Consider the following 55004-nt stretch of genomic DNA (forward strand, 5'->3'; position numbering starts at 1 on the left):
ATGCCAAGGTGGTCCGCGAAGAGCAGCGGACTAACAGTCCGCTCTACCGTCCGGCTGCGCCGTTGGCGCTATGCCAAGGTGGTCCGCGAAGAGCAGCGGACTAACAGTCCGCTCTACCGTCCGGCTGCGCCGTCGGCGCTATGCCAGGGTGGTCCGCGAAGAGCAGCGGACTGACAGTCCGCTCTACCGTCCGCTCTACCGGCGGCTGCGCCGTTGGCGAAACGTCAGGCGATCCCGATCCCCGGGATCGCGGTGATCTGGTCCGGATCGAACCCGGCCAGCTCGGCGAAATGGCGGCCGCGGGCGACGTAATCGCGGTACGCCCCGAAACTGGGCGCGCCCGGCGACAGCAGCACCACCCCACCCTGCGCACCCAGCGCGCTGCAGGCCAGCCGCACCGCCTCGTCCAGGTCACCCGCCGCGTGCAGCCCGAACCGCCCGGCGTCCGCCAGCGGCTGCAGCAACGCGTGGATGCGCGGTCCATTGGCGCCCATGGTGACGATCTCCACCGGCGGCACGTCATGCGCCATGTGGTCCACGAAATCGTGCCAGTCCAGGCCCCGGTCATGCCCGCCCACCAGCAGCGCGATGCGCTGGCCGGCGAAGCAGTCCAGCGCCGCCAGGCTGGCGTGCGGCGTGGTGCTGATCGAATCGTTGACGAAGCGCAGCGCGCCCCGGCTGCCGAGGGTCTGCAGGCGGTTGGGCAGCGGCCGGAAGTCCTGCACCGCCGGCGCCAGCGCGACGGCATCCAGCCCGAGGGCCTCGATCGCCGCCAGCACCGCGCACAGGTTGCCGCGGTTGTGCCGACCCGGCAGCGGCGTGTTCGCGGTATCGAACACCTGCTGCTCGCCGCGATACACCCACTCGCCGCGCATGTGCCAGCCCTGCGGCTGGTTGAACCACACTACTTCGCTGTCCGGCAGCGACAGCGCGGCCAGGTGCGGGTCGGCCGCGTTGAGCACCGCGATACGCGGTGCCGCGCCGGTCACCAGCGCCAGCTTGTCCTCGATGTAGCGCGCTTCGCTGCCGTGCCAGTCCAGGTGTTCCGGGAACAGGTTCAGCACCACCGCCACCTGCGGGTGCGCGCCACTGCGCGCCACCTCGCCGGTCTGGTAGCTGGACAGCTCCACCGCCCAGTACGCCGGCGCCGGTTGCGGGTCCAGCACCTCCAGCAGCGGCAGGCCGATGTTGCCCACCAGCCCGGTCCGCGCGCCCGAGGCGCGCAGCAGATGCGCCAGCAACGAGGTGGTGGTGCTCTTGCCCTTGGTGCCGGTCACGCAAACGGTGTCGCGCACGGTGCCCTGGTCATCGGCGTGTTCGGCGAACCACAACGACGTGCCGCCGATGATCTGCGTGCCCCGCGCGGCGGCGGCAACCGCGGCTTCCCCGTAGGGGCTGATCCCCGGCGACTTGATCACCACCTCAAACGCGGCCAGGGATTCAGCGCTCACATCCGACCGCACCTGCAGCGCATTCCCCGCCTCGGCACGCGCAGCGGCGGCCTCGGCGTCGGGGCAGAACAGGGTCAGCTCCAGCGCGGGCAGGCGCTGGCGAAGGACGGCGAACGCCGCACGCCCCTCACGCCCCCAGCCCCACAGCGCTACGCGCCTGCCTTCAAGCTGCGAAATTCGCACGCAGGCGCTCCCAGATCGCCGCTGGAATGCGGTGCTCGCCTTCCAGCACCAGCAGCGGTTCGATCTGCAGTTCGGCGCCGTCCAGCTGCGGCTGGATCTCCTGGACGAAGCGCTTCACCAGCGCGTCTTCGTTCCATTCCGGGCGCGCCGCCAGGGTGGCCATCGCGGCACGCGATTCGCGGCCTTCGCCCACGCATTCGAACGGCTTGTGGTCCTGGAATTCAAGCAGCGCATCGAAGCCGCCGGCCTGGTCCGGGTCGTCCAGCAGGTTCCGGCCGAAGATGCCCACCAGCCGCGTCTTGGGCATGAACGGGGCCAGCGCCAGGAACACGAAGTGGCACTTCGGGCAGACCCCGCACCAGCGGTTCACCGGGCGCTCGCCAAGGATGTGGAAGTTGCGGTTGCAGCTGGAGAAGTGCGCGTCGTAGAAATCGGTCCTGGCGAACTGGCGCGCCACCGCCAGCTCCGACAGCGGGCGCAGCAGCGAGTAGTAATGCAGGTCGGCGGCCACGTGCTTTTCAAGGTGCTCGCCGAAGGCCTGCTCGAACGCCCAGCCCTTCGACCACTGGTGGTTCACTTCGCCCGTGCCCGGAATCTGGCTGCCGTAGCTGGCCGAACGCTCGTTGGAGAACACCACCTGGTCCACGCCCTGCAGCAGCGCGGCCAGCACCATGATCGCCGAATTCACTGCGGTGACCGGGATATGCCCGTTCCACGCGCCCTGGCGGTTGAGCTCGAACAGCTCCGGCGCCAGCGTGCGGCCGATGTTGAGCGTGGGCAGGCCGGTGCGCTCGGCGCAGGCACGGATCAGCTGCGAGCCGCCGATCCAGGTCACCGTTTCGGCGATGCCCAGCGTGCGCAGCGCCTCGATGCTGACCAGCGAATCCTTGCCACCGCCGATGGCCACCAGCGCATGCTCGCGCAGTCCCAGCGCGGGGGCCACCACCGCTTCGCCCTCGACCGGCAGGCGGAAGCGCCCGCGCAGGTTCAGTCCGTTGCGGTAGGCAAATTCGCCCAGCCCGTTGATATACACCGTTTCCACCAGCGCGGCGGTGTCGGCGTCGACAGCGTAGCTGTCGATGCGCACCTGCGCCGGAACGCCTGCCTTGTAGTAGCTGACACCGGCAATCAGGTGCAGCAGGCGCAGCGCCTGCTGCACGGCGTCGGCGCGGGCGCCTTCCAGCACGAACGGGGCGCCGGGAATGGTGACCGTCTCGACCAGCTCGGGGCCGTTGTCGAAGGCATAGACCAGCTGCGCCACGCCGGTGTCCGCGGCGAAATCGCAGCGGACGAAGCGGAAACAGGCAACCTGGTGTTTATCGAAAGCAGTCATGGGGTATCCGGTGAGGCAACAGGGGAAACCAGCGGCGCGCGCTCAGGGCACGTCATCGATGACGTCCTCGCGCGGCAACTCGCGCTGGTTGTAGGTATTGGCCATCACGTAGCCGTAGGCACCGGCATCGGCGATCAGCATCACATCGTCCGGCGCGGTGGACACCGGCAGGCGGCGGCGCTTGCCGAACACGTCGCTGGATTCGCAGATCGGTCCGACCACGTCGAACAGGCCTTCGGCATACCCGCCCAGCCGGCTCAGGTTCTCGATGTCGTGCCAGGCGTCATACAGCGCCGGGCGCATCAGGCTGTTCATGCCCGCATCCAGGCCGACCCGGCGCACGCCGTCCTTCTCCACCACCTGGGTGGCGGTGGTGAGCAGCACGCCGGATTCGGCCACCAGGTAGCGGCCGGGCTCGATCGCCAGGCGGAACGCCGGGTGCACGGCCTTGACCTCGGCCAGGCCGACCGCCCACGCCTGCAGGTCGAACGGCTCGTCATCCGCGCTGTACGGAATGGGCAGGCCACCGCCGATGTCGATGGTCTCCACGCTGCCGATCCGGCGCGCGAAGCCGGCCAGTTCGTCGCACATCAGGCGCCAGTGCTGCGCGGTTTCCACGCCGCTGCCCAGGTGAGCGTGCAGGCCCACCACGCGGGTGCCCAGTGCTTCGGCCAGGCGCACGAACTCGTCCACGCGCGCGATCGGCAGGCCGAACTTGGAGTCCTTGCCGCCGGTGCGGACCTTGGCGTGGTGGCCTTCGCCACGGCCCAGGTCCACGCGCAGCCACAGCTCGCGGTTGCGGAACAGCTCCGGCCAGCGCTGCAGCGCCTCCACGTTGTCCACGGTCACGGTAACGCCCAGCGCGAACGCGGCTTCGTACTCGGTCCGCGGCGCGAAGCTGGGGGTGAACAGGACCCGCCGCGGCGACAGGGTCGGCAGCACGTTGAACACGTGCTTGAGCTCGCCGTGCGACACGCACTCCAGGCCGAAGCCTTCCTGCTCCAGCAGCTCCAGGATCGCCGGATGGCTGTTGGCCTTGATCGCGTAGTAGCGCTGGTCGATCGGCTTGATCGCGGCCAGCGCCCGCGCCCGCGCCCGCACCGTGGCCAGGTTGTACACGTACCGCGGCGTACCGGCCTGGGCCAGGTGCAGCAGGTGCTCGCGCTGGCCCCGCCACCACGCGGTCTCGCGCGGGCGGATGGTGCCGGCGATCTCGCGCCAGCGCGGGCCGAACACTTCGCCCTCTTCCACAGGCATGGCGCCGCTGTCGATCAGCTCGGCATGCAGGATCGGCAGCAGGCCGTCGGCGTCGGCTTCATCGATGACGAAGGTCAGGTTGAGGTCGTTGGACGACTGCGAAATCATGTGCACGCGCTCGCGCCCGAAGGTCGCCCACACGTCAGACAGCTTGTGCAGCAGCGAGCGCATGCCGCGCCCGACCAGGGTGATCGCCGCGCACGGCACGATGATCTTGACCTTGCAGATCTGCGACAGGTCGGCCGACAGCGCGGCCAGCACATCCGTGTTGACCAGGTTCTCGGACGGGTCCAGCGAGACGGTCACGTTGGTTTCGGCCGAACCGATCAGGTCCACCGACAGCCCATGCTTCTTGAACAGCCCGAACACGTCGGCCAGGAAGCCGACCTGCTGCCACATGCCGATGCCTTCCATCGACACCAGCACGATGCCGTTGCGGCGACTGATCGCCTTCACCCCGGGCACCGGTGCGGCATTGCCGTCGATGCTGGTGCCCGGCAGCTCCGGGCGCTCGGTGTCCAGGATCGCCATCGGCACGCCGGCGTCGCGGCACGGCTTGATCGAGCGCGGGTGCAGCACCTTGGCGCCGGTGGTGGCGATTTCCTGCGCTTCGTAATAATCCAGGCGGGTCAGCAGGCGCGCATCGGGCACGTCCTTCGGGTTGGCGCTGAACATGCCCGGCACGTCGGTCCAGATTTCCACCCGGCTGGCGCCGAGCAGCGCGCCGAAGTACGCCGCCGAGGTATCCGAGCCGCCGCGGCCGAGGATCGCGGTGCCGCCGTCGGCATGCCGCGAGATGAAGCCCTGGGTGATCAGCATGCGGGTCGGCTGCGCGCGGAAGCCAGCAGCCCACTCGTCGTCCGAACGCCACTGGCAGTTCACCGACAGCCGCTGCGACCAGTCGCTCTGGTTCGGCTGCGGCGGCAGCGCCTGCAGCCACTCACGGGCGTCCATCCAGCCGAAATCCAGGCCGCTGGCGCGCAGGTAGGCCGCGCCGATGGTGGAGGACAGCAGTTCGCCCTGGCCCAGCACGTCGGCCTGCCATTCCAGCGGGCGGGCGGCGGCGCGCGGGTCATCCAGCAGGCCCTGCAGCGCGGCCAGGCGCACATCCAGCGCGCTGGCGTCCAGCTCGAGCTCGGCCAGGAATTCGCGGTGGCGGGCCACGAGTGCATCCACGCGGGTGCGGCTGTCGGCGGCGCCATCGGCGATCGCGGTCAATTCATTGGTGACCCCGGACAGGGCCGACACCACCACCAGCACGCGCGCGCCGGTTTCTTCCGCACGTTTTTTCGCCAGCTTCCCGATCGTGTCCCAGCGGTGACGACGCGACACGGAGGTGCCGCCGAACTTCAGTACGATCCAGCGATCGACAAGGGGGGAAGCTGACATGGAGGTAGGAATGGGTAGGTAGTGGGGGGATCGATCCGGCATGCCGGGCCGAACCTCTGATTCTATGCCAAGCCCGGCCCCGGCAGGGCCTGCGCGGCGGCATCGGCCGCTCGCCCCGGACCCGGCCGCGCGGGCTTGTTAAGCTGCCCGACCGTTCCGCCTGACCGACCTGCCATGACTGCCCGCCGATTCCTCCAGCTTGACGTGTTCTCCCCCTACCCCGGCGCCGGCAACCCGCTGGCCGTGGTGCTGGACGCGGAGGACCTGGACGATGCGCGCATGCAGGCGATCGCGCGCTGGACCCGGCTGCCGGAAACCACCTTCGTGTTCGCACCGCAGGCGGCGGGCGCCAGCTACCGCATCCGCATGTTCAGCCCGCAGAAGGAAGTTCCGTTCGCCGGCCACCCCAGCGTGGGCACCGCCCATGCGGTGCTGGAGGCGGGCCTGGCCGCGCCGGTGGACGGTCTCCTGGTCCAGGACGGCATCGCCGGCGCGCTGCCGCTGCGGGTGGTGGGTGAAGGCGCCGCGCGCAGCATCGCCATCCGTACCCCGCGCGCGGCGGTGGCCGAAGTGACCACCGCCGATGATCCGCGCCTGAAGGTTGCGCTGGCCGGATGGGCGCTGGGCGAACTGCCGCCTGCCCGCATGTCCGGCGGACGCAGCTGGTGGGTGGTGGAACTGACCGATGAAGCCACGTTGCGCGCGCTGTCGCCGGACTGGGATGCCATCGCCGCCTTGGCGGAAAGCACCGACAGCATGGGCGTATTCGCATACGCGCGAGGCGCGGGGCCGGGCTACGACCTGGCCGCCCGCGCGTTCGTCGGCAATGGGCGGCGCTTCGAAGATGCTGCCTCAGGCGCTGCCAACGCCGTGCTGGCGGCCTGGCTGGACAGCCGCGATGCGCTGCCGGGCCGGGACGGCAGTTACGTGGTCAGCCAAGGGCGGGAGGTGGGGCACGATGCGCGCCTCACCCTGCACGTGGATGCCGAAGGAGACGTCTGGTCCGGCGGCCAGGTGCAGACCGTGATCCAGGGAACGATCGCCTGGTAGAGCCACGCCCTGCGTGGCTGCTTTTCTTTCTGCACCGTGCTCAGCCACGCAGGGCGTGGCTCTACGCAGGGGGCCGGGTCGCCCGCCCCCTTGCGGTTCGGCTCAGGATGCCAGCTCGGCCTCCAGGCTGATCGGTACCGCGCTCAGCGCTTTGGATACCGGGCAGTTCTGCTTGGCATCATCGGCAATGGCGCGGAACTGGGTCGCGTCGATGTTAGGGACCACCGCTTTGACCTTGAGCGTGATCTGCGACAGCTGCGGGCCACCTTCCATCGACAGGTCGACCTTCGCTTCGGTGTCCAGCGAGGTAGGCACGAAACCGGCCTCGGTGAGCTTGGCCGACAGCGCCATGGTGAAGCAGCCGGCGTGCGCGGCGGCGATCAGCTCTTCCGGGTTGGTGCCCTTTTCATCGCCGAAGCGGCTGCTGAAGGCATAGCGGGTCTTGTCCAGCAGGCCACTCTGCGGCGTGCTGAGTTGTCCCTTGCCTGTCTTGAGGTCACCTTCCCAGTGCGCGGTGGCATGACGCGAAATGCCCATCGGTTTTTCCTTTGTGGGTGAATGGCAGCACCAGCGTAGACCGGCTGGCGTTAGCGCCGTGTCTGGCCGCGCCCGGCTGCGGCTACCGGTCGCACCCCAGCGGCCGGGCCCTCACGGCGTTCGCGCGAGGCAGCGCGCAAAGCGCTGTTTCCAAGGCGTTTCGTGCCCCGGCAGGCGTGCCACGCACGCCGCGCTGCCCGGTTCGGGCCACGCCCCGACACCCATTTTTCGGGCATGTCCTGATGCACTGCGGTAACCATGAATGCAGAAAAGCCGAATATTTATGCGTTAGCCTATTGGCGGCGCCGCATTGTTGCCCTACATTTCGCTTGCCGATGGGTTCGGCGCGACCACCCAACCAACCGATCACGGAACAGGAAACCATGGCAAAGACCGCTAAGAAGGCTGCCCCGAAGAAGGCAGTGAAGAAAGTCGCTACGAAGGCCGCCGCCAAGCCGGCAGCTCCGAAGCCGATCAAGGAAGTGCTGACCAAGTCCGGCCTGGTTGCACACATCGTCGAAGCCTCTGGCGTTGTCGCCAAGGACGTCCGCGCGGTGCTGGCCTCGCTGGAAACCGCCGTGGCCTCCTCGGTGCACAAGAAGGGCGCAGGCAGCTTCACCCTTCCGGGCCTGCTGAAGATCACCACCGTCAGCGTTGCGGCCAAGCCGAAGCGCAAGGGCATCAACCCGTTCACCAAGGAAGAGCAGTGGTTCGCTGCCAAGCCGGCCACCACCAAGCTGAAGGTGCGTCCGCTCAAGAAGCTCAAGGACGCCGCGCTGTAATCAGCGCGCTTCCTGCAGCACCCGGACGGGACGGCTTTGGCCGTCCCGTTCTTTTTTTGGGCCATCACGGCGCCGCGAAACACAGCGTTTCCAAAGGCCGCCCCCGCGCAGCTGGCGCGCGCAGACCCAGCCGCCACGGCCTCCGCGCCGCCCTGCAGCGTGGACGGAACGCACAAGGTGGAACACTGCGTGCGGCGGCGCCTGTCGCCCGGCACCCGTGCCGCGCCTATGGTGGGTCCATCCCCCCACAGTGCACCGCCATGGCCAGCCCCTCGCAACGCTATCGCATCACCGTTACCCCGATCGAGAAGGACGGGCTGCAGTGCAGCGGACGCTGCACGATCGAACTGGAACACCGCGCCCAGCAGGACTGGATGCGGCTGCTGGAAGTGGCCCGCCGCCAGACCGGGCTCAGCGGTGATGAACGCGCCGCTGCCATCGTCGCCACCCAGTTGCTGCTCGACCTGGCGCAGCGCTACGCGGACCAGCCCAGCCACCCGCTGACCGCGCTGCAGCCGCAGCTGGACCAGGTACTGGCCGCACTGGACGGGATCCAGCGCGCGCCCTGAAGCGCCGCTACACTCTGCCCTTCTCCGGGGAGAGTGCGCCATGCGTCGAGTCGTAATGCTGTTGCCACTGTTGTTCGGCGGATGCTCCTGCCAACCCGATCCGGTCGAGGGCAGCGCGTCCACCGGGAAAGCCGCCGACACCGCCGTGCTGCCCGACGCCGACGCCCCTGCCGCTTCCGAACCCGAAACGGCCACGCCGGTTGCAGCGACGCCGGGCGCGGTCGCGCCCGGCGCGGCCGACGAAGGCGCCACCGTGCGCAGGTACATGTATGCCCTGCCTGGCAGCGACCGCAGCGCTTCCGACGCGTACTGGAGCGGCGGCCGCACCGGGGCCCGCCCCGACGATGCCGTGCTGCGCGACATCCCCGACCTGCGCAACCTGCGCGTGGACACCGGCAGCCCGATCGCCCGCGACACCGCCCAGCCTTCGCGCCTGCGTGAAGTGCCGGTGCGGGTCCGCGCCACCACCGGCACCGGAACCTTCATCTTCGAGGGCTGGTACCGGCTGCAGCCGCGCCCGGACGGGAGCGGCTGGGAAATCCACAGCGCCTCGCTGCAGCCCGTGCTGCGGTGACCGCGCAGGCACGCGACGGCGCCCATGAAGCGCCGATTCAGCCCAACGCGCTATGGTGTCGACGTCTTCCTCCAACGCGCCTTCGCCCATGAAGCTACGCCCCCTGCTCACCCGCCTTGCCGCCTGCACCGTTCTCGTCGCCGCCGCCGTCGGCGCCCAGGCGGCCCCCAGCATTTCCGGTCGCGAACTGTCGGTGGGCGCGAGCGACGTCCAGCAGTACCTGGACACCAGCTTCCCGCGCACCCAGGACGCGCTCGGCGGCCTGATCGCCATGACCATGAGCCACCCGAAGCTGACCCTGCCACAGGGCAACCGGCTGGACCTGGGCTTCGATGTCGCGCTGGCCACGGCCGGCAGCGCACCGGCACCGTTGGGCAAAGTCAAACTGAGCAGCGGCCTGCGCTACGACGCCCAGACCCAGGGCTTCCACCTGGACCAGCCGACCGTGGACGACTTCACGCCGGTCAACAACGGTGGCCGGCTCGATTCGCGCACCCGCGAACTGCTCAACGCCTTCCTGGTCGACTACGCCCGGCGCGAGCCGATCTACAAGATCGACCCGACCGTAGGCGCCATGCTCGGCGCACTGCAGGTGCAGTCCGCCCAGGTGCAGAACGGCAAGCTGGTCGTAACCTTCAACCAGGACCTCGGCAGCCTCGTCCCCGCCGGCGTCCTCGGCCGGTAGAGCCGCGCTCTGCCCGGCTGGTAGAGCCGGGCTCTGCCCGGCTCCACCACCACGATCACGCCACCAGTGCCTTCGCCACGGCCTCGGAAAACGCCGGAATATCATCCGGCTTGCGGCTGGTGATCACCCCGTCGTCCACCACCACTTCCGCATCGGTCCACTGCGCGCCCGCATTACCGAGATCGCTTTTCAGCGACGGCCACGAGGTCAGCTTGCGGCCCTTGGCCAGGCCGGATTCCACCAACAGCCACGGGCCATGGCAGATCGCCGCCACCGGCTTCCCATCGGCCGCGAACGCCTTGATGAACTCCACCGCCGGCGCCTGGGTGCGCAGCTGATCGGGGTTGATCACCCCACCCGGCAGCACCAGTGCGTCGAAGCTGCCGGCGTCGGCGCCCTCCAACGGCTGGTCGACCGGAACGCTTTCACCCCAGTCCTTGTCCTTCCAGCCGCGGATTTTTCCGGCATTACCCGGCGCGACGACCGACACCTTCGCGCCCCAGGACTCCAGCAGCCGCTTCGGCTCCTGCAGCTCGGACTGTTCAAAGCCATCGGTCGCGAGGATGGCGACGCGCTTGCCGTTCAGATCATGTGCCATGTGGGGGCTCCTTCGAAAAGTGAGCCCTTACCATGCAGGTCCGCGCATTGGCGGAGGGTGACCGCGATGTCGACGTCGCGTTCTTATCGTTTGGGCTGCAACATCGTCCCGGTGCACTTCTTCGAGCCGCAGCGGCATTCCCAGATCTTCTTCAGGCGCGCGGTGTGGCGCTCGGCCAGGGTGATGCCGTAGTTGTAGGTCAGCTCGTCGCCCGGCTTGATGTCCTTGATCGCCTCGATGAACACCTTGTCCTCGCGGCGGTTGTCACCCTCGGCTTCCTCGATCACGGCCTCGCAGTTCGGGTCGCAGCTGTGATTCAGCCAGCGCGCATCGTTGCCCTTGTAGTTGGCATCGATCACGTAGTCGTCGTTCAGGGTGAACAGGAAGGTGTGACCGCTCTCAACATCCCCGGTATCATCGGCATCCACGTCGGCGTGGCTGCGCAGCAGCCCCTTGTACTGGATCACCCGCTCGCCCTTCCTGAGCGGCGCCAGCGCGAACACGCCATTGCCGTGAATGGTCGACTTGCGGGCTTGGATCTTCTTGGGCATGTGGCTGGCCATAACGTTGGGATGGTCGATTCTCGCTTAATCTTTGTGATTGCCCAACCACGTCCGCGCCGCGCCCCTGCTGGCGCGCCGTCCGGAACACCTGAACAGGCCGGGTTGGATGCGCCAGCATAAAAGCGTACAATTTCAGTCCGCTTTACAGCTCTGCCCTCCCCATGCTCCGCGTCACCAAGCTTACCGATTACGCCACTGTCGTCCTGACCGTCCTTGCCGCGCGCCCGGGCGAGGTCCTCAGTGCGACCGAACTGGCCGAATTTGCCAGCCTCGAGCCGCCCACCGTGAGCAAGCTGCTCAAGCCGCTGGCCCAGGCCGGGCTGGTGGAAGGACTGCGTGGCGTGCGTGGTGGCTACCGGCTGACCCGCCGGCCCGACCAGATCAGCCTGTTCGAAGTCGTCGAAGCCATGGAAGGCCCGCTGGGCCTGACCGAGTGCGCGCATGACCACAGCCAGTGCGGACGCGAGCTGCAGTGCGGCGCGCGCAGCAGCTGGCGGATGATCAACAACGTGGTGTCCGACGCACTGCGCAAGGTCACCCTGGCGCAGATCCTGCCCCCTCTTCCCCTTGTTGACGTCCCCCGCCGCGTGATCGCGGCGGATGTCGTCTCCTGATCCACAGGCAGCCCCCATGGCCACCGATATCCTCGACACCGTCGCCCCCGGCGATACCCCCAACCGCGAGATCCACGAGCAGCTCGGCCGCAAGTATTCGGCCGGCTTCATCACGGACATCGAATCGGACTCGTTGCCGCCCGGCCTAGACGAGGACACCATCCGTGCCCTGTCGGCCAAGAAGGACGAGCCGGAGTGGATGACGCAATGGCGCCTGGACGCCTACCGCCACTTCCTGACCATGCCGATGCCGGACTGGGCCAAGCTGCAGATCGCCGCGATCGACCTGCAGGCGCTCAGCTACTACTCCGCGCCCAAGGGCCCGAAGTACGCCTCGCTGGACGACGTGCCGAAGGAACTGCTGGATACCTACGACAAGCTCGGCGTGCCGCTGCACGAGCGCGCCAAGCTGGCCGGCGTGGCGGTGGACGCGGTATTCGACTCGGTCTCGGTCGGCACCACCTTCCGCAAGGAACTGGCCGAAAAGGGCGTGATCTTCTGCTCCATGTCCGAAGCGATCAAGGAACACCCGGAACTGGTGAAGCAGTACCTGGGCACCGTGGTGCCGGTCGGCGACAACTACTTCGCCGCGCTGAACTCGGCCGTGTTCTCCGACGGCAGCTTCGTGTTCATCCCCAAGGGCGTGCGCTGCCCGATGGAACTGAGCACCTACTTCCGCATCAACGCCGGCCACACCGGCCAGTTCGAGCGCACCCTCATCATCTGCGAGGACAAGGCATACGTGTCCTACCTGGAAGGCTGCACCGCGCCGATGCGCGATGAGAACCAGCTGCACGCCGCAGTGGTCGAGCTGGTGGCGCTGGAAGATGCCGAGATCAAGTACTCCACCGTGCAGAACTGGTACCCGGGCGACGAAAACGGCGTGGGCGGCATCTACAACTTCGTCACCAAGCGTGCCGAATGCCGTGGCGCGCGCAGCAAGGTCACCTGGACCCAGGTCGAAACCGGTTCGGCGATCACCTGGAAGTACCCGTCCTGCGTGCTGCTGGGCGACGACTCGGTGGGCGAGTTCCACTCCGTGGCGCTGACCCATCACCGCCAGCAGGCCGACACCGGCACCAAGATGATCCACATCGGCAAGCGCACCAAGAGCAAGATCGTCAGCAAGGGCATCAGCGCCGGTCGTGGCCAGAACACCTACCGTGGGCTGGTCAAGGTCGACCGCAATGCCGAGGGCGCGCGCAACTACACCCAGTGCGATTCGCTGCTGATCGGCAAGACCTCCGGCGCGCACACGTTCCCGTACATCGAGGTCAAGAACCCGAGCGCGACCGTGGAGCACGAAGCCACCACCTCCAAGATTTCCGACGACCAGCTGTTCTATTGCCGCGCGCGCGGCATCGACCAGGAAAACGCGGTGTCGATGATCGTGGATGGCTTCTGCAAGCAGGTGTTCCGCGAGCTGCCGATGGAGTTTGCGGTGGAGGCCAAGAAGCTTCTGGAAGTTTCCCTTGAAGGCTCGGTCGGATGATTGCGGCATTCATCGAGAAACGTTCGAGGCGGTACACCCATCTACACCGCGACGTGCAGCTTGAGCTTGCGAAAGTGGATCTGGCCAGAAGCAACCAGTGGCGCGTGGGGACTTACATTGCGTCCATCCCTACTTTTGGACTTTTGTTCGCGCTTACGAGAGATTATTCAGAAGTCCCGCAGTACAAGGTCCTTCTACTTCTCAGCATGACAGCTGCCGCGTTTGTCGTTCTGACGGGCCCGCTGCTGTGCTTGAGCAGCCGTAAGGACGCGATCAGGAGACTCTCTGCTCTTGTTCCCGCGAGAATCTCCGACGCATCCCCCCATTCCGAAAATAGCGACGAAAACTGACAGCCATGTTGAAGATTGACAACCTGCACGCCCGCATCGGCGAGAAAGAAATCCTCAAGGGCCTGTCGCTGGACGTGAAGCCCGGCCAGGTTCACGCCATCATGGGCCCGAACGGCGCGGGCAAGTCCACGCTGGGCAACGTACTGGCCGGCCGCGACGGTTATGACGTCAGCGAAGGCAGCGTGCTGTTCGAAGGCAACAACCTGCTCGAGCTGGCCCCGGAAGAACGTGCCGCCGCCGGTCTGTTCCTGGCCTTCCAGTACCCGGTGGAAATCCCCGGCGTGAACAACACCTACTTCCTGCGCGCCGCGCTCAACGCCCAGCGCAAGGCGCGCGGCGAGGAAGAACTCGATTCCATGCAGTTCCTCAAGCTGGTGCGCCAGAAGCTGGCCGTGCTGCACCTGAAGGACGAACTGCTGCACCGTGGCGTCAACGAAGGCTTCTCCGGTGGCGAGAAGAAGCGCAACGAGATCTTCCAGCTGGCCGTGCTCGAGCCGAAGCTGGCGATCCTGGACGAGACCGACAGCGGCCTGGACATCGACGCGCTCAAGAGCGTGGCCGACGGCGTCAACGCGCTGCGTTCGCCGGACCGCTCGTTCCTGGTCATCACCCACTACCAGCGCCTGCTGGACTACATCAAGCCGGACGTGGTGCACGTGCTGGCCGACGGCAGGATCGTGCAGAGCGGCGGCCCGGAACTGGCGCTGGAGCTAGAAGCCCACGGCTACCACTTCCTGAAGGACCGCGTGGTGCCGGAGGCAGCGGTCTGATGAGCGTCCTGCTGGATTCCCTCGCCGCCGGCTTCGGCGGCAGCGACACCCGCCGCGCCGAGCTCGACGCCGCCCTGCAGGCCGGCCTGCCGGGCCCGCGCAGCGAAGCCTGGAAATACACCTCGCTGCGCCAGCTGGAGCGCCGCAGCTTCCAGCCCGCGCCGCTGGCCGCGCCGGAGATCGACCCTGCCCTGCTGGCCGACATCCCGTCGCCGCGGCTGGTGTTCGTCAATGGCCGCCCCTCGGCCGGGCACAGCGATGTATCCACGCTGCCAGCCGGCATGCAGGTGCAGACCCTGTCGTCGGCGCTGGCCGCCGGCGACGAGGCGCTGCGCTTCCTGGGTCGCCGTTTCGAGCGCAGCGAGGAAATCTTCGCCCGCCTCAACGCCGCGCTGGCCGATGAAGGCGTGCTGGTGCGCGTGGACGACGGCGTGCAGGTCGACGTGCCGTTGCAGCTGGTCTTCATCAGCAGCCCCGGCGATGCCGACCTGGCCTGGCACCACCGCCACCTGATCGAGCTGCGCACCGGCGCCGCGCTGGGCGTGGTCGAACACCATCTGGCAATCGGCGACGCCGCGCACCTGGGCAACACCCTGGTGCACGTGCACCTGGCCCAGCAGGCGGTGCTCTCGCACGCCCGCGTACAGGCCGACAGCGCCCGCGCCACCGTGTTGCTGCGCACCGACGCGGTGCTCGCCCGCGGCGCGCAGTACCGCCGCGTGGACCTGGAACTGGGCGCCGCGCTCAGCCGCCACGAACTGAACGTCCGCCTGGAAGGCGACAACGCCCAGCTCACCGCCAATGGCGTAATGCTCGGCAACGGCCGCCGCCATGTCGACACCCGCCTGGGCATCGAGCACATCGCGCGCGACACCGCCTCGGAAATGGTCTGGCGCGGCGTGGCCGCCAACCGCAGCCGCGTGGTCTTCCACGGCGGCATCCACATCCGTGCCGGCGCCGATGGCACCGACGCCAACCTGTCCAACAAGAACCTGCTGCTGTCGGCCGACGCCGAAATCGATACCCAGCCCACGCTGGTGATCGACGCCGACGAAGTAAAGGCCGCCCACGGCGCCACCGTCGGCCAGCTCGACGCCAATGCGCTGTTCTACCTGCGCTCGCGCGGCCTGCCGGCCGAGCAGGCCCAGCAGCTGCTCAGCGCCGCGTTCTGCCACGAGCCGCTGAACATGCTCGACGCACGCCTGACCGATCAGCTGCGCCGCCAGCTGGACATCGCCTTGGCCAAGGCGGGCGTGGCATGAACCTCTCCACCCCGCGCCCGGTGGCCGACACGGTCGACGCCCCCGACTGGGACCGCGTGCGCCTGGACTTCCCGCTGCTGATGCGGGAAGTGCACGGCAAGCCGCTGGTGTACTTCGACAACGCCAACACCGGCCAGAAGCCAGTGCAGGTGATCGGCGCGGTGGACGAGTACTACCGCCGCTACAACGCCAACGTGAGCCGTGCCGTGCACGCACTGGGCACCGAGGCCACCGACGCCTACGAGGGCGCGCGCACCAAGCTGGCGCGGTTCCTCAACGTGCGTGCCAACGAGCTGGTGCTGTGCAGCGGCACCACCTTCGCGATCAACCTGGTGGCCTACTCGTGGGCGCTGCCGCGCCTGAAGGCCGGTGATGTGATCCTGGTCTCGCGCATGGAGCACCACGCCAACATCGTCCCGTGGCAGCTGGTCGCCCAGCGCACGGGCGCCACGATCCGCGTGGCCGAAATCACCCCCGAAGGTGCGCTCGACCTGGACGCCCTGCGCAGGGCCATGTCCCCCGAGGTCAAGCTGCTGGCCGTGGCCCACGTCTCCAACGTGCTCGGCACGGTCAACCCGGTGCGCGAGATCTGCCGTGAAGCGCGCAAGCGCGGCATCATCACCGTGGTCGACGGCTCGCAGGCCGTGCCCCATCGCAAGGTCGACATCCCCAGCATCGGCTGCGACTTCTACGCCATTACCGGCCACAAGATGTGTGGCCCGACCGGCACTGGTGCGCTGTGGGCCAGGCGTGAGCACCTGGATGCCATGCCGCCGTTCCTCGGCGGTGGCGAGATGATCAAGGAAGTCAGCTTCGACGGCACCGTATTCAACGACGCGCCGCACAAGTTCGAAGCCGGCACCCCGAACATCGCCGGCTTCATCGGCCTTGGCGTGGCGGTGGATTACCTGGAATCGCTGGGCCTGGACCACGTGGAAGCGCGCGAAGGCGAGCTGCTCGCGCACTTCACCGAAGAACTGACCAAGATCGACGGCCTGCGCATCTTCGGCACCACCCCGGACAAGGCAGCGGTGGTCTCGTTCCTGATCGAAGGCGCCCACGCGCACGACCTGGCCACGCTGCTGGACCTGGAAGGCGTCGCCATCCGCTCGGGCCAGCACTGCGCGCACCCACTGCTGCAGTACTTCGGCGTAGCGGCAACCTGCCGCGCCTCCCTGGCGTTCTACAACACCCACGCCGAAATCGAGCGCTTCATCGCCGCGCTCAACAAAGTCCGCAAGCTCCTCGGCTGACACCGCCCCCGCGGTAGCGCACGACCGTTGGTCGTGCGCCAACCCAACCGCAAACCCCGCCCATCACCAACCGACGCCCGGTAGCGCCGGCCGTTGGCCGGCCCTCCAGATGCCTGCAAACCCGACATTCATCCAGCAGCGGTCATCCGCTGAACTAGAATGGCGGCATGAGCACCCTGACCTATCGTGCGGCCACGCTGGCCGACATCCCTGCCCTGATCAACCTGGTCACCTCGGCCTACCGTGGCGACGCCAGCCGTGCCGGCTGGACCACCGAAGCGGACATCCTCGACGGCGCACGCATTGACGCGGTCGGCCTGCAGGCCGATATCGAGCGCGAGCGCAGCACCGTCCTGCTGGCAGAACGCGATGGCCAGCTGCTCGCCTGCGCCCACGTGGCCGATGACCACGGCAAGGGTTATTTCGGCATGTTCTCGGTGGACCCTGCGCAGCAGGGCGGCGGCATCGGCAAGCAGGTGATGGACGCGGCCGAAGCCCACGCCGCACGCGAATGGGGCGTGCCGGTCATGCAGATGACGGTGATCGACATCCGCGATGAACTGATCGCCTTCTACGAGCGTCGTGGCTACCAGCGCACCGGGATCAAGAAGCCGTTCCCGTATGGGGATGAGCGCTTCGGCATTCCCAAGCGCGACGACCTGCGCTTCGAAATCCTGGAAAAGCCGCTGGTGGCACAGGCATGAGCGACACCTGGACTTACGTCTGCGCCACTGCCGAGCTGCTGCCCGGCGAGATGAAGAGCACCTTCGATGACGCCACCGGCACGCCTATCGTCGTGTTCAACCTGGATGGCGATCTGTACGCCCTGGAAGACCAGTGCAGCCACGAGGAATTCGAATTGTCCTCGGGCACGTTCGATACCACCGAGGGCAGCATCGAATGCGTGCTGCACAGCGCGCGCTTCGACGTGCGCGATGGCCGCGCCCTCTGCGCGCCGGCGTATTCGCCGGTGCCGAAGTTCCCGGTGAAGCTGGAGCAGGGCGGGGTCTGGACCCGCGACGACCGGGACTGAGCTGCCCCCAGCGATAGAAAACCTGAATTGGCGCCAGGCCGGTTCTGTGATGCCCGCCGCAGGACGGTGGATGCGAATCATTATCGTTTCTGTTAATTTACCGTCATTCGCCGCCCCGGCCTGACCGACCTCGCCTCATGGCTTCCGCCCGAGTCGCCCACTTTGCCCGCTGGACCCCACTGCTGCTCGCTGCCGCCGCGCTGGTGTGCCTGCTTGCGGGCCTGCTCGGCGGTCGGGCATTGCCCACGGAGGCGGCCCAGGCCACCCCGGTAACCGTTGCGCCGTCCGCGCAGACCCGGTGCGGCGACCCGGCCCCCAGCCGTCCCGAACCCGGCCTGCAGGCCTGCGCCGCTGCCGAGAAGGAAGCGGAACACGCCAGGCCCGGCACGCCTGTGCCACCCGGCTGGCAGCAGACCCTGCTGTCGGCAGGGGTCGCCACCGCGGCCACTGTGACTCCCTCCCAGTCCGTCATACCGGCACGCTCCCTGCGCTCACACCTGTCCCAGGCGCCTCCCGCCCGCGCCTGATCCTGTCGCGCCGGCCTGCTGCCGCGTGCCCCGCTGGCTGCTGTCCGCACCACGCCCTTCCCTGTCGATCGTCCGTCCATGCTCCCGCGTGCGCGCTTGAACCGTGCGCGTGCGTGGCTGCTCCCTTTTCGTTTCCAGGTCTCCAACCCTCATGATCAAGAGCCGCAAGCACTCCTTCCCGTCCCGCAGCGCTGCCAGCCTGGCCACCGCCAGCCTGGTCACCGGCCTGAGCCTGGCCGCGCTGCCGCTGGCCGCACAGGCCGAGTCCAGCGACAGCAACGCCCGCACGCTGGACCAGGTGCACGTGCTGGCCACGCGCGGCTTCAAGGTCGACAAAGTCGCCTCGCCGAAGTTCACCCAGTCGCTTCAGGACACCCCGCAGACGGTCCAGGTCATCAGCCGCGACCTGTTCAGCCAACAGGGGGCGACCACCCTGACCGATGCACTGCGCAACAGTCCGGGCGTGGGCACGTTCTACGTCGGCGAGAACGGCAACACCAACACCGGCGACAGCATTTTCATGCGCGGCTTCGATACCTCCAGCAGCATTTTCGTGGACGGCGTGCGCGACGTCGGTTCGATCTCGCGCGATGTGTTCAACACCGAGCAGGTGGAAGTGTCCAAGGGCCCGGCCGGCACCGACAACGGTCGCTCGGCACCGACCGGTTCGATCAACATGGTCAGCAAGCAGGCGCACCTGCATGACGAGGTCAGCGGGACCCTCTCGGCCGGCAGCGACAGCCAGCTGCGCGGCACCGCTGACTGGAACCAGGCCCTGGGCACCACCAGCGCCCTGCGCCTCAACGCCATGTGGCAGGACAACGACCAGCCGGGCCGCGACCACGTGAACAACTCGCGCTGGGGCATCGCGCCGTCGCTCGCGTTCGGACTGGGCACCAACTCCCGCTACATTCTCAACCTGCTGTACGTGGACCAGGACAACGTGCCCGATGGCGGCGTGCCGACGTTGGGCCTGCCGGGCTGGACCCCGCAGCCGACGCTGGAGCAGCTGGCCGGGCATCCGGTGGACCCGGAGAACTTCTACGGTACCCGCGCCGACCATGACGACGTCACCGCGAAGATGGCTACCTTCCGCATCGAGCACGACTTCAATGACAGCGTGCGCCTGACCAACACCGCGCGCTGGGGCCGCACCGAGCAGGACTACATGCTGACCGCCTTCATGGGCACCGGCACGCGCGGGGCCAACGGCGCGCCGACCGGCAACATCCGCTATACCGACCGCAACAACCTGGACACCTACACCATCACGCGCAGCCTGCCGACCTTCAAGGACCAGCAGAACACCATCCTCACCGACCAGCTCAACCTGCGTGCGGACTTCGCCACCGGCGCGATCGAGCACAACCTGAGCACCGGGCTGGAGTTCACCCGCGAAGAGCTCAGGAGCTTCGGCCAGGCCGCGACCAACGGCACCACCTGGTCGCCCGCCAACCTGTACAACCCTGACTGGAACGCCACCGGGCTGACCTGGGCGCACAACGGCACCGACAGCCGCGGCAAGACCACCACCTCGTCGGTGTACCTGTTCGACACCCTGCACTTCACCGACAGCTTCCTGGTCACCGCCGGCCTGCGCGCCGACCACTACACCACCGATTACGACAGCGCGGTGGTCTGCGGCGGGCGTGGCCCGGCCTGCGGCAGCAATCCGGTCGGCACGGTGATCGCCAACCCGTCGCTTTCGCATTCGGACACCCTGCTCAACTGGAAGCTGGGTGCGGTGTACAAGGTCGGCGACATCGTCAGCCTGTACGGCAATTACGCGCTGTCGCAGCAACCGCCGGGTGGCAGCAATTTCCAGCTGAGCAGCTCGGTGAGCAGCGCAGACAACCCCAGCCTGGACCCGCAGAAGGCCAAGACCCTGGAAGTGGGCACCAAGTGGGCGTTCCTGGATGACGCGCTGGCCTTCAACGTGGCCCTGTTCAAGACCGAGGTCAGCAACGAGATCAACACCCAGGTGCTCGACGACGCCGGCAACCCGACCCAGACCGGCAAAAAGTCGGTGCAGGGCATCGAAGTCTCCACGGTGGGCCGCATCACCGAAAACTGGTCGGTCTCGGCCGGCTACAGCCACCTGGATACCGAAGTCGAGGAAGGCGCCAACGTGGCGGCCGACGGCACCCGCAACCTGACCTACACGCCGGGCGCGACGCTCACCAGCTGGACCAGCTACACCTTCCCGTTCGGCCTGACCCTGGGCGGTGGCGTGCGCTATGCGGGCCGGATGCACCGCGGCACCGACGGCGCGGTGGGCACTCCGGCCTTCACCAAGTCCTACACCGTGTACGACGCAGTGGCCTCGTATGCGATCAACGAGCACCTGGTGCTGCGCTTGAACGCCTACAACCTGTTCGACAAAGACTATGTGGCCGCGATCAACAAGAGCGGCTACCGTTACACCCCGGGGACCCCGCGCAGCGTGCTGTTCAGCGCGGACTTCCGCTTCTGATCCCGCCAAGGACCTGACATGCTCCTGCACGTTCCCCAAGTCCTCAACGCCGACGAACTGGCCCACCTGCAGCGCGCGCTGGCGGCGGCGGACTGGGCCGACGGCCGCGAGACGGTGGGCGTGCAGGGCGCACAGGTCAAGCGCAACCAGCAGTTGCCCGACGCGTCACCGCTGAAGGCGGAACTGGGGCGCATCGTGCTGGCGGCGCTGGAACGGCATCCGCTGTTCTTTGCCGCCGCCCTGCCGCTGCGGATCCTGCCGCCGCGCTTCAATCGTTACCAGGGCGGTGGCGAATATGGCTTCCATGTGGATGGCGCGGTGATGATCACCACGGCCGACGGCCAGCGCAGCCACCTGCGCTCGGACGTGTCGTGCACGTTGTTCCTCAACGCGCCGGAGGACTACGACGGCGGTGAGCTGGTCATCAGCGACACCTACGGCGAGCATGACGTAAAGCTGCCGGCCGGCGATCTGGTGCTGTATCCGTCCAGCAGCCTGCACAAGGTGAACCCGGTAACGGCCGGCGCGCGGTTGGCGTCGTTCTTCTGGGTGCAGAGCATGGTCCGCGATGACAGCGCGCGACGGATGCTGCTGGAGATGGATGGCGCGATCGAGAAGTTGCGGGTGAGCGGGGCGGATCCGGGCGCGGTGCTGCAGCTGACCGGCGTGTACCACAACCTCCTACGGCGCTGGAGCGAGACCTGACGGAACGGTAGCGCCGGCCGCCGGCGCTACCGTGCTCCGTCATCGCCCCGCGCAGATTCGTAAATCATTCCTATTTGCATTTGTTACACGCGCTATCTACAATCCCCGCCGCGCCGGACCTGCCGGCGCGCCTTGGATAGGGACCGCCACCTTGCGCCATCCGCACCGTCACCGCAGCTTTGCCCCCGCCATGCGCGGGCAGCGTCCTGCGCTGGCCACGGTGCTGGCGTGGCTGGCGTTGTTGTCGATGCTGCTGGGCAGCCTGCCGCTGGTGGAACCGCATCTGCCTGGCACTGCGGCGCTGGTCCTCCAGCTTCCCGCTGAAGAGCGCCAGGGCGGCGAGCACCGCCTGCAGGAAGAAGTGCCGGCCAAGCCGCGGCGGATGGTCGGCGCCCAGCCTGCCGCCACCCCGCCGCGCGTGCCGCAGCCCCCATTGCCGGAATCGCTGGATGCGTTGATGGCCACCCTGGACGAGCTGCCACCGCAGGTCGTACCGGCCATCGATTCCGCCCCGGCAACTCCGTTGCCTGCCGCTCCCGGGCTGCGCGTCCAGCGCGGCCAAGCCCCGCCGCAGGGCTGATACCGGCCACGCCCGCGTCGCTGCACGTAAGACAGCGGCTGACCGCACTGCTGCTTGCCTGCCCTGCAGGCCTCCAGATCTTTTCCTGATTCCGCTGCGGCCCCTGGCCACGGCGGTCCCGCGTTCGCACCCTTTTCGAGGTACCTCCCATGGCCCAGCGCCATCGTCGTCGCGTGTCCCTGTCCCGCTGCCCGCTGGGCGCCGCCCTGCTCGTCGCCCTCGCCGCCCCCGCCTTCGCCTTCGCCGCCGCGGATGCCGCCGGCGAGCCCAGGACCCTGGACCAGGTGGTGGTCACCGCCTCGGGCTTCGAGCAGAAGATCACCGATGCGCCGGCCAGCATCAGCGTGGTCAGCCGCGAGGAGCTCAGCAAGCGCCCCTACACCAGCCTGGTGGATGCGCTGCGCGACGTGGAAGGCATCGACGTCGGCATGGAAACCACCGACAAAAACGGTCGCGCCACCATTTCCATGCGCGGCATGCCATCCGAATACACCCTGGTGCTGATCGATGGCCGCCGCCAGAGCAATGTCGGCCAGCTGTACCCGAACAACTTCGGTGGCGGCCAGTTCGCCTACCTGCCACCGCTGGATGCGATCGAACGCATCGAAGTGGTACGCGGCCCGATGTCCACCCTGTACGGTTCCGACGCCATGGGGGGCGTCATCAACATCATCACCCGGCGTAACCAGGACAGCTGGCACGGCTCGGTGACCCAGGGCTTCACCGTGCAGCAGGACGACCAGTTCGGCGACGCGCGCACCACCGACATCTACCTGACCGGCCCCCTGGTCAAGGAGCGCCTCGACGTGGCCGTGCGTGGCAGCTACTACGACAGCAAGGCCTCCAACCCCGAGTGGGAAGCCCTGACCCTCCCGGATGGCACCCTGTGGGAGCGCAGCATCGGCTTCGGCGGTGGCGGCAAGGCAGTGGCCAACACCAACTGGAACACCGGCGTGCGCTTGAGCTGGTCGATCAACGACGACCATGACCTGTCGCTGGACTACGACGTGTCCCGCCAGAAGTACGACAACAGCGAAGGCCAGACCGGCACCTTGGACAGCCTGGCCAGCCTGTGGCGGGTGGGCAATGCCACCGTTCCCAACCCGACCGGCACCGGCACCGTCACCCGCCGCGTGGTGCAGCCGCGCGTGGGCTACACCGCCTACCAGCGCTACGAGCGCGACCAGCTGGCACTGACCCACCAGGGCCGTTACGCCTTCGGCACCTGGCAGACCACGCTGACCCACACCAAGAGCAACAACCTCGGTCGTTCGCTGCCGCTGACCCTGGACGAGCGCGCGGACCTGCAGACGCTGTGGAACGACGTGTGCCGCCGCACCGGCGCGGCCAACAACTGCGCGGCCGGCAGCCGCAACGGGCTGTCGGCGTTGAACGCGACCGAACTGGCGCGACTGGAAGCCTTCCTGCCGCGACCGCTGCGTACCATGGAGCTGGAAGGCTACGTGCTGGACACGATGCTGGACATGAGCTTCGACGCGCACAAACTGACCCTGGGCGGCCAGTTCACCGACACCGACATGATCGACGGCGTGTTCGGCATGGACGGCGCCGGCTACCGCGACAACGTCAAGCAGAAGCACCGCATGTGGTCGGTGTTCGCCGAAGACAACTGGGCGCTGACCGACGCGCTGACCGCGACCCTGGGCGTGCGCTACGACGACCACAACATCTTCGGCAGCCACGTCAGCCCGCGCGCCTACCTGGTGTGGAATGCCAGCGACGCCTGGACCTTCAAGGGCGGCGTGAGCACCGGCTACAAGACCCCGCGCCCGGACCAGCTGTTCCCCGGCGTGACCGGTTTTGGTGGGCAGGGCGTTCTGCCGCTGGTGGGCTCGCCCAACCTGCAGCCGGAAACCAGCACCAACTACGAGATTGCCAGCTACTACGCGGGCGAGCGCTGGGGCTTCAACCTCACCGGCTTCCTCAACAGGTTCGACGACAAGATCGCCAGCGGCGGCACCTTCCCGAACTGCGAAGTGGCGCCGGCAGGCAGCGGTTACTGCGTGGACGTCGGTCCGGGCTGGGCGGCGCTGGGCTACAGCACGTTCACCCAGAGCGTGAACATCGATACCGCGGAAACGCGCGGCGTGGAAGCGGCGGCGCACGTGGACCTGCGCGAGGACCTGGAGCTGCGCGGCAACTACACGTATACGAAGTCCGAGCAGACCAGCGGCAGCGCGAACGGCCAACCGATCGCCGGCAATCCCGCCAGACACATGGCCAATGCCAGCCTGAACTGGCAGATCAGCGATGCCGTCAGCCTGTCGCTGATCGGCGAAGGGCGCTATGACCGCTATCGCGACACGCTGGTCACCAACGTGGGCGGCGTGAGCGCATCGCAGGTGCGGTATTACGACGACTACACGATCTTCCACCTCGGCGGCAGCTGGGACGTGAACCCCTGGCTGACGGTGAACGCGCGGGTCAACAACCTGTTCGACAAGGACTTCGTGTCGCAGTCGTGCGTGCTGCTCAGCGACAGCGAGTTCAACTGCGTGGATGATTACGCGACCAAGGACCAGCGCCGGAGTTACTGGATTTCGTTGAACGCGAAGTTCTGAGGTCCCGGCGCTGCGCGCCGCCGCCCGACCAACGGTCGGGCGCTACCGGCACCCACGCACCGGCCCCCCACGCACACCGGGCGCCCCACGCACACCGGGCACCCCACGCACACCGGGTGCCCCACGCACACCGGGTGCCCCACACACACCGGGCACCCCTCACACACCGGTAGGTGCCGACCGTTGGTCGGCACACGCCGCAGACCGACCTCGCGCGACCAACAATTGCGAACCATTCTCATCAATGGTGTAATTGGCTATTCGCCTTCCTGCCGTGACCGTGGCCACCAGCGCTCCCCCTTCCGCCGTGCAGCAACAACAGAACCGCGGCTTCTGGCTGCGTACCCTGCACCAGTGGCACTGGATCAGCTCGGCCGTCTGCCTGATCGGCATGCTGCTGTTCGCGGCGACCGGGATCACCCTCAACCACGCCGCCAAGATCGAGGCCACCCCGCAGGTGGTCAACCGCCAACTGGAGCTGCCGGCCGAGCTGCTCGGCCAGCTCGGCGAGCGCAGCGACGGCCATGCCCCGGTACCGCGCGCCGCGGCCCGCTGGCTCGACCGCGAGCTGGGTATTGCCATCGGCAGGCGCCCGGCCGAGTGGTCCCCCGAGGAAATCTACCTGTCCATGCCCAGCCCCGGTGGCGATGCGTGGCTGAGCATCGACCGTGAAAGCGGCGCGGTGGAGTACGAAGCCACCTCGCGCGGCTGGGTCTCCTACTTCAACGACCTGCACAAGGGCCGCAATGCGGGGCCGGCCTGGGGCTGGTTCCTGGACATCTTCGCCGTGGCCTGCCTGGTGTTCTGCATCACCGGCCTGTTCCTGCTGCACCTGCATGCCCGCCAGCGGCGCATGACCTGGCCGCTGGTCGGCCTGGGCCTGATGGTGCCGCTGCTGATCGCCCTGATCCTGATCCACTGAGCCACGGATTCGTCCCCTTCCACCTTCCCGGAGCCGCACCATGCGCGTCACCCTCACCATCGCCCTGAGCGGCCTGCTGGCCACCTCGCCGGCTTATGCCACCACCCTGGACATCAATGTCGAGGTGCCCAAGCTCAACGTGGCCGAGTACCACCGCCCGTATGTGGCGGTGTGGCTGGAAGGGGCCGACCAGAAGGTCGCCGCCAACCTGGCGGTCTGGTACCAGCAGACCAGCAACAGCGAGGGCCACGGCACCAAGTGGCTGCCCGACCTGCGCCAGTGGTGGCGAAAGAGCGGCCGCGAACTGAAGGTGCCGGTGGACGGCCTGACCGGCCCGACCCGGCCGGCCGGTACCCACGCACTGTCGTTCACTGACAAGCAGCCTGCACTGAAGACCCTGGCCCCGGGCAACTACACCCTAGTGGTGGAAGCCGCGCGCGAAGTGGGCGGCCGCGAACTGGTCAAGATTCCCTTCACCTGGCCGGCCACCGCCGCGCAGAACGGCAAGGCCCAGGGCAGCACCGAACTGGGCCTGGTCACGCTGTCGACCAAGCCCTGAGTTTTCCCGCCCTCCGCCCGGAGGGCTCCACATTGCCCGCACCTGGAGTTGTTGATGAAGCGCTCGCTCGTCCTCGCCGCCGCCCTGGCCGCCGCACTTCCGTTCTCCGCCCTCGCCCACAAGGCCTGGCTGCAGCCGTCGCAGACCGTGATCGCCGGCGACAAGCCGTGGATCACCGTCGATGCCGCTGTCTCCAATGACCTGTTCTACTTCAACCACGTGCCGCTGCGCCTGGAGAGCCTGGTCATCACCGCGCCGGACGGCAGCACCGTGCAGCCGCAGAACGCGGCCACCGGCAAGTTCCGCAGCGTGTTCGATGTCGAGCTGACCCAGCAGGGCACCTATCGCCTGGCGTCGGTCAACAACGGCCTGTCGGCCAGCTGGGAAGAGAACGGCAAGCCGAGGCGCTGGCGCGGCAACGCGGCCACCTTCGCCACCGAAGTGCCGAAGAGGGCCAAGAAGCTGCAGGTAAGCCAGTCGGTCAATCGCGTGGAAACCTTCGTCACCAACGGCACCCCGAATGCCACCGCACTGGCGCCGACCGGCAGTGGCATCGAACTGGTCGCGCTGGGCCATCCCAACGACCTGTTCGCCGGTGAAGCGGCTACGTTCCGCGTGCTGGTCGACGGCAAGCCGCGCGCCGGCCTGGCCTTCGAAATCACCCGCGGCGGTACCCGCTATCGAAACGCGCAGGACGAGATCAAGCTCACCAGCGACAAGAAGGGCGAGATCACCGTCACTTGGCCGGAAGCCGGCATGTACTGGCTGGAAACCAGCAGCGAAGACAAGAAGACTTCGATCAAGCAGGCCAAAACCCGGCGCCTGAACTACGTGGCCACACTGGAAGTGCTGCCGCAGTAGCGCCGTGATTCCGCATTCGACCCCATGACCGCTCTGCTCGACATCGCCAGCCTCGGTGGCCACACCATGGGCACCACCTGGCAGGTGAAACTGGTCGTCCCTTCCGGGCGCGACCTGCACCCGTTGCATGCCGGCATCCAGGCACGACTGGATGCCGTGGTGGCGCAGATGAGCACATGGGAAGCGGACAGCGATATTTCGCGATTCAACCGCGCCGCTCCCGGCACCGCGCTGCCGCTGCCGGCGTTGTTTGCCGAGGTGATGGACGGCGCGCTCGACATCGCCCGGCGCAGCGACGGCGCGTTCGATCCTACCGTGGGTCCGCTGGTGGCGCTGTGGGGCTTCGGTGCGCACGCGCATGCCCGGCGCGTACCCGACGCGGCGCTGCTTGCCGCCACCCGGGCGCGCTGCGGATGGCAGCGGCTGCAGTGGCAGCACGGCAGCCTGCTGCAACCGGGCGCGCTGGAACTGGACCTGTCGGCCATCGCCAAAGGCTTCGCGGTGGACCTGGTCACGCGCTGGCTGCGTGTCGGACAGATCAGCGCCGCGCTGGTGGAAGTGGGCGGCGAACTGCACGGGTATGGCCGCAAGCCGGACGCGCAGCCATGGCGGGTGCTGGTGGAAGCCGGACCGGAAGAAGAAGCCGCGTTGGCGCACCCGCCGCGCGTGCTGGCGCTGGACGATCTGGCCGTGGCCACGTCCGGTGACCGCTTCCATCAGTTCATCCAGGATGGCACGCATTACAGCCACACCCTGGACCCGCGCGTGGGCATGCCGGTCAGCCGCAGCGCCGCAGCGGTCACCGTGGTCGCGCGCGACGCCCTGCACGCCGACGGGTGGGCCACCGCGCTTACGGTGATGGGGATCGAAAGCGGCCTGGCGTTCGCTAACGCGCATGGCCTGGCCGCACGGTTCATCACCCGCACTGCGCACGGTATCGACGAACATCTGAGCACGGCATTTGCCGGGCTGCTGGCCGAACAGGAGGCCGCGACATGAAGCGCGGCCCCTCGCGCGCGGTACTGGGCAACATCGCGATGATGGCGCTGCTGGCAGCGCTGGCGTGGCTGTTGCTGCGCCTGCACCTGCAGGAAGACTGGTGGCCGGGTGCACCAACGGCATCGCACTGGCGCTGGGCGGCGGGCAGCGTCGTGGCGTACGCGGCGGTGTGCGCGCTGCTGTGGTGGCGCGGCCGCCCGCGCGACGACGCCACCCGCGAAGACGGCCAGGCGCCACTGCTGCTGGTCTGGGCCAGCCAGACCGGCTTCGCCCGGCAGCTGTGCGAACGCAGCGCCGAGGTGCTGCGCGCAGCCGGCGTCAGCGTGCGCGTGCGCGGCCTGCACCAGGTCGACGCCACGCTGCTGCAGCAGACCACGCGCATGCTGCTGATCGCCAGCACCACCGGCGAAGGCGACGCACCGGACCATGCACTGCCGTTCCTGCGCCGGGTGATGCCGCAGGCGCTGGCGCTGCCGCACCTGCAGTATGGCGTGCTGGCGCTGGGCGATCGCAGCTACGGCCATTTCTGCGCCTTCGGCCACCAGCTCGGCGCGTGGCTGCGCCGGCACGGTGCGCACCCGCTGTTCGACACGATAGAAGTGGACAACGCCGACCCGGCCGCGCTGCGTCACTGGCAGCAGCTGCTGGGCCAGCTGGGAGGCAACGTCACCGAGCTGCCCGACTGGACCCCGGCGCAGTACCAGCCCTGGCAGCTGCAGTCGCGTCGGCAGGTCAACGCGGGCAGCCCGGGTGCCGCCACCTGGACAGTGGCGCTGGTGCCGGCCGACGGCGTACTGCCTGCGTGGCAGGCGGGCGATGTGGTGGAGATCGGACCACGGCACGGTTCCGACGAAGTCGATGCGTGGCTGGCCCTGCACGCCCGCGACGGCAACGCGCAGGTTGAAGGGCAGTCGCTGCGCGACTGGCTGGCCCGCTCGCACCTGCCGGTGCTGCCTGATTCGGTACATGCCGGCGACGCCGCGCTGGTCGCCGCGCTCAAGCCACTCCCGCACCGCGAGTACTCCATCGCCAGCACGCCGGCCGAAGGCCAGGTGCTGCTGTTGCTGCGTCGCCTGCTGCGCCCGGACGGCACGCCGGGCCTGGGCAGTGGCTGGCTGTGCGATCACGCCACGCTGGGGGGACGCATCGACCTGCGTTTCCGCAGCAATCCGAACTTCCACGCGCCGTCGCCCGACGCGCCGCTGATCCTGATCGGCAACGGTACCGGCATCGCCGGGCTGCGCGCGCACCTGCGTGCCCGGGTCGAACAGGGTGCCGCGCGCAACTGGCTGCTGTTCGGCGAGCGTACCGCCGCGCACGATTTCCATTTCGGCGATGACATTCTGGGCTGGCAGCGCGCCGGCATGATCGCGCGGCTGGATACGGTGTTCAGCCGCGACGGCGGCGTCCACCGATACGTGCAGGACCGGCTGCTGGCCGAGCTGGACACCCTGCGGCAGTGGGTGCGCGACGGCGCCACGATCCTGGTCTGTGGCAGCCTGCAGGGCATGGCCCCGGCAGTGGACGCGGTGATCGAACAGGCCTTGGGGCACGAAGGCAAAGAAGCCCTGATCGTCGCCGGCCGCTACCGCCGCGACGTGTATTGACCGCGAGATGGGCAGCGCCCCTGGTTGTGTGTGGACCACGCACCGGTAGGATCGGATCCCGATCGATCGCACGCACGGCCGATCGGCACGACGAACGCATGACCTGTGCCGGAGATGGTTTTCACCAACGGTCATGCCACCCATGAACGTTGCAACGGCATTGGCGGTCGATAGGGATTCGACCCTACCGCTGGAACACCTGCCCTGTTGCTTGCTTCGGCCGTTCGCGCTCGTCGAGGCGGATCGCCAGCAGTTCACCACCACCGGTCAACGCGTAACGTTTGCGCACTCCCGCTGCCAGCCAAGCAGTATCGCCCTGCTGCAAGGACGGCAGGTCCGGCTCGCCCTCGAACTGCGCGTCCCCGGCCAGCAGATGGATCGCCCACGCCGTGCCAGGTTCGGTGAAGAAGAACATGCTTCCCACCAGCGGCCGATGCAGCAGCTCCGCATCGACCTGGTCGCGGCGCCACATCAGGTTGAAGTCGTGGGTCACGCCATCCACCAGCTCGCCGCTGACCTCCGCCTCGCCGTCGAAGCGCAGGCGATCATGCGGTGGCAGCAGCGTGTGCACCGCGCCATCGGCGAAACGCAGGCGCAGTCCTTCGCCGCGCAGCAGCACCAGCTCGCGCGCGACACCTGGAAACGACGAGAACGCCGCATCCTGTTCGATCTCGGCAATCGACAACCGCACCTGCCAGTCGTCGCCGTCAGGGACGCGCAGGATCTCGCGCGTCCAGCCCAGGCCATTCCGCCAGCGCTCGCGGCGGTATTCAAAGCTCGGAATGACGCGCGTGGCAGCGCTCAATGCGGTGGCGGTCGACATGCCGCCATTGTGCCTCAGCCCGCGCCACCACCGCAGTGGGAGCTGAGCAGCTGCGAGTGTGCCAGCCACTCCTTGTCGGGGTAGTAGGCGAACACCATCGCCCCGCCGCGCAGGCTGTCGATCAACGGCCGCGCCACGGTCAGGCGCACCGCCGGGCAGCCCAGGCTGCGACCCAGCCGGCCCTGCAGGCGTGCGATGGTCGGGTTCACGTACGGCGCGCCGTGGATGACGATGGCGCGGTCGCGTGCCTTGTCGTTGAAGCCCGGCTCCAGGCCCTCCAGCCGCAGCGAATAGCCGTTGCCGCCCATGTAGGTTTCCTTGGCGGTGAAGGCGCCCAGGCTGGACATGAAGCTGCCGTCGCGGTTGGAGAAGCGCTCGGTGGCATTGCCGCCGCTGTTGCGGCCGTGCGCGACCCATTCTTCGAACAGCAGTTTCTGCCGGGCCAGGTCGAACACCCACATGCGCTGCTCGGTGGACGGCCGCGAATAATCGATCACGCTCAGCCGCGCCGGGTCCACCCCCAGCTCGGGCCGCTGCAGCGCGCAGCTCATCGCCTTCGCCGCCAGCTGCAGCACCTTGCGGTCCGCGTTGGGTGCCGTACGCGCCATCATCTCGGCCAGCTGTTCCGCCGGTAGCGCTGGCCGTTGGCCGGCCGCCGACGCCGCCTGGGCGGGCCGAGGGCCGGCACTCGCATCGCCCCCGGCAACGCCGAGCGCGCTGATGCCCATCAGCAGGGAAAGCGGAATGCGGTAAGCCATCCTTACAGGGTGGCCCCGGCGGCGTCGGATTCCAAGACCGGTTGCAGGTTCTGTTCATCGGCCACCGGGCGAACCGCCGGCAGGCTGGTCACCAGCAGCGTGGTGCCCGGCACCAACGCCTTGTACAGCTGGGCGGCGAACGCCGGCGGCAGTGCCATCGGCAGGCTGGGCGTGGCCAGCAGGTCCGGGCTGGCATTCCCGGGGCTCTGGCCCAGCAGCGGATACGCGGTCCACTTGTGCAGCTTCTGGCTGGCATCGAGCGGGCTGGCCGCATCCGAATAGCCCTGCTGCATGACGAACAGGGTAGTGCCCTGGAACGCCGGCAGTGCCTTGGCTTCCAGCCGCGACTCGCCGATCAGTACGCCGTCGCGCAGCACGTACAGGCGCTGGTCGTGCAGGCTGACCAGGATGCCGACCTGGCCGGACGGCGCGGCGCTGTGATTCCAGTAGTGATCCGGCGCATTGGTGGTTTCCAGCAGGGCCTTGCCGGTGCTGTTCACCGGCGCCAGCACTGCGGGGTAGGCCAGCGTCATCGGCGCGCTCTTGGCGTCGGCCACCACCACGGTGTCGCCGCGCTGGGTTTCGCTGAACAGTTTCTGCGCGAAGGCCTGCGGCAGCCGTACGCAGCCATGCGACGCCGGGTGCCCGGGCAGGTTGCCGCCGTGCAGGGCGATGCCGTCCCAGGTCAGCCGCTGCATGTAGGGCATGGGCGCGCTGTTGTAGAGGTTGGACTTGTGGTCCTTGTCCTTCTGCAGGATGGTGAATACCCCGGTCGGCGTTTCATGCCCGGGTTTGCCCGAACTGATCGTGCTCAGCCCGATGGCGATGCCGTTGCGGTACACATAGGCACGCTGCTCATCCAGGCTGACCACCAGCACGATCGGACCGGCCGGGGAAATTTCCGGATGCCAGAGGAACTGGCCGGGCTTGAGGTCGGTGGGGCCGGCAGGCTCGGGCGCGGACCACGCCGGGAGTGCCATGACGGCGATAAGCGAACCGGCGATGTGGGTCAACAGCGTGCGACGTGTGGGCATGTGGCCTTCCTTCGGGTGGGTCGAGGACACGCATGGCGTGTCGCTATGCATGATGGCCAGCGCCATCGTCCTGTGCACGTAGAAGGTCGTAGTGACACGCCATGCGTGTCAACCGCGCGCAGCGCGGCCCAACCATCCAACACCGCAAAACGTACGGTGACATGGGCGGGCCCGACGTTGAAGCCCGCCAAAGCCCAAAACAAAATTGCCCGGTCACACATCCCTGTGTGGACCGGGCAATCGTCACGTCCCTGTCGGCATCCCGCCTTCCCCCTGTGCATCCTGCGCAGTGTGGGTGCCGGCCATGCTCCCTGCACTCGGCCGAATATCGTTCCGCCATCCCTCCCCGTCCCGGGATTGGATGCCACCGTCCTGGTGGATCCGCGCCATTCCTTCCGCGCTGCGTCCGTGCGTGCCGCCTCCCTGCGGCTGTCGTGGCTGCCGGCTCCTGCCTGGCAGCCGTGACCGGCGTCGTGCCGGTCCCGACCCATCCTGTGCGTCAGCGCCTTGGAACGGGTGTCGTCACTGCCCTCCTGGGCGGTGTCTCCGTGGGCGCCAGCCTGGCCCCCACCGTCATCCGTCGTCGATTCCGTTCGACCGTTGCTGTCCCTATCCCCTTCACCCGTGTCAGATCCTCGACCCGGATGAACGGTCCGTGTTGTCGCCGGTACGCGACGATCGCCTGGGCCTTCCTGGGCCCTACGTTCGTCAATCCCTCCTGCAACGTCGACGCGTCGGCGGTGTTGATGTTGATCCGGTCGGCCGCCAGGGCGGTTCCGGTCAACAGCAGTCCCAGCGCAAGCGCCTTCCACGAGAACCAAGGCCCCACCGTGTAGCTCCCTGTGATGTCGGACCGACTCCTGCCGGCATCCCGTCGGAGCAGTCAGTGTCCCTCGCCACATGCACACAGCCTATCGTCCACATCACCTTCACACAGCCAGCCAAATACCTGACGTGGTGTAGGAAAAACCCTACCCCGTGCACAGGCGTAGAATGGCGGGATCAGCCATATGCACTCGGAGTTACCTGATGGACAGCGCCAAGCTCGGCCAATTCGTCAATGACAAGTGGGACAGCGAGATCGTTCCGCAACTGGTCGAATACATCCGCATTCCCAACAAATCGCCGATGTTCGACGCCAATTGGGTCGAAAACGGCTATATGGAGCAGGCGGTCACGCTGATGGAAAGCTGGGCCAAGGCCCAGGACCTGCCGGGCCTGCAGGTCGAGGTAGTGCGCCTGGAAGGCCGCACCCCGCTGCTGCTGCTGGAAATTCCCGCCACCGGCGCCGAAACCGGCGATGACACCGTGCTGCTGTACGGCCACCTGGACAAGCAGCCGGAAATGACCGGCTGGGACGACGACCTGGGCCCGTGGCTGCCGGTGCTGCGCGGCGACAAGCTGTACGGCCGCGGCGGCGCCGACGACGGTTACGCCATCTTCGGCTCGCTGGCGGCGGTGCTGGCGCTGCAGGCGCAGAACCTGCCGCACGCCCGCTGCGTGGTGCTGATCGAGGCCTGCGAGGAGTCGGGCAGCTACGACCTGCCGGCCTACGTGGACCACCTGGCCGACCGCATCGGCAAGCCATCGCTGGTGGTGTGCCTGGATTCGGGCTGCGCCAACTACGACCAGCTGTGGTGCACCACCTCGCTGCGCGGCCTGACCGGCGGCAACTTCTCGGTGAAGGTGCTCAATGAAGGCGTCCACTCCGGCGACGCCTCCGGCGTGGTGCCGTCCAGCTTCCGCCTGCTGCGCCAACTGCTGTCGCGGATCGAGGACGAGAACACCGGCCGCATCCTGATCGACGGCATGCACGTGGAGATCCCGGAAGAGCGTCAGGCCCAGGCCAAGCGCGCCGCCGAGGTGGTGGACACCGAGATCTTCGAGAAATTCCCGATGGTCGACGGGCTGCGCCCGATGAACGAAGACCTGACCGAGCTGGTGCTCAACCGCACCTGGCGCCCGGCGCTGTCGGTGACCGGCGTGGACGGCATGCCGCCGCTGGCCTCGGCCGGCAACGTGCTGCGTCCGCATACGGCGGTGAAGCTGTCGCTGCGCCTGCCGCCGACCGCCGATGGCAAGGCCTGCGGCGAACTGCTGAAGGAAGCCCTGCTGCGCGACCCGCCGAACGGCGCCGAAGTAAAGCTGGACCTGGAAAAGGCCTCCTCGGGCTGGAACGCACCGGCGATGGCGCCGTGGCTGACCCAGGCCATCGACGAGGCCAGCCAGACCTTCTTCGGCAAGCCGGCCATGTACATGGGCGAAGGTGGCTCGATCCCGTTCATGGGCATGCTGGGCGAGAAGTTCCCGGGCGCGCAGTTCATGATCACCGGCGTGCTCGGCCCGCATTCCAACGCGCACGGCCCGAACGAGTTCCTGCACATTCCGATGGGCAAGCGCGTGACCGCCTGCGTGTCGAAGGTGATCAGCGAGCACTACGCGGCCAGCCTGCGCGGTGAAACCAGCGGTTCGCCGGTGGCCGCGGACAGCGGCACCCGCCACGGCGGCCACGGCTGCTGCTGACGGCGCGACAGGCGCGGACGGACGCAGCCTTTTGATAGGCTGCGTCATCTCCTGCAGGAAACATGCGATGGACGGTCTGTTCGGCAGTACCAGCTGGCTCTACATCATAATGGTCGGCTTCATCGTCGGCCTGCTCGGGCGCTTCTTCATGCCCGGCAACAACCGCATGGGCTGCCTGCTGACCATCGTGCTCGGCATCGTCGGCGCACTGGTGGCCGGCTGGTTCGGCCAGTACATGGGCTGGTACTCGCGCGGTGAGCCCGCCGGTTTCATCGGCGCCATCCTCGGCGCGATTGCCGTGCTGGCCGTGCTGCGACTGTTCAGCGGCAGGCGCTGAACACGTCTCCCCTCATTTCTCCCGCGCGCCTCCGCGCGCCGCATCGACGTACCCGTCCATGAACGATCCCGCTTCCGACCCACTGCGCGCCGAACTGCGCCGGCAGTGGACCTGCACCGCCCTGGCCGACCCCGACCTGCACCTGGACCGCGCGTCGGTGGATGCGGGCTTCCGCAGCTACTGGCGTGCCACCAGCGCGCACGGCAGCCACATCGTGATGGATTCACCGCCCGGCCTGGAAGACGTGCGTCCGTGGCTGCGCATGCACGACCTGCTCGAACCCAACGGCGTGCGCGTCCCGCGCGTGCTGGCGCGCGATGAAGAACAGGGCTTCCTGCTGCTGGAAGACCTGGGCGGGCCGACCCTGGCGCGGCATATCGACGACGACAACGCCGATACCTGGTTCGATGCCGCCTTCGCGCAGCTGATCCGCCTGCAGTCGATCCCGGTGCCCGAAGGCATGGGATCGTTCGGCGAGGCACTGCTGCAGCGTGACGCGGGCCTGTTCGACGAGTGGTTCCTGCAGCGCCACCTCTGCCTGCAGCTGGACTGCGGCGAGCTGGAAGCCCTGCAACTGGTGCATCGACGATTGATGGACAACGCACTGCAACAGCCGCAGGTGCTGACCCACCGCGACTTCATGCCGCGCAACCTGATGCCGGTCGAGGCCGGCCCGGCGGTGCTGGACTTCCAGGACCTGGTGCGCGGACCGATCGCCTACGACCCGGTCAGCCTGTTCAAGGACGCGTTCCTGAGCTGGCCGCTGGAACGCGTGGATGCCTGGCTGGCGCGCTACCACGCGCAGGCGCTGGCCGCCGGGCTGCCGGTGCGTCCGTGGCCGCAGTTCCTGCGCGATGCCGACTGGATGGGCGTGCAGCGCCACCTGAAGATCCTCGGTCTGTTCGTGCGCCTGCGCGACCGCGACGGCAAGGGCCATTACTTCGCCGACGCGCCACGCTTCATCCGTTACCTCGACGAAGTGCTGCCGCGACACCCCGAACTGGCCGGCCTGGACCGCCTGCTGCAGGACCGGATCAAGCCGGCCATGGCCGCACTGGCATTGCCGGTATCGGGCCGCGCATGAAGGCGCTCATCTTCAGTGCCGGCAAGGGCGAACGCATGCGTCCGCTGACCCTGACTACGCCCAAGCCGCTGCTGGTGGCAGGCGGCAAGCCGCTCATCGTGTGGCACCTGGAGCGGCTGGCAGCGGCGGGGTTCAATGAAGCGGTGATCAACACGTCGTGGCTGGGCGACCAGTTCAAACCTGCCTTGGGTGATGGTTCGCGTTGGGGCCTGCGGCTGCACTTCATCGATGAAGGCGCGGTGCCGCTGGAAACAGGCGGCGGCATCCTCAACGCACTGCCCGTGCTCGGGGACGCGCCGTTCCTGGTGGTCAACGGCGATGTCTGGACCGATGTGGATTTCCGCACCCTGCCGCAGCAGCCGGAGGGCGATGCGCACCTGGTGCTGGTCGACAACCCGGTGCAGCACCCGCGCGGGGATTTCATCCTGCATGGCGATGGCAGGGTCAGTGACGACGGCGATGCACCTCGGCTGACGTATGCGGGTGTCGGCGTTTACCGCCCCTCGATTCTCGACGGATGGCGCAGCGTGATCGGCAACACCGAAGGCGCAGCTGCAACTCCGCCACAGTTTGGCCTGGCCCCGCTGATGCGCCACGCGATGGCAAGCAGCCGCGTAACCGGACAACATCATCAAGGAAGGTGGACCGACGTAGGCACACCAGAACGCCTGGCAGACCTGGACGCCGCGCTCCGGTAGGGTTGGATTCCAATCAACCGCCGATAGCGCCCATCGGCGCGACGAACGCATGGCCACGGCCGAAGCCCGCTCCGTTTGAGGTCATGCCACGAAAGAACGTTGCCCGGTTACGTGCAGTCGATCGGGATGCGACCCTACCAGCGCCGTACGCCAGCCATTACAACCGGTGCGACCCTTCTTCCACCACCTGGCGCAGGAACGGCACGGTGATGCGCCGCTGCGCGGCCAGCGATTCGCGGTCCAGCCAGTCAAGCAGGCTGACCAGGCTGCCCAGTTCGCGACCGGTGCGGGTCAACAACCATTCAATCGCCGCTTCGTCGATCGACAGCCCACGCCGCGCCGCGCGCTCGCGCAGCACCGCCGCGCGGCCTTCGTCATCGAGTGGCTGCAGCACCACGCGCACGCACTGCTGCAGGCGTGAGCGCAGGTCGGGCAGCACCAGTCCCAGCTGGTCCGGCGCATGCTGCGCGGTATACAGCAGGGTGACGCCGGCGTTGCGCGCGCGATTGTGGAAGTCGAACAGCGCCACTTCATCATCGCGCTGCCCGGCGATGGCATCCAGCCCGTCCAGGGTCACCAGGTCGCGGCCTTCCAGCGATTCCAGCGCGGCGCGCACGCGCCCCACCACGGCTTTCAACGGCAGATAGGTCGGTTGCCGCCCGGCCTGCTGGGCCAGCGAACACATCGCCAGCGCCTGGTGGGTCTTGCCGGTGCCGGCCGCGCCCTCCAGGTAGACCCAGTGCGGGTCTTCGCCCACGGCGATCGCGCGCAGCTGCGCCAGCGCACCGTCCGGTGCGCCGATGAAGGTTTCCAGGCGCTCGTCCTGCGGGTAACGCAGGGCAAGCGGCAGCTGCGGCACCACGCTCACTTCAGTTCCGGACCCTTGGGCGTGTCGACGATCAGGGTCGGCTTGTCGATATACGAATCGAGCACGATCGCGGTCTTCTCGCCGGCATACAACTCGCTTTCGCGATAGCGCAGGTGCGCGTAGCGCAGCAGCACGTTGCTCACCGCCGCCACCGGCAGCGCCAGCAGCATGCCCAGGAAACCGAACAGCTGGCCACCGGCCATCACCGCGAAGATCACCGCCACCGGGTGCAGGCCGATCTTGTCGCCGACGATGCGCGGGGTCAGCACGTAGCTTTCCAGCAGCTGGCCCACGGTGAACACCACCCCGACCAGGATCAGCAGCTTCAGGTCGAAGCCCTGCGCCTGCACCAGCGCCGCCAGCACCGCCATGACGATGCCGGTGGTGGCGCCCAGGTAGGGAATGAAGCTGATCAGGCCGGCGATCAGGCCAATCAGCAGGCCCAGCTTCAGCCCGACCAGCGACAGGCCGACCGCGTAGATCAGGCCCAGCGCCACCATGACCAGGAACTGGCCGCGGATGAAGGCGCCGAGCACCTCGTTGGACTCACGCGCCAGCTTGGTGATGGTGCCCACGTGGTTGCGCGGGATGGTCGAGGCCACCCGTTCGACCAGCTTGTCCCAGTCGCGCAGGAAGTAGAACGCCAGGATCGGCAGCAACAGGATGTTGACCACCCAGGTCACCATCGCAAAGCCCGAGCGCGACACGTAGCCGAAGAAGGTCTTGGCGAAGCCGCCGGCCTGCTCCCAGTGGCTGCGCACCCAGTCGATCAGCCGGTCGGGCTCCAGCCACGGCATGATCTCCATCCCGGTCTTCTGCTCGAACCAGGGAATGCCGCGCTCCATCAGCCACTGCTGGGCCTGCGGAATGGCCGCGATCAAGGTGGAGATCTGGCGTTCGATCATCGGCACCAGGATCAGCAGGGCCGCGGTGATCACCAGCACCATGGCCACGAACACCAGCACCACGCCGGTGATGCGCGAGCGGCCGTTGGCCTCGATCCGGTCGACCAGCGGGTCGCCCAGCCAGGCCAGCGCCAGTGCCAGCACGAACGGGGTCAGGATCGGGGCCAGCAGCCACACCACCCAACCCACCGCCAGCGCGAACAGAATGTATTTGACGCGGCGCAGGAACTGCGCGATCTCGGCTTCCGGGGTGAGGATCATCGCAGGCGGTACTCATTGCTGGCCGGGGGCGGCGGGGTGCCGGGGGCGGCGTCTTCGTCGATCGGCACCGGCAGCGGGGCCAGCGGCACGATCACGCCGTTCTCGCCCAGCATCCGGTTCAGCCCGGGCAGGCCGGTAGTCAGTTCCAGCGACAGCTCCAGGCGGTCGCCGGCGGCGCGCAGCGGGGTGATGTTGCGCACCACCGGGCTCTCGCGCAGGCCGGCGGCCAGGCGCAGGTAATCCTCGGCGCTGTTCAGCCCGGTGACCACGATGATGTAACTGCCGGCCGCACCGGTGGCGGCGCCGGCCTTGGCATAGCGGCGCACCAGCGCATCGGCGGCACCGTCGGCGCCCCCGGCCATCGCGCGGCGGGCGTCGCTGTCGTTGGTGCTCCACTTGTTCAGTTCCCGGCCGCCGTCCACGAACACCCAGTCGGCCACCCAGCCGCCGGTCTTGTCGCGGTAGAGCTTGCCGACCAGCTGCATCGGCGGGGCGTAGCGCGACGAAGCGCGCGCCACCGCGGCGGTGTCCTGGCGCCAGATCGCGCCGACCACGGCCTGTTCGGCCGCGCTGCCGGTGGGCAGGCCCAGCTTGTAGCCGCGCTCGATGGCCCGGTTCAGCAGCGGGCGGGCCGCGTTGGCCTGCTGCACGGTGACCAGGCGCGGGCCGCTGCCATCGTCGATGGCCAGCCAGACCACCGGCTTGGGCCGCGGCTGCGGCCACAGCGGCAGGCCCAGGGCCGAGATCAGGCCATCCACGTCGTCCTGGCGGAACCGCGCCACCAGCATGGTGCGGTAGCTGGGCGCGCCGGTGGCCGAGGTGCTCTGGTCCTGGCGGTAGTCGTAGCTGGCCACGTAGTTCTTCGCGTCGCGCAGGGCCTGCATCACCCCGGGGCGGGTGATCACGCTGCGGTCGCCCGACAGCTTGGCCAGCACGTTGCCCAGCGCGCGGGCCATGGCGCCGTTGCGGTCGGCGTCGCCCTGGCTGTTGACCGGTACTTCGGCCTCGTAGGCGCCACTGGCGGTGGCCACGTCGCCTTCGGTACGCAGGCCGCTCTGGGCCATCGTGGCCACCGGCAGGCATAGCGCGAGGAACATCATCAAAAAGAGGCTGCGGCGCATCAGGACTTCCATTGAGCGTATCCGGGGGGAATTGTTGCCCGAATAGGGCCTGCGCGCCAACGTGGCCTGTTAAAATCCCGCTTTCACTCCAGCGCAGCCCGACGCCCGTGACCAATTCCCCGTCCAACCCCTCCCCCCTGACCTACCGCGACGCCGGCGTCGACATCGACGCGGGCAACGAACTGGTCGAGCGCATCAAGCCGCTGGTGAAGCGCAGCTTCCGGCCCGAGGTGATGGGTGGCCTGGGCGGTTTCGGCGCCCTGTTCGACCTGTCCAGCAAGTACCGCGAACCGGTGCTGGTCTCGGGCACCGACGGCGTGGGTACCAAGCTGAAGCTGGCACAACAGCTGGGCCGGCACGACACGATCGGCATCGATCTGGTCGCCATGTGCGTGAACGACGTGCTGGTGCAGGGCGCCGAGCCGCTGTTCTTCCTGGACTATTTCGCCACCGGCAAACTGGACATCGACACCGCTGCGGCGGTCGTAGGCGGCATCGCCAACGGCTGTACCGAGGCCGGCTGCGCGCTGATCGGCGGCGAAACCGCTGAAATGCCCGACATGTATGCCCCGGGGGAATACGATCTGGCCGGCTTCACCGTCGCCGGCGTGGAAAAGAGCGAACTCAAGGACGGCGCCAGCGTGGCCGAGGGCGACGTGCTGATCGGCATCGCCTCCTCCGGCCCGCACTCCAACGGCTACTCGCTGGTGCGTCGCATCTATGACCGCGCCGGCCAGCCGGCCGAGCTGGAACTGGAGGGCGGGGTCAAGCTGGTCGACGCGCTGATGGCCCCGACCCGCCTGTACGTGAAGCCGATCCTGGCCCTGCTCAAGAGCCACGGCGCGTCCATCCACGGCATGGCCCACATCACCGGTGGCGGCCTCACCGAGAACATCATCCGCGTGGTGCCCGAGGGCCTGGGCCTGGACATCGATGCTTCGTCCTGGACCCTGCCGCCGGTGTTCCAGTGGCTGCAGAAGGAAGGCGCGGTGGCGGACAGCGAAATGTGGCGCACCTTCAACTGCGGCATCGGCTTCGTGCTGATCGTCGCCCCGGACCAGGTCGCGGCCGTGTCCGCCGCCGTCGAGGCCCAGGGCCTGGCGCAGTGGACGATCGGCAAGGTGGTCGCGGCCACCGGCAGCGAACGCGTGCGGATCGGCTGAGCCGACCAGGAGACCTGCATGGACGCACCGCTCCCTTCCGCCCCCACGCTGTCGACCGACGACGCGTCGCAGCTGCGGCTGCTGTCGATCTTCCACTACGTCGTGGCAGGCCTCACCGGCCTGTTCTCGCTGTTCCCGCTGATCCACGTGGGCCTCGGCGTCGCCGCACTGACCGGCGCGATGCCGATTGAAAGCAACGGGAGCACCGCCTCGCTCGGGGAAACCCGGCTGTTCGGCTGGATGTTCATCGGGATCGGCTCGGTCCTGATCCTGTGTGGACTCACCCTGGCCGGCTTCATGGCCTACGCCGGGAGGTGCCTGGCGCGCCAGCAGCGTCATACCCTGTGCCTGGTAGTCGCCGCCCTGTCGTGCATGCTGATGCCGCTGGGCACCGTGCTGGGTGTGTTCACCCTGATCGTACTGCTGCGGCCGGCGGTCAAGGCCGCCTTCGACGCTTCCCCCACTGCCCACGCCTGAGGTTTCCCGATGTCTGCCACGCCCCCGCCGCTGAACGTCCCGCGCGGCTGGACAACGCATCAGGTCGCCTCGCACCTGCATACGCTGAAGATCCTGTTCTACATCCTGGGGGCGCTGGAACTGCTGTTGGTGCCGATCCTGGTGCTGGGCGCCGCCGGCGGCTACATCAGTGAAAGCAACAGCGCCAACCCCGATGCCCAGCCGGCCCTGCTGGCGGCGATCATGGTCGGCGCCGCGGCGGTCTTCGCCGCCCTGGGCAGCCTGAACATCATCGGCGCAAGGCGCATGGCCGAACGCCGTTCGCACGGGCTCTGCCGGATCGCCGCGGGCGCGGCCTGCCTGGCCGGCGCGCTCGGCATCGCGCTGGGCGTGTACGCGCTGATCGTGCTGATGCGCCCGGAAGTGGTCGCGAGCTTTGCGGCCACGGACGGCACGGTCGCGGCATGACCCCGGCCAGCCACAGCGCGTTCGCGGGTTCGCGCAGCCGCATCGCGGTGCTGGCCTCCGGCCGTGGCAGCAACCTGCAGGCCATCATCGATGCCATCGCCGCCGGCACGCTCGACGCCGAGGTTGTGGCCGTGCTGTCCGACAAACCGGAGGCTTCCGCACTCCAGAAAGTCGCCCCGGAGCGACGCTGGGCGCGTTCGCCCAAGGACTTCGCCGACCGCACCGCTTTCGATGCCGCGATGGGCGACGCGCTGGCCGTGTTCAAACCGGACTGGGTGGTCTGCGCCGGCTACATGCGCATCCTCGGCGAGGCCTTCGTGCAGCGTTTCAGCGGCCGCCTGGTCAACATCCATCCGTCGCTGCTGCCGCTGTACAAAGGGCTGCACACCCACGCGCGCGCGATCGAGGCCGGCGACGCCCACGCCGGCGCCAGCGTGCATTTCGTGGTGCCCGAGCTGGACGCCGGCACGGTGCTGGCGCAGGCCCGGGTGCCGGTACTGCCCGGCGACACCGCCGACCAGCTGGCCCAGCGCGTGCTGGGGGTGGAACACCCGCTGCTGATCGCCAGCCTGCAGTGGCTGGTGGCCGGGCGCGTAGCTGAACGCGACGGGCAGCTCCAGGTCGACGGCCACCCCCTGTTCAGTCCGCTGCGCCTAGATTGCGCCGGAGAGCTGAACGTCCCGTCGTAGCGCACACGCGCCGCTGACCTGGACACTGGCATCCTCCCCTCCCCTATCGTTTGTGCCCCCTACGCATGAAAACGTCTCCGTCCCAGGTCGTGCTGCTGTTGGCGTCCCTGCTGTGCACCGTGGCCATTGCCGCGGCGCAGGAGCCGCCTGCACGAACGGAAGCCCCCGCCGCGACGCCGGCCCTGCCCTCGCCACCGGTATTGCCGCCGATGGCCTGGGAAGCGCCACCGCTGGAGCCGTTTACCGCGACCTACCAGGCCTTGTACAAGGGCAAGGAAGCGGGCGATGCGATCATGCGGGTGACCAACACCGGTGGCAGCCAGTGGCGGGTGGACATGCAGGTGGTGGGCCGTCGCGGTTTCGCCAGCGTGCTGGGGCTGAATCTCGAGCAGAGCACCGTGTTCGAGAAGCAGGGCACGACCTATGTGCCGCTCAGCCAGTCCACGGTCCGCAAGGGCCTGTTCCTGGGCAAGAAGGTCACCGGCACTTATAACTGGCAGGCCGGCACCGCGCAGTGGACCGGCGACCTGAAGAAAGAACGTACGCAACCCATTCCGCTGCAGGCCGGCGACCAGAGCGCGCTGCTGATCAACCTGGCGATCATGCGCGACGCGCGCCCCGGCGCGCAGATGCATTACCGCTATGTCGACGTGGGCCGCGTACGGCAGCATGACTACCAGGCCGCGCCGGATACCGAGAACGTGCAGGTCGGCGAACTGTCCTACAACGCGCTGCGGGTCTACCGGACCAACGGCGGCAACGACGAAACCATTCTCTGGGTCGCCAACGGGGTTCCGACCCCGGTGCGCATCCTGCAACGCGAAGACGGCGAAGATCGCATCGACCTGCGCCTGATCGAATACCAAGGAGTTTGACCATGACCATTCTCAACCGCCCGCTGTCCTGGGTCGCCGCCGGTGCCCTGGCGCTGACCAGCCTGCCGGCCATGGCGATGCAGCCGTTCACCGCGCAGTACCAGGCCAACTACATGGGCGTGGTGGCGCCGGGCACCATGACCCTGACCAAGGGCGATGGCAATACCTGGACCTACAGCCTGAACGTCAACAGCCAGTTGGCCACGCTGAGCCAGAACACCGTGTTCGAGGAGGTCAATGGCCGCCTGCGGCCCCTGAGCAGCTCCGACCGCTCGGCGCTGCTGGTGAAGAAGCGCAACGTCGATGCCACGTACGACTGGAACAAGAACCAGGCAACGTGGAAAGGCGACATCAAGCCCGACCGCGCCGGACCGGTTGCGCTGAAGCCGGGTGACATGGACGCCCTGCTGATCAACCTGGCCATCGCCCGAGACCTGGCCGCCGGCAAGCCGCTGACCTACCGCATGGTCGACGAAGGCCGGGTCAAGCCGATGACCTACAAGGTGATCGGGACCGAACAGGTCAACGTGGGGGGCAAGCCCTACGAGGCCACCAAGGTGTCGCGCGTGGACGGCAACAAGGAACTGATCGCCTGGGTGGTCAAGGACTTCCCGGTGCCGGCGCGACTGCTGCAGCGCGAAGGCGGCAAGGACGCGCTGGACCTCACGATCAAGTCGTTCAAATAACCCATCGGGTATCGACCGTTGGTCGATACGAAAAAACGCCCGCATCGAGCGGGCGTTTTTTATTTGGCCGGCGTTTCCGCCTGGAACACCGTCCTGCAGTCCACGCGGATCTGCTCGGCGGTCCTGCGCCAGTAGAACGCCTTGCAGTGCCGGTTGCCTTCCTCGGTGGTTTTCACGCCCACGGCGTAGAACGACTGCAGCACCTCGGTGCGGCTCACCGTGCCATCGCCGTTCCAGTCCATGTCCTGCTGTTCCAGGCCCTGGGTGATGGCGATGTCGGCATACCAGGCATACCCCAGCCAGCCCAGCACCACCAGCACCAGGACCAGCAGCGCCTTGCGGCGACGGGTGAACTGGCCGCGCAGGATCATGCGACGCGCCGGATCGTGGCGCCCAGCGACGAGAGCTTCTCTTCGATGTTCTCGTAGCCACGGTCCAGGTGGTAGATGCGGTCGATGGTGGTGTCGCCATCGGCCATCAGGCCGGCCAGGATCAGCGAGGCCGACGCACGCAGGTCGGTGGCCATCACCGGCGCACCGCTCAGCTGTTCGGCACCGCGCACGATCGCGGTGTGGCCTTCGACCTGGATGTCCGCGCCCAGGCGCAGCAGTTCGTTGACGTGCATGAAACGGTTCTCGAAGATCGTTTCATTGATCACGCCGACGCCGTCCGCCACGCAGTTGAGCGCCATGAACTGGGCCTGCATGTCGGTCGGGAACGCCGGGTACGGCGCGGTGGTGAGGTTGACCGCACGCGGACGCTTGCCCTGCATGTCCAGGGTGATGCTGTCCTCGGTGGTGTCGATCTTCGCGCCGGCCTCGACCAGCTTGGCCAGCACCGCGTCCATGGTGTTCGGGCGCGCACGGTTGACCGTGACCTTGCCACCGGTCATCGCCGCGGCCACCAGGAAGGTACCGGTCTCGATGCGGTCGGGCAGCACTTCATGACGGCCACCGGACAGGCGCTCGACGCCTTCGATCACCAGCCGGGCAGTGCCCAGGCCCTCGATCTTCGCGCCCAGCGCGATCAGGCAGTGCGCCAGGTCGGTCACTTCCGGTTCCATCGCGGCGTTGTCCAGCACCGTGGTGCCTTCGGCGAGCACGGCGGCCATCAACACGTTCTCGGTACCGGTCACGCTGACCATGTCGAAGGTGAAGTGCGCGCCCTTCAGGCGCTTGGCCTGAGCCTTGATGAAGCCGTTCTCGACCACGATCTCCGCACCCAGGGCCTGCAGGCCCTTGATGTGCTGGTCGACCGGGCGCGAGCCGATCGCGCAGCCACCGGGCAGGGACACCTCGGCCTGGCCGAAGCGCGCCAGCAGCGGGCCCAGCACCAGGATCGAGGCGCGCATGGTGCGCACCAGCTCATACGGCGCCACGTGCTGGTCGACCGGACGCGGGTCGACCACGATCGCGCTGCCACGCGACAGCGTGCCCTGGTCGACGGTGACCTTGGCGCCCAGCTCGCCGAGCAGCTTCACCGTGGTGACCACGTCGTGCAGGTGCGGCACGTTGGTGATCTCCACCGGCGCATCGGCCAGCAGGGTGGCGCAGAGGATGGGGAGGACGGCGTTCTTGGCGCCGGAAATGTTCACTTCACCGTGCAGCGGCGTGCCGCCGGTCACTACGATCTTGGCCATGGAATCTACTTGGGGTGAGGTAGAGCCGACCGTTGGTCGGCTGGATGGTCGAAGGCTACGGGTACTTCGGCGATCAGCCGGCCACTTCGGCCGGGGTCACCGTCTTCAGTGCCAGCGCGTGGATCGCCCCGCCCATCAGCTCGCCCAGCGTGGCGTAGACCATGCGGTGGCGGGCCAGCGGCAGCTTGCCGGCGAAGGCGTCACAGACCACGGTGGCTTCGAAATGCACCCCGTCGTCGCCCTGCACGTCCGCACGGGCGCCCGGCAGGCCGTCTTCGATCAATTTACGGATGGTGTCGGCGTCCAACGGGCTTTCCTAATAAAATGAGCGCTCATTCTACTCCTCCGCGTGGCGCCCGCATGGCTGTATCGCCCCTGCCCCCCTCCTCCGCCGACCCGGCCGCGCTGGTCGACAGCGGCCGCCGCGTGTTCGGGATCGAGCGCGATGCCCTGGCCGCCGTGGCCGGGCGCCTGGGCGAAGACTTCGCCCGCGCCTGCCAGCTGGTGCTGGAAAGCCGCGGCCGCGTGGTGGCCACCGGCATGGGCAAGTCCGGGCACGTGGCGCGCAAGATCGCCGCGACCCTCGCCTCCACCGGCACCCCGGCGTTCTACGTGCACCCGGGCGAAGCCGGCCACGGCGACCTGGGCATGATCACCGAAGCCGACGTCGTGCTGGCGCTGTCCTATTCGGGCGAATCGGACGAGGTGCTGATGCTGCTGCCGGTGCTCAAGCGCCAGGGCAACCGCCTGATCGCCATGACCGGCCGCCCCGGTTCCTCGCTGGGACTGGCCGCCGACGTGCACCTGGACGTCAGCGTTCCGGCCGAGGCCTGCCCGCTGGCGCTGGCGCCCACCTCCAGTACCACCGCCTCGCTGGCCATGGGCGACGCCCTGGCGGTGGCCCTGCTCGACGCGCGCGGCTTCACCGCCGACGACTTCGCCCGCTCGCACCCGGCCGGCAGCCTGGGCCGCCGCCTGCTGCTGCACATCACCGACGTCATGCACAGTGGCGACGAGCTGCCCCAGGTCGGCGAGAACGCCAGCCTGAGCGAGGCCCTGGTCGAAATGAGCCGCAAGCGACTGGGCATGACCGCGGTGGTCGACGCCGACCAGCGGCTGGTCGGACTGTTCACCGACGGCGACCTGCGCCGCGCGCTGGACAGCGACCTGGACGTGCGCAGCGCGCGGATCGTCGATGTGATGACCCGCAGCCCCCGTACCATCGGCGCCGACCAGCTCGCCGTGGAAGCGGCGCGGGTGATGGAGACCAAGCAGATCAACGGCCTGATCGTGGTCGATGGCGAAGGACGTGCGGTCGGCGCGCTCAATATTCATGACCTGTTGCGGGCCCGGGTGGTTTAAACCACAGTGGCACTCCTCCATTCAGCTGGACCTGTACACCTGATGCCCTACTCTCCGTTGCCCGGTTTCCCGTCCCACCTGCATGCCGCTGCCGGCCGTATCCGGCTGGCCTGCTTCGATGTGGACGGCACGCTCACCGACGGTCGGCTTTACTACGACCGTGACGGCAACGAGAGCAAGGCGTATTACGTGCAGGACGGACTGGGCCTGAAACTGCTGCAGCAGCACGGCATCCACCCCGTGCTGATCACCGCGCGCAACAGCTTGTCCGCGCTCAAGCGCGGCGCCGACCTGGGCATCGACACCCAGATCGCGGTGGGCGACAAGCTGGCCAGCGTCCGCGCCCTGTGCGACCAGCACGGCATCGGCCTGGACCAGGTCGCCTTCATGGGCGATGACCTGCCGGACCTGGCCCCGCTGTGCGCGGTCGGACTCGCGGTGGCCCCGGCCAACGCGCACCCCTGGATCGCCGAGCGCGTGCACTGGCAGACCCGTGCCGACGGCGGCCGCGGCGCCGCACGCGAACTGTGCGACGTGCTGCTGGCAGCACAGGGCCATGTCGACGCGGTACTGGCGAGGTACGGCGCATGAACTGGCGCACCTTGCTTGGAGGCCTGCTGCTGGCGGCTGCATTGCTGAGCGGCTGGGCGCTGCTGCGTGACCGCGACCAGGTCCTGCCCGACGCCGGTGACGACGGCAGCAAGGACTACGTGCTGCATGATTTCCAGATCGTCGCGCTGGACGAACAGGGCCACGAGTCGACCACCCTGCGGGCTCCGCTGCTGGAGCGCATGCGCAACGATGAAACGACCACCATCCAGACCCCGTTGTTCCTGCTGCCCGACCGCGATGGCAACCATTGGGAGCTGCGCAGCGACACCGGCTGGATCAGCGCCACCGGCGACCTGCTGCGCCTGACCGGCAACGTCAGCGGCGACAGCCCCCGCGTGCCGAGCGTGCCACCGACCACTTTCCGCACCGAGCAGCTGGACGTGTTCCCGAAGGAAAACCGGGCGACCTCCGACGGCCTGGTCACCCTGACCCGACCCGGCATGACCCAGTCCGGGGTGGGCTTCGCGTTGAATTCCAGCGACAAGACCTATCAGTTCCTGAGCCAGGTCAAGACGCGTTACACCCCCCGTCATTGATGCGCCACGACACTATTACGACGGCATTGGCCGTTTCCCCGACATTGGCAGGAAAGCCCCACGTCATGAAGATCTTCTACGCCACTGCACTTGCCCTGGGCCTGATGGTTCCGGCGCTCACGGTCCAGGCCAAGACCTCCGACCGCAACCAGGAAATGACCATCGATTCCGGCGCCCAGGACGGCATGATCATGGGCGATGGCGTCATGAACCTGACCAAGGGCGTGGTGATCACCCAGGGCACCCTGGAAATCCGCGCTGACAGCGCGCAGATCCATATCAAGGGTGGCCAGGCCGAGCGCGCGGTGTTCACCGGCAAGCAGGCCACGATGAAGCAGGAGCTCGACGACGGCAGCAAGATGAACGCCCGCGCCGACAGCATCGATTACAACATCACCACCGAAACCATCGTGCTCACCGGCAACTACCGCGTGGAAAGCGCGCAGGGCGTCAACACCGGCGGCAGCATGACCTACAACACCCGTACCGGCCAGATGAACAGTGGCGGGGACGGCCAGCGCGTGCGCACCGTCATCCCGCCCAAGAACAAGGCCCCGGCCGCGGCCGCCAAGCCGGCCGCCACCCCGACCCGGACCACCGTCCCCACCGCCGGGAGCAAGAAGTAATGCTCGTTGCCAAAGGCCTGCGCAAGCGCTACAAGCAGCGCGAAGTGGTCAAGGAATTCGGCCTGACCCTGGAGGCTGGTGAAGTGGTGGGGCTGCTGGGCCCCAACGGCGCCGGCAAGACCACCTGCTTCTACATGATCGTCGGCCTGGTCGAAGCCGATGCCGGCAGCATCGTGCTCGACGGCAAGGACATCACCGCCGACCCGATGTACACCCGCGCCAAACAGGGCGTGGGCTACCTGCCGCAGGAACCGTCGGTGTTCCGCAAGCTGACCGTGGCCGACAACCTGCGCCTGGTGCTGGAGCTGCGCGAGGACCTGGACAAGGCCGGGCGCGAGAAGGAGCTGCATTCGCTGCTGGACGAACTGCAGATCGGCCACGTGGCCGACCAGATGGGCGCCAGCCTGTCCGGCGGCGAGCGCCGCCGCTGCGAAATCGCCCGCGCCCTGGCCGCCAAGCCGCGCCTGATCCTGCTCGACGAACCCTTCGCCGGCGTCGATCCGATCTCGGTCGGGGAGATCCAGCGCATCGTCACCCATCTCAAGCAGCGTGGCATCGGGGTGCTGATCACCGACCACAATGTCCGCGAAACCTTGGGAATCTGCGACCGCGCGTATATCCTCAACGAAGGCAGCGTGCTGGCGCAGGGGGCGCCGGACGCGATCCTGGAAAACGCAGACGTCCGCCGTGTGTACCTTGGAGAGACTTTCAAGCTCTGATCCGCCGGCCGCTGCATCGCCTTCCCTCCGTTCGGCACAGGCATGAAAGCACGGCTGCAGACATCGCTGGGGCAACAACTGGTCATGACGCCGCAGCTGCGCCAGGCCATCAAGCTGTTGCAGATGTCCAGCGCGGAACTGGAGCTGGAGCTGGCCGAAGCGGTGGAAACCAATCCGCTGCTGGACTGGGCCGAGAACGCCGAACCCGCGCTGGACACCACGCCCGGATCCGAAGAGCCCCCGCCCGAGGCCAGCGAGCGCGGCGACGACCGCGAGGGCCCCGCCCAGGCGACCGACGACTGGGCACCCGGCGAGGGTGACTGGGCCAGCGGCGGCAGCGGAGGCTCGTTCGATGACGATGACAACGGCAGCGCCGCCGAGCGCGTGGCCGAAACCGAGAACCTGGCCGACCACCTGCTCTGGCAGCTGCACCTGTCGCACCTTTCACGGCGCGACCGCAGCATTGGCGCGGCGCTGATCGATGCGCTGGACGAGGACGGCTACCTGCGCGAGCCGCTGTCGGCCATCGCCGACACCCTGCTGCCGGCCATTCACGCCGATGAAGCCGAGATCCTCACGGTACTGCACCAGATCCAGCGCTTCGACCCGATCGGGGTCGGCGCGCGCAGCCTGGGCGAGTGCCTGCAGCTGCAGCTGGACGTGCTGGACCCGCAGACCCCCGGGCTGGCGCTGGCCCGGCGGATCGCCGACGGGCCGCTGGAGCGGCTGCCGCGCAGCGGCGTGAACGGCATCGCCCACGAGCTGCGCGAGCCGGTGGCGGCGGTGGAGGTCGCGGTCCAGCTGCTGCGCTCGCTCGACCCCCGGCCCGGCGCCCAGATCGGCGAGCTGGACCACGACAGCTACGTGGTCCCCGACTGCGTGGTCTGGCGCCAGAACGGCACCTGGCGGGCGGCCCTGGCCGGCCACGCCGGGCCCAAGGTGATCATCCACCGCGGCTATGAACAGATGATCCGCCGCTGCGGCGAGAGCGACGCCGGCTACCTGCGCGCGCACCTGCAGGAGGCCCGTTGGCTGCTCAAGGGCCTGGAGGCGCGGGGCGAGACCCTGCTGCGCGTGATGCGCTGCCTGCTGCAGCAGCAGGCCGCCTTCCTGGAGTTCGGCGAGCAGGCGCTGCGCCCGCTGACCCTGCGCGAGGTGGCCGGGGAGCTGGGCCTGCACGAATCGACCATTTCACGTGCCATCGCCCGCAAGTACGTGCGCACCCCGCGCGGCACCCTGCCGCTGCGCGCCTTCTTCGCCTCGGGAATCGACACAGACGGCGGCGGCGAGGCCTCCAGTACCGCCATCCAGGCCATGATCCGGCGCCTGATCGACGCCGAGAACCCGCGCAAGCCGCTTTCTGACGCCAAGCTGGCTGACCTGCTCAAAACCTCGGGCATACCGGTGGCGCGACGCACCGTGGCGAAGTATCGTGAGGCCATGAACATTTCCGCCTCGCACGAACGCGTACGTATTGCCTGACGCTCCACCGCGCCTGGCGGGAAGGTTCATTGGCTCATCCGAAACAAAGGAGAAACCCGATGCGCATCGAGACGTTTGGCAAAGGCGTGGAAGTGACCCCGGCCATGCAGGAGTACGTGGACACCAAGCTGCAGCGGATCCACAAGCACTTCGACCAGCATTGCGAAATCCGGGTCACCCTGGAGCTGCGCAAGAACGAACACCATGCAGATGCCAGCGCGAACATCCCGGGGCAGACCCTGCACGCCGAAGCCGAAGGCGAGAACATCTACGCGGCCATCGACGTGCTGGCCGACAAGCTCGACCGCCTGGTGGTCAAGCACAAGGAAAAGAGACAGCAGCACGCGCCGGGCGTTCCGATAAGCGACAATGGCGTCTGACGACCCCGCCTCCCCGCTTCCATGCCCTTGACCCATCTACTGGCGGCCGTGCGCACCCAGGTGCTGCCGGCCGCCGATCGCGACAGTGTGCTGAAGGCCGCCTCGCGGCTGCTGGCCTGCCGCGAAGCCAATGCAGAGATGCTGTTCCAGAACCTGCGCGAGCGCGAAACGCTCGGCAGCACCGCCATCGGCCACGGCATCGCCATTCCGCACGGTCGCGCGCCCGCGCTGGAACGCCCACGGGGCGCGTTGCTGCGGCTTGAAAGCGCGGTCGATTTCGGCGCCGACGAGCCGGTGGATCTGGTGTTCGCCATCGCCGTGCCCAGCCACTACACGCACCAGCACCTGATGCTGCTGTCGGAGCTGGCCGAAGCGTTTTCCGAACCCGCGTTCCGCCAGGCGCTGCGCGACGCGCGCGACAGCGACGCCCTGCTCCAGGTCATCCACTACCCGCCGCCGGCGAGCGCCGCATGAATACCAGCATCACCGCCCGTGAACTGTTCGAGCAGCAGCGCGACCGCCTGAGCCTGCGCTGGGTGGCCGGGCAGAAGGGCGAGCGACGCGAACTCGAGGCCGGCAACACCGTCTCGCGGCGTCCGTCGCTGGCCGGCTACCTCAATGCCATCTACCCCAACAAGGTGCAGATCCTGGGCACCGAGGAACTGTCCTGGCTGGATTCGCTGGATTCGCGCCAGCGCTGGGAAACCATCGAGCGGATCATGCAGTCGCACCCGCTGGCGCTGGTGATCACCCGCAACCAGCCCTGCCCGGAAGACCTGCGCGCGGCCGCCGACGAATCGCAGACCCCGCTGTGGATCTCGCCCAAGCGCGGCCATGAGCTGCTCAACCATCTTTCCTACCACCTGGCCCGGACCCTGGCGCCGCGGGTGATCCTGCATGGCGTGTTCATGGAGATCTACTCGATCGGCGTGCTGATCACCGGCGAAGCGGGCTCGGGCAAGAGCGAGTTGGCGCTGGAACTGCTCAGCCGCGGCCACCGCCTGGTGGCCGACGACGCCCCTGAGTTCACCCAGATTGCCCCCGACGTGCTCGACGGGACCTGCCCGGAACTGTTGCAGGACCTGCTGGAAGTACGTGGCCTGGGCGTGCTCAACGTGCGCGAGATGTTCGGTGACACGGCGGTAAAGAAGAACAAGTACCTTCGGCTCATCGTGCACCTGACCAAGCCCATGACCGAACCCACCCCACACGGCTACGAGCGCCTGACCGGCGATTCCGGCACCCGCCACGTGCTGGACCTGGACGTGCCGCTCATCACCCTGCCGGTGATGCCCGGCCGCAACCTGTCGGTGCTGACCGAAGCGGCCACCCGCCTGCACATCCTGCGCACCAAGGGCATCGACCCGGCCGCGATGTTCATCGCCCGCCACAGCAACCTGCTGGAGCGGCGCACGCCATGAGCGCCACCGCCACGTTGATCATCGTCAGCGGGCTGTCCGGCTCGGGCAAGACCGTGGCACTGAAGACGTTCGAGGATCTGGACTACTACTGTTCGGACAACCTGCCGATCAACCTGCTGCCCGACTTCGTGCGCAGCCTGCTGGCCGGGCACGACGCCGCCGCGCCGCGTCGGCTTGCGGTCGGCATCGACGTGCGCGGGCAGAGCGACCTGAGCCAGCTCTCGCACTGGCGCGAAGACGCCAAGGCCGCCGGGCTGGACGCGCAGCTGCTGTTCTTCGATGCCACCGATGAAACCCTGCTCAAGCGCTACGCCGACACCCGCCGCCGACACCCGCTGAGCCAGCTGGGGCTGTCGCTGCCCGAAGCGATCGCGCGCGAGCGCGAGCTGACCGCCCCGCTGCGGCGCGCGGCCGATGCGGTGATCGACACCACCAGCCTCAACGTGCACCAGCTGCGCCGCAAAGTGGTGACCGAATTCGCCCTGAGCCACGGCAACAAGCTGTCGCTGCTGTTCGAATCGTTCGCCTACAAGCGCGGCGTGCCGGCCGAGGCTGATTTCGTCTTCGATGCCCGTGTGCTGCCCAATCCGCACTGGGACCCGCAGCTGCGTCCGATGTCCGGCCGCGAAGCGCCGGTGCGCGACTATCTGGAAGCGCAGGCGGACGTGCAACGGTACGTGGCCCAGCTGGTCGACTTCCTCGACACCTGGCTGCCGCGGCTCGGCAACGACACCCGCAGCTACGTCACCGTGGCGTTCGGCTGCACCGGCGGCAAGCACCGCTCGGTGTACCTGGCCGAGCGTCTGGCACGGCATGCCCGCGAGCAGGGCTGGCCGGAAGTGGCCACGTTCCATCGGGAGCTGGATTAAGGGCCAACGGGCCAACGGTCCGTTGCTACCGGTATCGCCATGCCAACAGTGCGTTGCCGCACCCGGTGTATCCCCAATTCATGTTGGGATGTTAACGTTCGACAATGACCTGTGGCATTCTCCTAGTAACTCATCCCGGCGTAGGCACGTCGCTGCTGGACGTGGCGACCCGGCTGCTGCGGCACCTGCCGCTGAAGACCGAAGCTTTCGAAGTACCGTTCGACGCGGACATGGACGCCCTGCTCCCGCTCGCCTCGGCCGCCCTGCGGCGGGTCGACGGTGGTGAGGGCGTGCTGATCCTGACCGATCTGTATGGCGCGAGCCCGAGCAATCTGGCAGCGCAGCTGGCCCGCCTGGGCACCCCGGCCCGCCGGGTCTCGGCGCTGAGCCTGCCGATGTTGTTGCGAGTGATGAATTATCCGGAACAGGGACTGGATCAACTGCCCGCCACTGCGGCGGCGGGTACTCGCAATGGAGCGATTGTCGACGATGCTTGAACGTGAACTCACCGTATCCAACCGCCTGGGCCTGCATGCCCGCGCCACTGCAAAGCTGGTGCAGGTGCTGGCGCCGTTCCGCTGCAACGTGACCATGGCCGCCAAGGGCCGCGAGATCAACGCCAAGAGCATCATGGGCGTGATGCTGCTGGCCGCCGGCCAGGGCACGCCGGTCACGGTGCGTATCGAGGGCGAAGACGAAGTGGCCGCCATGGACGCCGTGGTGGCCCTGTTCGAGCGACGCTTCGACGAGGACAGCTGAGCATGCCGGGGCCACCGCGACCGGGATCCAGCGCGCCGGCACGGACCGCCTCCGGCGCCCTGCTGCTGTCCGGCCATGGTGCCTCGCGTGGCAACGCACTGGGTCGGGCCCGGGTACGCCTTCCGCATGCCCTGGAAGTGGCCGAACAACGCATTGCTCCCGCCCAGGTCGAAGCCGAACTGCAGCGCCTGCATAGGGCGGTGGATGCGGCCCGCGCCGAAATGCACGACCTGCGCCAACGCCTGCAGGGAGCGCTGAACAAGGAGGTCGGCGAATTCCTCGACCTGCAC

At 68.0% G+C, this 55004-nt stretch carries 61 protein-coding genes (1 of these 61 only partly in view); 45 read left to right on the forward strand and 16 right to left on the reverse strand.

Translation table 11 applies throughout. The features are described 5' to 3' along the window. Positions 1-224 precede the first annotated feature (224 nt). The 3 genes from murD to FSZ13_RS05355 are packed head-to-tail and all read right to left on the reverse strand — an operon-like array spanning position 225 to position 5613. On the reverse strand, positions 225-1634 hold the full coding sequence (gene murD / locus FSZ13_RS05345; protein WP_145478342.1) for a UDP-N-acetylmuramoyl-L-alanine--D-glutamate ligase: 1410 nt from the start codon (positions 1632-1634) through the stop codon (positions 225-227). Further along, positions 1615-2967, reverse strand: a complete 1353-nt coding sequence (gene murL, locus FSZ13_RS05350) for a UDP-N-acetyl-alpha-D-muramoyl-L-alanyl-L-glutamate epimerase (RefSeq protein ID WP_145478343.1) — start codon at positions 2965-2967, stop codon at positions 1615-1617. The genes murD and murL overlap by 20 nt, the downstream gene beginning before the upstream one ends. A gap of 42 nt (positions 2968-3009) precedes the next feature. Beyond that, positions 3010-5613: a bifunctional aspartate kinase/diaminopimelate decarboxylase gene (locus tag FSZ13_RS05355; RefSeq protein ID WP_145478344.1), complete on the reverse strand. Its 2604-nt coding sequence runs from the start codon at positions 5611-5613 to the stop codon at positions 3010-3012. 174 nt (positions 5614-5787) lie between these two features. Between FSZ13_RS05355 and FSZ13_RS05360 the strand changes: the two genes are divergently transcribed. Beyond that, the gene (locus FSZ13_RS05360; protein WP_145478345.1) at positions 5788-6663 is read left to right on the forward strand and encodes a PhzF family phenazine biosynthesis protein; all 876 of its coding nucleotides are present in this window, start codon (positions 5788-5790) and stop codon (positions 6661-6663) included. Between the two features lie 102 nt (positions 6664-6765). Here FSZ13_RS05360 and FSZ13_RS05365 read toward each other — a convergent pair whose 3' ends face one another. Next, positions 6766-7200, reverse strand: coding sequence for an OsmC family protein (locus tag FSZ13_RS05365; protein WP_145478346.1), 435 nt, complete (start codon positions 7198-7200; stop codon positions 6766-6768). A 383-nt stretch (positions 7201-7583) separates the two neighbouring features. Here FSZ13_RS05365 and FSZ13_RS05370 point away from each other — a divergent pair, with 383 nt between their 5' ends. From FSZ13_RS05370 to FSZ13_RS05385, 4 genes are all read left to right on the forward strand, one after another. Beyond that, on the forward strand, positions 7584-7982 hold the full coding sequence (locus FSZ13_RS05370; RefSeq protein ID WP_068854576.1) for an HU family DNA-binding protein: 399 nt from the start codon (positions 7584-7586) through the stop codon (positions 7980-7982). 260 nt (positions 7983-8242) lie between these two features. Beyond that, positions 8243-8551, forward strand: coding sequence for a DUF3861 family protein (locus FSZ13_RS05375; RefSeq protein ID WP_145478347.1), 309 nt, complete (start codon positions 8243-8245; stop codon positions 8549-8551). Between the two features lie 40 nt (positions 8552-8591). Continuing rightward, entirely contained in the window at positions 8592-9125 is a 534-nt protein-coding gene (locus tag FSZ13_RS05380; RefSeq protein WP_145478348.1) for a hypothetical protein, read from the forward strand. Between the two features lie 88 nt (positions 9126-9213). Further along, on the forward strand, positions 9214-9810 hold the full coding sequence (locus FSZ13_RS05385) for a DUF1439 domain-containing protein (protein WP_145478349.1): 597 nt from the start codon (positions 9214-9216) through the stop codon (positions 9808-9810). A 55-nt stretch (positions 9811-9865) separates the two neighbouring features. Here FSZ13_RS05385 and FSZ13_RS05390 read toward each other — a convergent pair whose 3' ends face one another. Beyond that, positions 9866-10408, reverse strand: a complete 543-nt coding sequence (locus tag FSZ13_RS05390; protein WP_145478350.1) for a type 1 glutamine amidotransferase domain-containing protein — start codon at positions 10406-10408, stop codon at positions 9866-9868. A gap of 83 nt (positions 10409-10491) precedes the next feature. After that, on the reverse strand, positions 10492-10959 hold the full coding sequence (locus FSZ13_RS05395) for an SET domain-containing protein (RefSeq protein WP_145478351.1): 468 nt from the start codon (positions 10957-10959) through the stop codon (positions 10492-10494). Between the two features lie 173 nt (positions 10960-11132). Here FSZ13_RS05395 and FSZ13_RS05400 point away from each other — a divergent pair, with 173 nt between their 5' ends. From FSZ13_RS05400 to FSZ13_RS05480, 17 genes are all read left to right on the forward strand, one after another. Beyond that, positions 11133-11585, forward strand: coding sequence for an SUF system Fe-S cluster assembly regulator (locus FSZ13_RS05400; protein ID WP_145478352.1), 453 nt, complete (start codon positions 11133-11135; stop codon positions 11583-11585). Between the two features lie 16 nt (positions 11586-11601). After that, positions 11602-13077 (forward strand): Fe-S cluster assembly protein SufB, encoded by a 1476-nt coding sequence (gene sufB / locus FSZ13_RS05405; RefSeq protein WP_145478353.1) that lies wholly within the window; start codon positions 11602-11604, stop codon positions 13075-13077. Positions 13078-13432: 355 nt separating this feature from the next. After that, positions 13433-14197: a Fe-S cluster assembly ATPase SufC gene (gene sufC, locus FSZ13_RS05410; protein ID WP_145478354.1), complete on the forward strand. Its 765-nt coding sequence runs from the start codon at positions 13433-13435 to the stop codon at positions 14195-14197. Next, positions 14197-15459 carry a Fe-S cluster assembly protein SufD gene (sufD, locus tag FSZ13_RS05415; RefSeq protein ID WP_145478355.1) on the forward strand — a complete coding sequence of 421 codons (1263 nt, stop codon included), beginning with the start codon at positions 14197-14199 and terminating at the stop codon, positions 15457-15459. The genes sufC and sufD overlap by 1 nt, the downstream gene beginning before the upstream one ends. Then, positions 15456-16712: a cysteine desulfurase gene (locus tag FSZ13_RS05420; protein ID WP_145478356.1), complete on the forward strand. Its 1257-nt coding sequence runs from the start codon at positions 15456-15458 to the stop codon at positions 16710-16712. Before sufD ends, FSZ13_RS05420 begins: the two co-directional genes overlap by 4 nt. Positions 16713-16879: 167 nt before the next feature. Continuing rightward, entirely contained in the window at positions 16880-17416 is a 537-nt protein-coding gene (locus FSZ13_RS05425) for a GNAT family N-acetyltransferase (protein ID WP_145478357.1), read from the forward strand. Next, positions 17413-17745 (forward strand): non-heme iron oxygenase ferredoxin subunit, encoded by a 333-nt coding sequence (locus FSZ13_RS05430; RefSeq protein ID WP_145478358.1) that lies wholly within the window; start codon positions 17413-17415, stop codon positions 17743-17745. Before FSZ13_RS05425 ends, FSZ13_RS05430 begins: the two co-directional genes overlap by 4 nt. A 137-nt stretch (positions 17746-17882) precedes the next feature. Then, the gene (locus FSZ13_RS05435; protein ID WP_145478359.1) at positions 17883-18272 is read left to right on the forward strand and encodes a hypothetical protein; all 390 of its coding nucleotides are present in this window, start codon (positions 17883-17885) and stop codon (positions 18270-18272) included. Between the two features lie 151 nt (positions 18273-18423). Beyond that, positions 18424-20745 carry a catecholate siderophore receptor Fiu gene (locus tag FSZ13_RS05440; protein ID WP_145478360.1) on the forward strand — a complete coding sequence of 774 codons (2322 nt, stop codon included), beginning with the start codon at positions 18424-18426 and terminating at the stop codon, positions 20743-20745. An 18-nt stretch (positions 20746-20763) separates the two neighbouring features. Further along, positions 20764-21450 carry a Fe2+-dependent dioxygenase gene (locus tag FSZ13_RS05445; protein WP_145478361.1) on the forward strand — a complete coding sequence of 229 codons (687 nt, stop codon included), beginning with the start codon at positions 20764-20766 and terminating at the stop codon, positions 21448-21450. 151 nt (positions 21451-21601) lie between these two features. Next, a complete protein-coding gene (locus tag FSZ13_RS05450) occupies positions 21602-22030 on the forward strand; it encodes a hypothetical protein (protein WP_313955402.1) in 429 nt (142 codons plus the stop codon). A 149-nt stretch (positions 22031-22179) separates the two neighbouring features. After that, the gene (locus FSZ13_RS05455) at positions 22180-24612 is read left to right on the forward strand and encodes a TonB-dependent receptor domain-containing protein (RefSeq protein ID WP_145478362.1); all 2433 of its coding nucleotides are present in this window, start codon (positions 22180-22182) and stop codon (positions 24610-24612) included. A 280-nt stretch (positions 24613-24892) separates the two neighbouring features. Beyond that, complete coding sequence (locus FSZ13_RS05460) at positions 24893-25534, forward strand: PepSY-associated TM helix domain-containing protein (RefSeq protein WP_428999976.1); 642 nt, start codon at positions 24893-24895, stop codon at positions 25532-25534. Between the two features lie 40 nt (positions 25535-25574). Continuing rightward, positions 25575-26093, forward strand: a complete 519-nt coding sequence (locus FSZ13_RS05465) for a DUF2271 domain-containing protein (RefSeq protein ID WP_145478363.1) — start codon at positions 25575-25577, stop codon at positions 26091-26093. 54 nt (positions 26094-26147) lie between these two features. Continuing rightward, positions 26148-26954 carry a DUF4198 domain-containing protein gene (locus tag FSZ13_RS05470; protein ID WP_145478364.1) on the forward strand — a complete coding sequence of 269 codons (807 nt, stop codon included), beginning with the start codon at positions 26148-26150 and terminating at the stop codon, positions 26952-26954. Positions 26955-26978: 24 nt separating this feature from the next. Then, positions 26979-27953, forward strand: coding sequence for an FAD:protein FMN transferase (locus FSZ13_RS05475; protein WP_145478365.1), 975 nt, complete (start codon positions 26979-26981; stop codon positions 27951-27953). After that, a complete protein-coding gene (locus FSZ13_RS05480) occupies positions 27950-29560 on the forward strand; it encodes a sulfite reductase subunit alpha (RefSeq protein ID WP_145478366.1) in 1611 nt (536 codons plus the stop codon). Before FSZ13_RS05475 ends, FSZ13_RS05480 begins: the two co-directional genes overlap by 4 nt. Before the next feature lie 184 nt (positions 29561-29744). Here FSZ13_RS05480 and FSZ13_RS05485 read toward each other — a convergent pair whose 3' ends face one another. From FSZ13_RS05485 to FSZ13_RS05500, 4 genes are all read right to left on the reverse strand, one after another. Continuing rightward, the gene (locus FSZ13_RS05485) at positions 29745-30383 is read right to left on the reverse strand and encodes a HutD/Ves family protein (RefSeq protein ID WP_145478367.1); all 639 of its coding nucleotides are present in this window, start codon (positions 30381-30383) and stop codon (positions 29745-29747) included. Between the two features lie 14 nt (positions 30384-30397). Continuing rightward, positions 30398-31141 (reverse strand): murein L,D-transpeptidase catalytic domain family protein, encoded by a 744-nt coding sequence (locus FSZ13_RS05490; protein ID WP_260844087.1) that lies wholly within the window; start codon positions 31139-31141, stop codon positions 30398-30400. Positions 31142-31143: 2 nt separating this feature from the next. Continuing rightward, complete coding sequence (locus FSZ13_RS05495) at positions 31144-32175, reverse strand: L,D-transpeptidase (protein WP_145478368.1); 1032 nt, start codon at positions 32173-32175, stop codon at positions 31144-31146. A gap of 499 nt (positions 32176-32674) precedes the next feature. Beyond that, positions 32675-33004, reverse strand: coding sequence for a ComEA family DNA-binding protein (locus tag FSZ13_RS05500; RefSeq protein WP_260844088.1), 330 nt, complete (start codon positions 33002-33004; stop codon positions 32675-32677). A gap of 200 nt (positions 33005-33204) precedes the next feature. Here FSZ13_RS05500 and FSZ13_RS05505 point away from each other — a divergent pair, with 200 nt between their 5' ends. The 4 genes from FSZ13_RS05505 to murU all read left to right on the forward strand — a co-directional run bounded on the left by FSZ13_RS05505 (position 33205) and on the right by murU (position 36817). Next, positions 33205-34698: a M20 family metallopeptidase gene (locus FSZ13_RS05505; RefSeq protein ID WP_145478369.1), complete on the forward strand. Its 1494-nt coding sequence runs from the start codon at positions 33205-33207 to the stop codon at positions 34696-34698. Between the two features lie 67 nt (positions 34699-34765). Beyond that, positions 34766-35035, forward strand: a complete 270-nt coding sequence (locus tag FSZ13_RS05510; protein ID WP_145478370.1) for a GlsB/YeaQ/YmgE family stress response membrane protein — start codon at positions 34766-34768, stop codon at positions 35033-35035. Positions 35036-35093: 58 nt separating this feature from the next. Next, positions 35094-36119, forward strand: a complete 1026-nt coding sequence (locus tag FSZ13_RS05515; RefSeq protein ID WP_145478371.1) for an aminoglycoside phosphotransferase family protein — start codon at positions 35094-35096, stop codon at positions 36117-36119. Continuing rightward, positions 36116-36817: an N-acetylmuramate alpha-1-phosphate uridylyltransferase MurU gene (gene murU / locus FSZ13_RS05520; protein WP_145478372.1), complete on the forward strand. Its 702-nt coding sequence runs from the start codon at positions 36116-36118 to the stop codon at positions 36815-36817. The genes FSZ13_RS05515 and murU overlap by 4 nt, the downstream gene beginning before the upstream one ends. Before the next feature lie 157 nt (positions 36818-36974). Here murU and hda read toward each other — a convergent pair whose 3' ends face one another. Genes hda through FSZ13_RS05535 form a run of 3 tightly spaced genes read right to left on the reverse strand, consistent with a single transcriptional unit; the run spans position 36975 to position 39972 of the window. Then, on the reverse strand, positions 36975-37685 hold the full coding sequence (gene hda / locus FSZ13_RS05525; protein WP_145478373.1) for a DnaA regulatory inactivator Hda: 711 nt from the start codon (positions 37683-37685) through the stop codon (positions 36975-36977). Next, positions 37682-38851 carry an AI-2E family transporter gene (locus FSZ13_RS05530; RefSeq protein WP_145478374.1) on the reverse strand — a complete coding sequence of 390 codons (1170 nt, stop codon included), beginning with the start codon at positions 38849-38851 and terminating at the stop codon, positions 37682-37684. Before FSZ13_RS05530 ends, hda begins: the two co-directional genes overlap by 4 nt. After that, positions 38848-39972, reverse strand: a complete 1125-nt coding sequence (locus tag FSZ13_RS05535; RefSeq protein ID WP_260844089.1) for a DUF2066 domain-containing protein — start codon at positions 39970-39972, stop codon at positions 38848-38850. The genes FSZ13_RS05530 and FSZ13_RS05535 overlap by 4 nt, the downstream gene beginning before the upstream one ends. A gap of 137 nt (positions 39973-40109) precedes the next feature. On the opposite strand from FSZ13_RS05535, the gene purM reads away from it, so the two are divergent. The 6 genes from purM to FSZ13_RS05565 all read left to right on the forward strand — a co-directional run bounded on the left by purM (position 40110) and on the right by FSZ13_RS05565 (position 44309). Continuing rightward, positions 40110-41135, forward strand: coding sequence for a phosphoribosylformylglycinamidine cyclo-ligase (gene purM, locus FSZ13_RS05540; RefSeq protein ID WP_186308859.1), 1026 nt, complete (start codon positions 40110-40112; stop codon positions 41133-41135). An 18-nt stretch (positions 41136-41153) separates the two neighbouring features. Further along, entirely contained in the window at positions 41154-41612 is a 459-nt protein-coding gene (locus FSZ13_RS05545; RefSeq protein ID WP_145478377.1) for a hypothetical protein, read from the forward strand. 9 nt (positions 41613-41621) lie between these two features. Beyond that, positions 41622-42059, forward strand: a complete 438-nt coding sequence (locus FSZ13_RS05550; RefSeq protein WP_145478378.1) for a hypothetical protein — start codon at positions 41622-41624, stop codon at positions 42057-42059. Then, entirely contained in the window at positions 42056-42748 is a 693-nt protein-coding gene (purN, locus tag FSZ13_RS05555) for a phosphoribosylglycinamide formyltransferase (protein ID WP_145478379.1), read from the forward strand. The genes FSZ13_RS05550 and purN overlap by 4 nt, the downstream gene beginning before the upstream one ends. A 65-nt stretch (positions 42749-42813) precedes the next feature. After that, positions 42814-43623: a DUF3108 domain-containing protein gene (locus FSZ13_RS05560; RefSeq protein WP_145478380.1), complete on the forward strand. Its 810-nt coding sequence runs from the start codon at positions 42814-42816 to the stop codon at positions 43621-43623. Between the two features lie 2 nt (positions 43624-43625). Next, positions 43626-44309, forward strand: a complete 684-nt coding sequence (locus FSZ13_RS05565) for a DUF3108 domain-containing protein (RefSeq protein WP_145478381.1) — start codon at positions 43626-43628, stop codon at positions 44307-44309. Positions 44310-44368: 59 nt separating this feature from the next. Here FSZ13_RS05565 and FSZ13_RS05570 read toward each other — a convergent pair whose 3' ends face one another. The 3 genes from FSZ13_RS05570 to FSZ13_RS05580 all read right to left on the reverse strand — a co-directional run bounded on the left by FSZ13_RS05570 (position 44369) and on the right by FSZ13_RS05580 (position 46255). Next, complete coding sequence (locus tag FSZ13_RS05570; protein ID WP_145478382.1) at positions 44369-44680, reverse strand: EF-hand domain-containing protein; 312 nt, start codon at positions 44678-44680, stop codon at positions 44369-44371. Then, positions 44677-45948 carry a UDP-N-acetylglucosamine 1-carboxyvinyltransferase gene (gene murA, locus FSZ13_RS05575; RefSeq protein ID WP_145478383.1) on the reverse strand — a complete coding sequence of 424 codons (1272 nt, stop codon included), beginning with the start codon at positions 45946-45948 and terminating at the stop codon, positions 44677-44679. Before murA ends, FSZ13_RS05570 begins: the two co-directional genes overlap by 4 nt. A gap of 73 nt (positions 45949-46021) precedes the next feature. Next, a complete protein-coding gene (locus FSZ13_RS05580) occupies positions 46022-46255 on the reverse strand; it encodes a BolA family protein (RefSeq protein ID WP_145478384.1) in 234 nt (77 codons plus the stop codon). Between the two features lie 53 nt (positions 46256-46308). Here FSZ13_RS05580 and FSZ13_RS05585 point away from each other — a divergent pair, with 53 nt between their 5' ends. From FSZ13_RS05585 to ptsP, 13 genes are all read left to right on the forward strand, one after another. Next, positions 46309-47310 carry a KpsF/GutQ family sugar-phosphate isomerase gene (locus FSZ13_RS05585; protein ID WP_145478385.1) on the forward strand — a complete coding sequence of 334 codons (1002 nt, stop codon included), beginning with the start codon at positions 46309-46311 and terminating at the stop codon, positions 47308-47310. A gap of 42 nt (positions 47311-47352) precedes the next feature. Continuing rightward, a complete protein-coding gene (locus FSZ13_RS05590; protein WP_145478386.1) occupies positions 47353-47901 on the forward strand; it encodes a KdsC family phosphatase in 549 nt (182 codons plus the stop codon). Further along, positions 47898-48458: an LPS export ABC transporter periplasmic protein LptC gene (gene lptC, locus FSZ13_RS05595; protein WP_145478387.1), complete on the forward strand. Its 561-nt coding sequence runs from the start codon at positions 47898-47900 to the stop codon at positions 48456-48458. Before FSZ13_RS05590 ends, lptC begins: the two co-directional genes overlap by 4 nt. A gap of 65 nt (positions 48459-48523) precedes the next feature. Next, positions 48524-49084 carry a lipopolysaccharide transport periplasmic protein LptA gene (lptA, locus tag FSZ13_RS05600; RefSeq protein WP_145478388.1) on the forward strand — a complete coding sequence of 187 codons (561 nt, stop codon included), beginning with the start codon at positions 48524-48526 and terminating at the stop codon, positions 49082-49084. Then, positions 49084-49803 (forward strand): LPS export ABC transporter ATP-binding protein, encoded by a 720-nt coding sequence (gene lptB / locus FSZ13_RS05605; RefSeq protein ID WP_145478389.1) that lies wholly within the window; start codon positions 49084-49086, stop codon positions 49801-49803. The genes lptA and lptB overlap by 1 nt, the downstream gene beginning before the upstream one ends. A 42-nt stretch (positions 49804-49845) precedes the next feature. Next, a complete protein-coding gene (locus FSZ13_RS05610) occupies positions 49846-51285 on the forward strand; it encodes an RNA polymerase factor sigma-54 (RefSeq protein WP_145478390.1) in 1440 nt (479 codons plus the stop codon). Between the two features lie 59 nt (positions 51286-51344). After that, positions 51345-51665 carry a ribosome hibernation-promoting factor, HPF/YfiA family gene (gene hpf / locus FSZ13_RS05615; protein ID WP_145478391.1) on the forward strand — a complete coding sequence of 107 codons (321 nt, stop codon included), beginning with the start codon at positions 51345-51347 and terminating at the stop codon, positions 51663-51665. A 21-nt stretch (positions 51666-51686) separates the two neighbouring features. Further along, positions 51687-52139: a PTS sugar transporter subunit IIA gene (locus FSZ13_RS05620; protein WP_145478392.1), complete on the forward strand. Its 453-nt coding sequence runs from the start codon at positions 51687-51689 to the stop codon at positions 52137-52139. Continuing rightward, on the forward strand, positions 52136-53086 hold the full coding sequence (gene hprK / locus FSZ13_RS05625) for an HPr(Ser) kinase/phosphatase (protein WP_068849794.1): 951 nt from the start codon (positions 52136-52138) through the stop codon (positions 53084-53086). The genes FSZ13_RS05620 and hprK overlap by 4 nt, the downstream gene beginning before the upstream one ends. Further along, the gene (rapZ, locus tag FSZ13_RS05630; protein WP_145478393.1) at positions 53083-53955 is read left to right on the forward strand and encodes an RNase adapter RapZ; all 873 of its coding nucleotides are present in this window, start codon (positions 53083-53085) and stop codon (positions 53953-53955) included. Before hprK ends, rapZ begins: the two co-directional genes overlap by 4 nt. Before the next feature lie 104 nt (positions 53956-54059). Further along, a complete protein-coding gene (locus FSZ13_RS05635) occupies positions 54060-54452 on the forward strand; it encodes a PTS sugar transporter subunit IIA (RefSeq protein ID WP_145478394.1) in 393 nt (130 codons plus the stop codon). Beyond that, positions 54445-54714, forward strand: coding sequence for an HPr family phosphocarrier protein (locus tag FSZ13_RS05640; protein WP_145478395.1), 270 nt, complete (start codon positions 54445-54447; stop codon positions 54712-54714). The genes FSZ13_RS05635 and FSZ13_RS05640 overlap by 8 nt, the downstream gene beginning before the upstream one ends. A 2-nt stretch (positions 54715-54716) precedes the next feature. After that, positions 54717-55004, forward strand: the beginning of a protein-coding gene (gene ptsP / locus FSZ13_RS05645; protein WP_145478396.1) for a phosphoenolpyruvate--protein phosphotransferase. Its footprint extends 1494 nt past the window's final position; only the first 288 of its 1782 coding nucleotides appear in the window; its start codon is at positions 54717-54719; its stop codon lies beyond the right edge, outside the window.

Source organism: Stenotrophomonas rhizophila (genome assembly GCF_007667275.1).
Lineage (GTDB): Bacteria > Pseudomonadota > Gammaproteobacteria > Xanthomonadales > Xanthomonadaceae > Stenotrophomonas > Stenotrophomonas maltophilia_AE.

Coding starts and splice junctions, on each gene's coding strand:
- murL (WP_145478343.1), bottom strand. CDS start 2,967: ATGACTGCTTTCGATAAACACCAGGTTGCCTGTTTCCGCTTCGTCCGC.
- FSZ13_RS05355 (WP_145478344.1), bottom strand. CDS start 5,613: ATGTCAGCTTCCCCCCTTGTCGATCGCTGGATCGTACTGAAGTTCGGC.
- FSZ13_RS05360 (WP_145478345.1), top strand. CDS start 5,788: ATGACTGCCCGCCGATTCCTCCAGCTTGACGTGTTCTCCCCCTACCCC.
- FSZ13_RS05365 (WP_145478346.1), bottom strand. CDS start 7,200: ATGGGCATTTCGCGTCATGCCACCGCGCACTGGGAAGGTGACCTCAAG.
- FSZ13_RS05370 (WP_068854576.1), top strand. CDS start 7,584: ATGGCAAAGACCGCTAAGAAGGCTGCCCCGAAGAAGGCAGTGAAGAAA.
- FSZ13_RS05375 (WP_145478347.1), top strand. CDS start 8,243: ATGGCCAGCCCCTCGCAACGCTATCGCATCACCGTTACCCCGATCGAG.
- FSZ13_RS05380 (WP_145478348.1), top strand. CDS start 8,592: ATGCGTCGAGTCGTAATGCTGTTGCCACTGTTGTTCGGCGGATGCTCC.
- FSZ13_RS05385 (WP_145478349.1), top strand. CDS start 9,214: ATGAAGCTACGCCCCCTGCTCACCCGCCTTGCCGCCTGCACCGTTCTC.
- FSZ13_RS05390 (WP_145478350.1), bottom strand. CDS start 10,408: ATGGCACATGATCTGAACGGCAAGCGCGTCGCCATCCTCGCGACCGAT.
- FSZ13_RS05395 (WP_145478351.1), bottom strand. CDS start 10,959: ATGCCCAAGAAGATCCAAGCCCGCAAGTCGACCATTCACGGCAATGGC.
- FSZ13_RS05400 (WP_145478352.1), top strand. CDS start 11,133: ATGCTCCGCGTCACCAAGCTTACCGATTACGCCACTGTCGTCCTGACC.
- sufB (WP_145478353.1), top strand. CDS start 11,602: ATGGCCACCGATATCCTCGACACCGTCGCCCCCGGCGATACCCCCAAC.
- sufC (WP_145478354.1), top strand. CDS start 13,433: ATGTTGAAGATTGACAACCTGCACGCCCGCATCGGCGAGAAAGAAATC.
- sufD (WP_145478355.1), top strand. CDS start 14,197: ATGAGCGTCCTGCTGGATTCCCTCGCCGCCGGCTTCGGCGGCAGCGAC.
- FSZ13_RS05420 (WP_145478356.1), top strand. CDS start 15,456: ATGAACCTCTCCACCCCGCGCCCGGTGGCCGACACGGTCGACGCCCCC.
- FSZ13_RS05425 (WP_145478357.1), top strand. CDS start 16,880: ATGAGCACCCTGACCTATCGTGCGGCCACGCTGGCCGACATCCCTGCC.
- FSZ13_RS05430 (WP_145478358.1), top strand. CDS start 17,413: ATGAGCGACACCTGGACTTACGTCTGCGCCACTGCCGAGCTGCTGCCC.
- FSZ13_RS05435 (WP_145478359.1), top strand. CDS start 17,883: ATGGCTTCCGCCCGAGTCGCCCACTTTGCCCGCTGGACCCCACTGCTG.
- FSZ13_RS05440 (WP_145478360.1), top strand. CDS start 18,424: ATGATCAAGAGCCGCAAGCACTCCTTCCCGTCCCGCAGCGCTGCCAGC.
- FSZ13_RS05445 (WP_145478361.1), top strand. CDS start 20,764: ATGCTCCTGCACGTTCCCCAAGTCCTCAACGCCGACGAACTGGCCCAC.
- FSZ13_RS05455 (WP_145478362.1), top strand. CDS start 22,180: ATGGCCCAGCGCCATCGTCGTCGCGTGTCCCTGTCCCGCTGCCCGCTG.
- FSZ13_RS05465 (WP_145478363.1), top strand. CDS start 25,575: ATGCGCGTCACCCTCACCATCGCCCTGAGCGGCCTGCTGGCCACCTCG.
- FSZ13_RS05470 (WP_145478364.1), top strand. CDS start 26,148: ATGAAGCGCTCGCTCGTCCTCGCCGCCGCCCTGGCCGCCGCACTTCCG.
- FSZ13_RS05475 (WP_145478365.1), top strand. CDS start 26,979: ATGACCGCTCTGCTCGACATCGCCAGCCTCGGTGGCCACACCATGGGC.
- FSZ13_RS05480 (WP_145478366.1), top strand. CDS start 27,950: ATGAAGCGCGGCCCCTCGCGCGCGGTACTGGGCAACATCGCGATGATG.
- FSZ13_RS05485 (WP_145478367.1), bottom strand. CDS start 30,383: ATGTCGACCGCCACCGCATTGAGCGCTGCCACGCGCGTCATTCCGAGC.
- FSZ13_RS05490 (WP_260844087.1), bottom strand. CDS start 31,141: ATGGCTTACCGCATTCCGCTTTCCCTGCTGATGGGCATCAGCGCGCTC.
- FSZ13_RS05495 (WP_145478368.1), bottom strand. CDS start 32,175: ATGCCCACACGTCGCACGCTGTTGACCCACATCGCCGGTTCGCTTATC.
- FSZ13_RS05505 (WP_145478369.1), top strand. CDS start 33,205: ATGGACAGCGCCAAGCTCGGCCAATTCGTCAATGACAAGTGGGACAGC.
- FSZ13_RS05510 (WP_145478370.1), top strand. CDS start 34,766: ATGGACGGTCTGTTCGGCAGTACCAGCTGGCTCTACATCATAATGGTC.
- FSZ13_RS05515 (WP_145478371.1), top strand. CDS start 35,094: ATGAACGATCCCGCTTCCGACCCACTGCGCGCCGAACTGCGCCGGCAG.
- murU (WP_145478372.1), top strand. CDS start 36,116: ATGAAGGCGCTCATCTTCAGTGCCGGCAAGGGCGAACGCATGCGTCCG.
- FSZ13_RS05530 (WP_145478374.1), bottom strand. CDS start 38,851: ATGATCCTCACCCCGGAAGCCGAGATCGCGCAGTTCCTGCGCCGCGTC.
- FSZ13_RS05535 (WP_260844089.1), bottom strand. CDS start 39,972: ATGCGCCGCAGCCTCTTTTTGATGATGTTCCTCGCGCTATGCCTGCCG.
- FSZ13_RS05545 (WP_145478377.1), top strand. CDS start 41,154: ATGGACGCACCGCTCCCTTCCGCCCCCACGCTGTCGACCGACGACGCG.
- FSZ13_RS05550 (WP_145478378.1), top strand. CDS start 41,622: ATGTCTGCCACGCCCCCGCCGCTGAACGTCCCGCGCGGCTGGACAACG.
- purN (WP_145478379.1), top strand. CDS start 42,056: ATGACCCCGGCCAGCCACAGCGCGTTCGCGGGTTCGCGCAGCCGCATC.
- FSZ13_RS05560 (WP_145478380.1), top strand. CDS start 42,814: ATGAAAACGTCTCCGTCCCAGGTCGTGCTGCTGTTGGCGTCCCTGCTG.
- FSZ13_RS05565 (WP_145478381.1), top strand. CDS start 43,626: ATGACCATTCTCAACCGCCCGCTGTCCTGGGTCGCCGCCGGTGCCCTG.
- FSZ13_RS05570 (WP_145478382.1), bottom strand. CDS start 44,680: ATGATCCTGCGCGGCCAGTTCACCCGTCGCCGCAAGGCGCTGCTGGTC.
- murA (WP_145478383.1), bottom strand. CDS start 45,948: ATGGCCAAGATCGTAGTGACCGGCGGCACGCCGCTGCACGGTGAAGTG.
- FSZ13_RS05585 (WP_145478385.1), top strand. CDS start 46,309: ATGGCTGTATCGCCCCTGCCCCCCTCCTCCGCCGACCCGGCCGCGCTG.
- FSZ13_RS05590 (WP_145478386.1), top strand. CDS start 47,353: ATGCCCTACTCTCCGTTGCCCGGTTTCCCGTCCCACCTGCATGCCGCT.
- lptC (WP_145478387.1), top strand. CDS start 47,898: ATGAACTGGCGCACCTTGCTTGGAGGCCTGCTGCTGGCGGCTGCATTG.
- lptA (WP_145478388.1), top strand. CDS start 48,524: ATGAAGATCTTCTACGCCACTGCACTTGCCCTGGGCCTGATGGTTCCG.
- lptB (WP_145478389.1), top strand. CDS start 49,084: ATGCTCGTTGCCAAAGGCCTGCGCAAGCGCTACAAGCAGCGCGAAGTG.
- FSZ13_RS05610 (WP_145478390.1), top strand. CDS start 49,846: ATGAAAGCACGGCTGCAGACATCGCTGGGGCAACAACTGGTCATGACG.
- hpf (WP_145478391.1), top strand. CDS start 51,345: ATGCGCATCGAGACGTTTGGCAAAGGCGTGGAAGTGACCCCGGCCATG.
- FSZ13_RS05620 (WP_145478392.1), top strand. CDS start 51,687: ATGCCCTTGACCCATCTACTGGCGGCCGTGCGCACCCAGGTGCTGCCG.
- hprK (WP_068849794.1), top strand. CDS start 52,136: ATGAATACCAGCATCACCGCCCGTGAACTGTTCGAGCAGCAGCGCGAC.
- rapZ (WP_145478393.1), top strand. CDS start 53,083: ATGAGCGCCACCGCCACGTTGATCATCGTCAGCGGGCTGTCCGGCTCG.
- FSZ13_RS05635 (WP_145478394.1), top strand. CDS start 54,060: ATGACCTGTGGCATTCTCCTAGTAACTCATCCCGGCGTAGGCACGTCG.
- FSZ13_RS05640 (WP_145478395.1), top strand. CDS start 54,445: ATGCTTGAACGTGAACTCACCGTATCCAACCGCCTGGGCCTGCATGCC.